The sequence below is a fragment of the Fusibacter paucivorans genome, from assembly GCF_018390735.1.
Lineage (GTDB): Bacteria > Bacillota > Clostridia > Peptostreptococcales > Acidaminobacteraceae > Fusibacter > Fusibacter paucivorans.
In genome coordinates this window covers 1-57,223 of sequence record NZ_JAHBCL010000030.1, presented here as the reverse complement: position 1 = coordinate 57,223, position 57,223 = coordinate 1, and the positions used below count along the sequence as shown (strand labels likewise).

Sequence of the window (57,223 nt, the reverse complement as noted above, 5' to 3'; positions counted from 1 at the left end):
CAAGGAAGCTACAGACATCACTCTATCTAATAAATTAATTATACATGTAAATGTATAATTGTTGATAGCTTTAAAGGTTATAGGTCGTCCTTTAAAACCTAAATACATTATATAAGGAAGAACATCATGTCGGATATTTTTAGTCACGAAAAGACACAGGAACGTCTGGACGCACTCAATGCTTTTATTGATGCACAAGCCGATAAAAACGATGCACTAATTGCCGTCCTCCATCGCGCACAGGAGATTTTCGGCTATCTGCCGAGCGAACTGCAACTCTACATTGCCCGAAAACTAGATATTCCCGCTTCAAAAGTCTACGGTGTCGTCAGCTTCTACACTTTCTTTACACAAAAGAAAAGAGGTCTGCACACCATCAGCGTCTGCATGGGGACCGCCTGTTTTGTCAAGGGTTCTGAAAAAGTGCTCCATGCCTTCACCGATGCTTTAGGCATAAAAAATGGCGAAACAACATCAGACGGCATGTTCACACTAAGAGATGTCAGATGTATCGGCGCCTGCGGCCTCGCCCCTGTCGTCATGGTGGATGACAAGGTCTTCGGTCATGTTGAGGCAGCCGATATCGATACCATTATTGCACAATATCGGGAGAAGGGAAGTGAACAGAATGCCCATTAAATCACTGGAAGAACTAAAAGCCATCCGTGCATCGCAAATGAAAAAAGTCAAACTGAGAGATCATGGCGAATCCGACGATCAACAAATCGAAATTCTCATTGGTATGGCAACTTGCGGGATTGCTGCCGGCAGCCGCGAAGTGCTGAACGCCTTTATTGATATTATTGATACCGAGAATCTGGACCATATCAAGGTTATTCCCGTCGGCTGTATGGGCTATTGTCACAGTGAACCGACGGTTCAAGTGAACATTCCCGGTCAAGAACCCATTTTATACGGCAACATCCACCCAGAGGATATTCAGAATATCATCCATAAGCATATTGAAAACGGCGAGCTTTTAGATGATCACATCCTCATTCAAACGTTTCAGACCATACGTTGAGGAGGTGACCTATGGCTAAGCAAAGAACGCATATCATGGTCTGCGGCGGAACTGGCTGTGTTTCATCGCAGAGTTTAGAAATGATCGAAACACTTAAAACACTCATTGCTGACCGCGGCTACGAAGATGAAGTCGGCATTGTCAAAACTGGGTGCTTTGGATTCTGCGGACAGGGACCAATCGTAAAAATCCATCCTGACAATGTTTTTTACGTTCAGGTAAAACCTGAAAATCTTGTTGAAATTGTAGACGAACATATTGTCAAAGGACGTATTGTCAATCATTTGCTCTATCATGAGCCTACGAGCTTGAAGCAGCTGAAACGTCATGATGAAATGCATTTTTATAAGAAGCAGTATCGGATTGCACTAAGACACTGTGGCCTGATCAACCCTGAGGACATCTTTGAATACATAGCATATGGCGGGTATGAGGCTTTGGGCACTGTCTTGACCGATTGCACACCGGAGCAGGTTGTCGCAAATATTAAGGCCAGCGGGCTCAGAGGGCGAGGCGGCGGCGGCTTCTCAACCGGCCTCAAATGGGAACTGACGGCCAAAAGCGCTTCTGATCAAAAATATGTTATTTGCAACGCTGACGAAGGTGATCCGGGTGCTTTTATGGATCGCTCCATTCTCGAAGGCGATCCGCATACCATCATTGAAGCTATGACCATTGCCGGCTATGCCATTGGCGCTTCAACGGGAATCATCTATATACGCGCTGAATATCCACTGGCGATTCATCGCCTGAAAGTCGCCATTGAACAAGCGGAAGCCAATGGCTTATTGGGCGATCATATCTTCGGTTCTGATTTCTGCTTCAAACTTCAAATCAAATACGGTGCCGGCGCATTTGTCTGCGGCGAAGAAACGGCGCTTATTCATTCCGTCGAAGGTGCTCGCGGCGAACCGACTAAAAAACCACCTTATCCAGCTGTCGAAGGCTACCACGGCAAACCAACCTGTGTCAACAACGTTGAAACGTTTGCCAATATTCCGCCGATCGTTTTAAAAGGTGCAGATTGGTTTAAAAGCATTGGTACGCCAACATCACCGGGTACAAAAGTCTTTGCGCTTGCCGGAAAAGTAAACAACGTCGGACTCGTTGAAGTCCCAATGGGAACAACCCTTCGTGAAATCATCTACGATATCGGAGGCGGGATCGTTGGCGGCAAAGCTTTCAAAGCCGTCCAAACCGGTGGACCGTCCGGCGGCGTCATTACAAAAACCGACCTCGATACACCCATTGATTATGAAAGCCTTAAGGCGATTGGATCCATGATGGGCTCAGGCGGTATGATCGTCATGGACGAAGATGACTGCATGGTCAACATTGCAAAGTTCTATCTCGAATTCACGCAGGACGAATCCTGCGGCAAATGTACGCCTTGCCGTATTGGCACAAAACGCATGTATGAAATCCTGACAAAAATTACTGAGGGCGAAGGCACACGTGAAGATATTCGAAAACTGAAAACACTTGGTCAAATGATAAAGGACAGCGCCTTATGCGGACTCGGTCAAACAGCACCCAATCCCGTTTTAAGTACGCTTCACTACTTTGCCGATGAATACGATGCCCACATTGATGCCAAGCATTGTCCGGCAGGTGCCTGCAAGGCACTTTCAAAATACGCCATAGATCCCGAAAAGTGTATCGGCTGCACCGCTTGTGCTCGCGTATGTCCCGTACAGTGCATTACTGGTCAACCTAAAATGCGTCATACCATTGACGCCGCTAAATGCATCACCTGTGGTGCATGTTACACGGCATGTAAGTTCGATGCCGTTATAAGGCCATAGGAGGTGGCATCAATGATTCAATTAACCATCAACGGCATTCCAGTAGAAGTTCAAGAGGGAACGACTATTCTGGAAGCCTCTAAAAAAGTAAATATTACAATTCCCACGTTATGCCACCTTGATCTAGACGATTTTGGCATTATCAATCAGACGGCATCTTGCCGCGTCTGTATGGTAGAAGTCAAAGGACGCCCTGCGTTGGTGCCATCTTGCTCTGAAAAGTGTGTAGACGGCATGGTCGTTCACACTGATACGCCTCGAAGCATCTCAGCAAGGCGCATGGCAGTCGAACTATTATTGTCCAATCATCCCTATGATTGCCTTGTCTGTCCCAAAAACCTCGAGTGCGATCTGCAAAAGCTAGCCGCAGATCTAGGGATACGTGAAGTACGATATACCGGTGAAAAAATGAACCACCCAAAGGATCAAACTTCTTTCGCACTGGTTAAAGATCCAAATAAATGTGTCATGTGCAGGCGCTGTGAAACCATGTGCAATGAAGTCCAAACCTGCGGTATTCTCTCTGCTGTCGACAGAGGCTTTAATGTCTTCGTCGGTCCGGCTTTCAATTTAGACATGGTCGATACATCTTGCACTTTCTGCGGTCAATGCGTTGCCGTCTGCCCGACTGCCGCACTCACCGAAGTCAACAACACCGATCGGCTCTGGGAACATCTCAATGATCCTTCAAAACACGTCGTCGTTCAGGTTGCACCTGCGGTTCGCGTTGCCATTGGCGAACTCTTCGGTCTCGAACCGGGTACGATCACCACGGGACAAATGGTCAGCGCATTGCGTTCACTCGGTTTTGATGCCGTTTTTGATACAGACTTCGGCGCTGACCTTACCATTATGGAAGAGGCCAGCGAACTTATTGAACGATTAAACGGCAAAGGACGTCTGCCTATGCTCACCAGCTGCTGTCCAGCATGGGTTAAGTTCTTTGAACACCAGTTCCCGGATCTGTTGGATATTCCATCTACCTGCAAATCGCCTCAAATCATGCTTGGCACAATCATCAAAACCTATTACGCTGAGCGTACCGGTCTTAATCCAGCAGATATTGTCGTCGCTTCTGTCATGCCTTGTCTCGCTAAAAAAGCAGAGGCAGCAAGACCCGAGCTCACCAAAGATCATAATAACAACGTCGACATCGTCATCACAACGCGCGAACTCGGCCTCATGCTCAAAGAAGCCAGTGTTGATTATGCCGCTCTGCCCATCAGTGATTTTGATCCATTGCTCGGCGAGAGCACCGGCGCCTCTGTTATCTTCGGCACCACGGGCGGCGTTATTGAAGCGGCTATCCGTACAGCTTATGAATGGGTGACCTCAGAAACCCTTGAAAAAGTTGATTTTGAACAACTTAGAGGATTTGACGGCATTCGTGAAGCAACTGTCGATATTGGCGATCAAACGCTAAAAATAGGCATTGCACATGGTCTGGGCAATGCGAGAAAACTGCTGGAAGCTATCCGAGATGGTTCATCAACCTTCCACGCCATCGAAATCATGGCATGCCCGGGCGGTTGTATTGGCGGCGGCGGTCAGCCGTACCATCACGGCAATACAGATATCATCAAGAAACGCCAAGCGGCTATTTATCAGGAAGACCGCAATAAAGTCCTTCGCAAGAGCCACGAAAATCCGTATATTCAGCAGCTTTATCGTGAATACCTCGGCAAACCAAACAGCCATAAGGCGCACGAACTCTTGCATACCTATTATATTGGCAAGGAAAAAATATAGTATAATGTAAGTTCTCATCTTCCTACTTGAGGTAATTGCCCCATTTAATAAAGGGATGTTCCAACGCGATTTGATCTGTCGCGTTAAGACATCCCTTTTTCATTTCATAATAATGCCTATATGAATTTTCCTATATGGATGATCCATTGCTTTTATCATCTCGTGTCCCCAGCCACCGCTTTGACATTAGCGGTTCAACGGCTAGGTATCATGGCTCAGTGCCATTTATCTATTTGGTACAATCATTACTCCGCGTTGGTTTCATAATAAAAATATAAGTGCTCAATATCTTCGAGCATCACTAGATAGTTCGGCATTTCACTGGTTTCATAGTAATCTGATGCCACGCGATTACGCATCACCCGAATATTGTATTGCGAATTAATCCCAAACAGCACCAGCATCTTATGGCCAAACTGATTGACTAGAAATGATTTATCCAACGGTGAGCCATCATATGGTGAAAGTTTGATCTGCTTAACCATTTGGAACGCCTGACTAATGGGACTTTTGCGATAAGCCATCACCCAGAGTGTGGATTCACTGCCAAGTCTCGTCTTGAAAAACAACACGTTGATAAAGGCAGTGCTATTCGATGCCAACAGTTCAATTTCCGTTTCATCCGTTAATTGAGCTGCTAGCTGACGCGTTGTATAGTCTGACAAATGCTCAGTTTTTATAGTATAATGAAGATGGTCGACGATTAACGTCATCGTCATGGCAAATGCGATAAAAATAACGGTTCTTTTCATTACAACTTTCATCTAGTTACCCTCTTAAGCCAGTGTACTCGCTTTGTTATGTCGATTGAGTTTTAAGCTGCACTTTAATGCTTCGTTTCAAATGAAAAAATAAGTGCAATAACGGCAAAGACATTCATTAGCACTAAGCCGAAACTAATATTGAACATGTCGCCTAAAAGCATTTTCATATCGGGAAAAATAAAAATGACAAACGATATAATAAATGTAAAAATCAAGGTCATCAATGACTGAATGCGAATACAGGCAATGCCGCCGCGTTTTCTCAGTCCTGTCAGCACAATCCCTGCAATGCCGAGTATTGGCAATAAGAGCAGTAGGTAGCCTATATAGAGCGTCTCAGCGGGAAGCGGAAAGCCGTATGCTTTGCCAAATGCCGAGACCATCGCAACACCTGAATTAATGCCGCCGCTCAAGATCGTCATTCCTGAGTATCCAGTCTTCGAAGCGGCAAAAGTATCAAAGTTAGGATCCGATTTTATCCACGGCAGAAAAAAGCTAATTGACACAATCAGTGCACTAATCATTCTGATAAACTGCTTTGATTTCATAATCACTCCTTATAATATGTGGTCATCTAAATTATTATATCATTATCCACTGCGTTTTGACACGAATGCACCACTATGAAACCTTAAACTTTTTGTGAACCCCCGGAGGCGCTTCCATGGAAAATACACTAAAAGCATTGAACGAAACCATTTGGATCAACCCATCCTTAAAAAAAAGCTGTTCGCTCTCACACGATGGTCGGTTACTAACCATGGCCGATGTTTTTGAAGCAAAAGCATTTATTGATAAAATGGCGCCTTACCTCTCAGAACACTTTTCACTGGCAGACGGTATGCTTGCCTCACCACTAACGCCTATTTCTTCCTTTCAACGCACACTGATTACCTTTATTGGCGGCAGAATTCCGGGACACTGGTATTTAAAAGGAGATCACGCTCTCCCAATTTCAGGGTCGATTAAAGCTCGCGGCGGTATCTATACATTACTTCGCTATGCTGAAAAACTGGCGAAATCTCATCAAATGACAAATTTTTTTGAAAGTGCGGCCGGACCAGCTTCACCTGAACTCACGACCATTTACAGCCAGCATACCGTCGTCGTCAGCTCCACTGGCAACCTCGGCCTCAGCATCGGTCTCATTGGCAAAAGTATTGGGTTTAATGTTGAAGTCCACATGTCTGTCGATGCCAAAGACTGGAAAGTTGAGCGTTTAAAGGCCCTTGGCGCACAGGTCATTCAGCATGCCGGCGATTACTCTGAATCTGTTAAGCTAGGGCGTTCAAGCGCATCCGGTAGACCCAACACTTATTTTATCGATGACGAAGATTCAGTCGACCTCTTTTTAGGTTACAGCATTGCAGGTCTCGAGCTTCAAGCTCAACTCGAAACACTGGAACGTCCTGTGGATTCTGACCACCCGCTCTTTGTCTATTTGCCTTGCGGCGTCGGTGGTGCACCAAGCGGCATCGCCTTTGCGCTCAAGGCTATTTTTGGCGAAAATGTCCATCTCTTTACCGCCGAGCCAACACATGCGCCGTGCATGCTCTTGGGACTCAGTACTGAACGCTGGCATAACATCTCAGTTTCCGAATTGGGAATCGACGGTCAGACTTTGGCAGACGGCCTTGCCGTTGGCAGATCCTCTGAGCTCGCATCAAAAACACTTTCACAAGTTCTGAGCGGCGCTTACACAGTCTCCGATGAAAAACTCTTGCGCATGCTCTATCTCATGCATGAAGCTGAAGGTATTGACTTAGAACCGTCAGCACTCGCAGGTCTCATTGGCCCTGCCAAACTCTACTATGAAACCGATGGATTTAATTACCTGAAAACGCATAAACTGCTGGAAGTTGCTGAACAGGCGACACACGTCTCATGGGCAACCGGCGGCATCATGGTGCCTGACAACGTCATGGCACAGGACATTAAACGCGGCCAAGACAGTTCGCTGAACACCTTTTAGTTTAGAGCCGTTACCATCTAGATTTGGTGGACACCATTATGATGAACACACTACTTAACTTATTGTATGGCTGGAAAGAGCTCACGGTTACAACAAACGAACAAGTATACTATAAAATCAAGGATCAATTGGCGGCTAACCATCTAAAATATCAAACCAATATTGTGGATCAACAATCTATAAATCGAAAAAGAGGTACCCTGCTTGGTAATCATCATCAAAAGATGTATTATATTTATGTCAAGAAGAACACTTATAATGCCGCCGTTCATTTCATTCGTCAATAATCATGTAAGTCACAACCATAAAGCGGCCTTCGTTTTCAAGGCTTTCTAAGGAGAAAAAGTATGCGGTTTGCACCTCTAAAAATTATTGCAATCACATTTATCGGCAACCTGCTCTTAAAGCTGTTCGCATTGGGCTTTGATATGTATACACAATTTACAAATGCTCCAGCGCCTTTTAAATACATAACTTCAGCGATTATCTTACTGGTCTATGCCCTGCAATATTCGATCGGCATTTTTCAAGATGAAATAACGCTCCATCGCTTTTTCCACAAAAGCAAGGCAATTTCCAGCAATCAAATTCAATCGATTACACTGTATGCCAAGAATAACGGCTTTGCCACCCGACAAAGGTTAAAAATCACTTGTGTCGATCAAGACATTGACTTTTCGATCCGATTTTTGAATAACCATAAAGACCTTATGTGGTCACTTGAAAATTTTTCAGCCAAACATCATATCGCATTTCATAAAGAAACATTTAAACCGGGATTTATCAATATTTTCTAATACACACTAACATTGCCGTTTCAGCCGTCTCAGGCGGTGGGAAAACAGCATCTATTAAAATGATAAAAACGCTTCATTCTATCAAGCGCATCACAAAACCATCAAACGGGAAAACGGAGGTATAGATGACCGCACTTGTAAAACAATCTGAACGCGCGGCATTACGTACACTACTTTTGCCATTAATCATGAAACAGATCTCGATAGGACCCTTTAGAAGGAGGAACGCATCTAATGAAAAAAGTTTTTAGGCATGCACCACTATACCAGTTTTTATACTATTGTGATCTTGAAAAGACCGTTGAAACACCAACAATACTCGACTGTGGTGCAGGTGGTGCAACACCGCCGCTAACACTGTTTCATTCACACGGTTATCAAACGTACGGCATTGAATTCAATCTCAAACAGATTGAAAAAGCAAATGCATTTGCAGGTGATCTTTCATTAAATATCATGCAAGGCGATATGAGAAAACTCCGTTTTAACGACAACAGTTTTGATTTCGTTTATTCTTATAATTCAATTTTTCATATGAAAAAGACCGATATCGCACAGTCATTATCAGAAATGAAACGCGTTTTAAAACCAGGAGGGCTGATATTTGTCAACTTCTTATCCACTGACGATTTTAGATGCGGTGAAGGAACAGATTTGGGCAGTCATCAGTACGAACAAATGGAAGACGCTCCCGTTATTCACGCTTATTTTGAATACGATGAGGCCGATCAATACCTTGGTGATATGACCTTTGTCTTAAAAGAGCGCCGAATCATTGAACGCATATTTGAAGGCGAGCGTATTCGTCAAGGCTTTATCGACTATATTGCAAGAAAAAACTGACTGTATCACTAACGAGAGGTGCTCCGGCTTTATGATCAAAAAATGTTTAAAGTGTTTTACGTTCTACTTTATGCTGCTTAGTATTTTGCTTATTTACGCCGAACTAATCGGCAGGGATTCCAAGCATATTGTTCTGATACAGTTCAATATCATTTTAAATTATTTATACCGACTTGAATGGTTTCGCTCATTGATGGCCACCGGCTATGCCGTTAAAAGCAATACCTTGCTTGGCGAGACATCCATCTATTTGTATATTGCTCATTTTTTGACGTTTATCCTTTATGGCCTCTGCTTGGATGGCCTAAAAAATCTTTTTTATAAACTTAGCCGCTAATACTTGCCGTCTTTAAATGATCTTGTTATATTTAAGAAACATGCAATCCCTTTCACCATATCCGACTCATCGGACATACATTGGCTTAAAGCGGTACATAAGCCAAAAGATACAAAAGCGAAAATGATTATTGACATATTCGGCAACAACTTGACGCGAATGGAGGACAACTTGAAAATGACAAAGAAAATCAAACAGGCGATTGTATTGGCTATCGGCATCATCATCAGTTATATTGGAATCAATTTAAATCTTTCGGCTAGAGATCTCGCATGGCCGCGCTCATATTCTTACAGCGGCGCACGTGCTGATACCATCTGGGCAATTACAGAAAATGTTTACCATCAAATTGGCTTGTCACTATTGATCTTTGGTTTGCTGATCATTCTCATTTTAATCATCAACTGGCTATGGACATCTGACAGCCATCAATAATCTGCATGCTTATATGCCGCTATCCAATAGCGTTCTTTGCTATTAATCGGACTCGTTAATATGAGATCACTTAATGGGCAATTCCAACTATTTTAAAGAAAAATGAGGCATCATCATTGACTGAAATAAGAGATATTATTTACCTTAACTACGATAAAAAGAGCAAAAGACTCATTTCATACGGTATTGAATTTTATGAATTCATTGAGTCACTTTCCGTACTACCTGAGCATTTACTCATCCTTGAAGGCGGTTTCGGCACGCATTTTAACATGACGACACTCAGCGAATACTGCGGCAAAGACGACATTGAAGACTTAAAAAAAGAAGATATTTATAGTTATGGCAATTTTTCATGGATAGATTTCGAAACTGTTCACGGTCTTGAAAGTCTATCCGCTCAGGAGGTTGCGGAGATATTTTATGTCTCAAAAATGTGGCAGCCGTTGAACAGCACCTATTTTGAGCCTTTAAACAATCGCTTTATCTACAATGCACACGACGACGGCTGGATTAACCATGTCTATTACAATGACATGGCTGATTTAAAAGCAGTGATTGAAACTGTCATTCGATCAAAACTCAAACGAATCTGTCACAGAACCTCAAAATCGCTTTCTCAAAATGTCATTGACGATCTCGTCAGTTTCGCTCAAGAGGGCTTTGCCATTGACTTTAAAAAAGTTCTTTTTGAGGACGATTCGATCAGGCTCCCCCTCGAGCTGATCGGTAAGCATTTGGACATGGATGAAGTTTACGCAATTGTCAATGAAACGGATCTGTCACAAAAGACGGTAACCATGATGACCATTCAGGAATAGCCTGCTCGTGTACAGCGCCACAGCCTATCACATAAATGCGTAAGCGCTCCGGCTGCTATACAAATGAGGAAATTGAATCTTACAAAATTTGAGAAAATGAATATGTAAAGGAGTATGCGTATGAACATGAAAAGCGTAACCGGCATTGGCGGCATTTTCTTTAAGGCGCAAGATCCCGACAAAATGAATGATTGGTATAAAGCGCATTTGGGCCTTGATACATCTGAATACGGCGTGCGTTTTGAATGGCTTGAAAAATCTGATCCGAGCAAGACGGGAACGACGCAATGGAGCACATTCTCAGAAACAACAGACTATTTCCAACCTTCTTCAAAAGATTTTATGATTAACCACCGCGTCGAAATACTGGATCAAATCGAAACCTACGATTTTGGAAAATTTGTACACATCCTCGACCTAGAGGGCAATAAAATTGAACTATGGGAGCCTACAGATGCGTCTTAAACCGATTAATATTACTTTGATCCTCGTCATTATCCTTGCCGTTGCCGTACCGCTTTACAGGCATATTGAAACACATCAATTGGGCTATGCCGCACCAGCGGTTGGCAATGATGTATTTGATTTAGAAGTATACATCGTTTCAGAAAACATGCCTAATACGAGTATTTATAGCTACCGTGTCGATCAGAAGTTTCACAGCATCGATGATATTATCGTCTATTTAAGGGCCTATGAAGATACAGATGGGCGTCATTTTAATAAACGCTTATATGATTTGGGCAGTTATAAAGACCAAGACGGTAATGTCGACTGGGAAAACGTTAAAGAGGCTGTTACCGTCACGCATCGCTATTGGAATCGCGTCTATACCATAACATACAGAGCTTCATTTCCGGAGAGCAACCGATGTCATATTGATATTACAGCAGACGGCTATGTTTTAGACTATCGTTCTGCGGGGTTTTGATCCCTTGCGCCAATGAACCTTGCATCCCAAAATGGCCGCGCCGTTCACGGAGGCATCAAGCATTATCAAGTGATATAAACAATGTGCACACACTTTGAGGCACTATGATGATAAAATAACAGCAGCAAATAAGCGTTGCAATCGCTTTGTATCCTATTGCGCTTAAACACGATAGCAATATGCTTATTTTCACCTCATCGAAAACCCTAAACTAATATTTAAAACACCCACCACAGAGCAGCGCCAAGACCTAGTCGTTTTGGCGCTGTTTCCCTTTTTGACAAAGAGCATGCTGTTAAAAAATGTATCCGTCAAATGCGTTTGCTTTAAAAAGTACTGTAAATTAAAAAGATCTTTGAAGCCAACGCGTAATAACCTTGATGAATAGCCGTAAATCTTGATAAAATAGTAACGTGGTAAAAATTCGCGTCTTTGCTTTTGATAAAAGATTCTGTTTAGATCATAAGAAAATCACATCAATACCTTTCGTTGAACCTTCAAGACAATCAATTGAAATTTATGATGCTGAAAAGGATACCTATAGTCATAAGAGCATCAAAAATTGAATGATGCTAATTTACTCAACCGGAAGAAAATAAGCCCATGAGCAAAGAAGCATAATCACCATCACGAAAACAGGAATCATGGTCGTAGGAAGCACAAAATTAAAATTAGAAATTGATAAATCTCATCAAAGAGAGAAAGGCGTATAAAATGTCCGATTATTCAGAAGCCGTTACCGCATACTTTCAGCAATTTGATTCAATAAAAAATGAACGTTTAGAAACGCTGCGCACTTATTTTCACACGTTTGACGAGACCCTTTCGGAAAAGCTATGGACAAGTGTCCCCTGCTTTTTTAACAATGAAAAAAAAATTGTTATCAGAGTCTTTAAAGACCATATAAACATCGCAGCCGACAGTATCATTGCCAATGCATCACACTTTGATGGCTATCAAATCACACCAAAGGGCATGCTTCAGATTTTTGACGATCAGCCGCTGCCTATTGAAGGATTAAAATGTGTTGTAAACACTTGCGGCAATGCGATGAAATAGTCTGTTCGTACACACTTTTTTAATTAGGGAAATGGCATCATTCTCTTTTAATGCTTCTTTTAACACTTCTTTTAATCTTAAATTCCCTAGATGCTTTGAAAGGATTGATCATGAAATTTGTTGTCAATGGCATTACATTTTCCAGAATCATACTTACATTGCTGCTTTTTCGATTTGAACCGCTGAGCACCTCATTTTTTATCCTTTACATGCTCTGCGGTCTCAGTGATATGGCCGACGGTTATCTTGCCCGAAAAACCGGAACGACCAGTGAATTCGGCGCTAAATTGGATTCTCTGGCAGATCTCGTCATGGTTTTTGCAGTCCTTATCATTTTGATACCCGTCTTGACAATCCCATTGCGCGATATTATTTGGATCGTGTGTATTGCGCTCATTCGATTAATTTCATTAATCACCGTCGCGATAAAATTTCGAAAATTCGGCATTGTCCATACCTACGCCAATAAGGCTACCGGCTTCGCGCTCTTTCTCTTCCCGTTGCTGCTCGCCGCCATTGGGCTGCCGTTAACCACGGTACTCCTCTGTACAATGGGAACCATATCCGCTTTGGAAGAACTGCTGATGCACCTTATCAACACGGATTTAGATATCAACCAAAAAAGCATTTTCAAATGACACCTCGCATCATCGCAAGAAATATCATCCGTAACCGCTTAAAAGCATCTTAGGAGGCAACATGATTACCAATCCAAAAAATCAAACTCTCTATAACAAGCTCGTTCGAGATTATATTCCGGAAATCATCGAATCCAGCGGCAAAACGTATACGCATCATATTGCAGACGAGGCTGAATACCAAAGCGCACTTTTAACGAAGCTTCGCGAAGAAGCAGATGAGTTTATCAGCACACCTAGCGTAGAAGAACTAGCTGATATTTTGGAAGTGATAGATGCGATTAAACAATATTATCACTATGAAGACGCTGTCATCAACGCCGTTAAAACTGACAAAGCCATTGAACGCGGGGGATTCGCAAAGCGAATCATACTGGAAACCGTTAAAAAAGCTGAATATTGAAACACGGGAGGTTTCTTTGGATAAGCAGACGCTAACAAACTATTTGGCACTTGGCACTAATTTGGTATCAGAGCCTCATTTTGAAAAAATTTTGACTGCCATCGAAAAAAATTTGGGTTCCGTTGACAGCGATATCCGAGAAGGCAGCTTAGATCTGTTATGGGACTTGATTGAAGCGGATGCTTTGGACGGCGAAACCTGTTGTGCCCTTGGCAGCCGCATGTCCGCACATCTTTCTCATGGTCTCACCGACAATGACGATCATAACGAACCCGTTTTTCTCCGAACATTTTCAGCATTGATTCTAGGTGTGATCATATCTCATGATGAACGCCAGCACCGATTATCCGGTAACTTTTTTTTACCGCGCAAACGCTATAATCAGTGGGCAGAAGCCGCCTTTCATTATGCTAACACTGAACGCGACTTTCGAAGCTATATACCTATCAAGGGGTGGGCACATGCAATTGCGCATTCTGCCGATTTGTTAAGAGATTGCTCTTTCCACCGCTATTCAAACGCGAAAATACAAACTGGCACACTTGAACATATTACCTTTCGACTCACACAGAGCGGCCATGATGTTTTTTTACATAATGAAGGGCATCGGCTCACGCGTATCGTCATCGTAACCCTTTACCGTCAAACACTGGCACTCGATGTTTATCAAGCATGGCTAGATACATTGGTCAAAGATGTATTGGCATGCCTCCAGTCAGAACCTGACATGATACAACGCGCTGTTTTAAAACATAATGCTATGGCTTTCTTAGAAGCACTCTTTTTCACACTGACTTTTGGTATGAAAAATATTAAAGACATTCCTGAGTACGATACACTGCCACCGCTGGCTGATGATGTTAAGTTATTCGTACAAGATGCCCTGAAACAAATTGATGCAGGGCTAAACTATCACCAATAAAGCATTCGTTTCTCTGCGAGCGCTCACGCTTAACTGTTCATCGGCGACTCACCCAAAATATACGGTCGCGGAAAGCGATGAGAGAAAGATGACAACGATCCAAATAATGATATTTTAGAAAGGGGTTCAACCTATGCGACGCTATCCAATGTCTACCCTTTACAATATGAGAGATCTCGGCGGATACCCAACTTTAGATGGCAGCGTTACACAGTTTGGGCGCTTTTTTCGTAGTGACTGTCCTGTAGCATTCTCCGCTAAAGACATTGATCGCATTGATGCAATGCATATATCCTGCGTAATCGACCTGAGAATACCACCGGAAATAAAAGAAAGTCCCAGCTTTTTTGCAAATCGCAAAGGCGTCGATTATCACAACATCTCTTTTATAACAGGGAATAAAAGTCCGGATTGCGAATCGGCAATCGCCGGAGGCTATCTGAAGATGTTTGAAGATCAAAAAGCTATCGTCAGCATTCTTCATACCATTTCAAATGCTGAAGCCAATGTTTTCTATCACTGTGCCGTCGGCAAAGATCGAACAGGCGTTGTCAGCGCACTGCTGCTTAAGATCTGCGGTGTATCAGATGAAGACGTCATTGCAGATTATCAGCTTTCTGCAACTTACCTGCATCCTATGATCATCGCCTATAAACGCGAGCATCCAGAGTGCTCAGACTGGGTTGGCAATTCCAAACCTGAATACATGCGTGACTGCCTCAAAATGCTATATGAAAAGTATGGCACTTTTGAGCACTATCTTCAGTCAATCGCCATTGACACAGCCATCATTCGTCAAGTCCGCAGAAAGCTGATGAAGCCTTAGCAAAGATAATCATTTTGTCGCTAATCTGTAAATGTGCGCCTTCACCGATTTCAACGTCTATACTGCGCCAAGGTGGGGCTTATATTGTATTGTCCATATGTTTTAAAGTAAAAAAACCGATTGAATAATTCAATCGGTTTGATTTATATGTCGTACTATTATTGGTATCGTATGCTTTATTGAACGGTTACTTTCACCTTTTGGTTCTCGAGCATAAACTTCAGAGTACAGCCCGTCACGAGTTTCTTACGAATGTACAGTTCTGCAATCTCATCTTCAATTAATTTTTGAATGGTGCGTCTCAACGGTCGTGCACCATACTTATCGTCAAAGCCTTCGTTGAGAATAAGCGCTTTCACTTCATCTGAAACTTCCATAAACATTTTCTTTTCACGCACTTCTTCATGGACTTCTTTAAGCTGCAATTCCACAATGCGGCTTAGTTCCTCGCGTTTTAAACTTCTAAAGACGACGATTTCATCGACGCGGTTCAGGAATTCAGGTCTAAATGCCTCTTTCAGCATTTCTCTAACTTTAATCTCCGCCTTATCCTGCGCTTCTGAGCCAAAACCAATACCACTGGATTTAAGGTTTGTTCCAATATTAGACGTCATAATAATAATCGTATTTTCAAAGAATACCGTCCTGCCTTGTCCATCAGTCAATCGCCCATCTTCTAAAATCTGCAACAGCAGATTAAAGACATCTGGATGCGCTTTTTCAATTTCATCTAAAAGAATAACGGAGTATGGTTTTCTTCGTACCTTTTCAGTAAGCTGTCCACCATTTTCAAAACCGACGTATCCCGGAGGTGCTCCGATTAATTTCGAAACGGTATGTTTCTCCATAAACTCTGACATATCAACGCGAATCATAGCGTCTTCGTCACCAAACAATTCTTCGGCAATGGTACGCGCCAGCTCGGTTTTACCGACACCAGTCGGTCCGACAAAAATAAACGATGCAGGCTTTTTGCGTTTTCTAAACCCTGAACGGCTTCTGCGGATTGCCTTGGCAATAGAACCAACTGCGTGTTCTTGGCCAATAATGCGTTTGTGCAGTCTATTTTCAAGTTCGATGAGCTTTTCAGCTTCTTCTTCAGTAATTTTCTGTACCGGAATTTTCGTCCATGCTTCAATGACATAGGCAATATCTTCAACCGTCAGATGAACGTGCCTAACGCTTTGTTCAAGCGAATCGATGTGATGGTTTAAACGAAGCTCTTCTGCCTTGAACTCGGCCGCTTTTTCGTAATCACCGTTTTCAACAGCTGCCATACGCTTGTCTTCTACCGCTTCCAGCTGAGCTTCTAATGCTTTCAATTCAACGAGTCCCTTGTTTTTCAAATTGGCACGCGAACCGGCTTCATCTATGACATCAATGGCTTTATCCGGCAAATAGCGATCTGTAATATAACGATCTGAGAGCTTTACAGCCGCTTCAACTGCCTCATCATCAATTTTGACTTTATGGAATTTTTCATAGTAATCGCGGATACCCTTTAATATTTCAATGCTGTCTTCAACAGATGGTTCATCAATCATAACCGGTTGAAATCTTCGCTCAAGCGCCGCATCTTTTTCAATGTGCTTACGATATTCTTCCAGTGTCGTAGCACCAATTACTTGAATTTCGCCTCTCGCTAAAGACGGTTTCAAAATATTAGCTGCATTCATGACACCGCCGTGGACTTCGCCGGCGCCCATTATATTGTGTACCTCGTCAATAACGAGTACGATATTACCGTGTGATGCGGCTTCGTTAATAATGGATTTCATACGACCTTCAAACTGGCCTCGAAATTGCGTTCCAGCGACAATCGCCGTCATATCCAATAAATATATCTTCGTATCCAGAAGCTTTTCAGGCACTTCCTTTTCAACGATTCGAACAGCCAATCCCTCTGCAATTGCCGTCTTGCCAACACCTGGCTCACCTAGCAAAATAGGATTGTTTTTTGTACGTCTGTTAAGGATTTGCACCACGCGATCAATTTCGCGGTGTCTGCCGATGATACGGTCAATTTCGTTATTTGACGCCTTCTCAATGAGATCGACACCATATTTTTTTAACGTCTTTAGTTTAGATTTTCGCGTACGACGTTGCGGCTGCTCTTCAAAGTCTTCTTCCTCTTCTTCATAGCCTTCATAATCTTCTTCATCTTCTTCGTATTCTTCTTCTATTTCCTCGCTGTAACCTTCACTCTCGAAACTCATGAGGTTCATCAACGGGTTATCTTCATCGTTTGACATATGATCAAAGAGTTTGTTCATTTGCTTTGAGAGATTATCCATTTCATCAGGACTGAGATTGATTTGATTCATGATCTCATCCATGACAGGATAGCCCATCTTTTCAGCACATTCCAAGCACAAATCAATATACTCGGTCTTGCCGTTTTCAATCTTTGCCGTACGCATCATCGCAATATTTTTTTTACAAACGGAACATTTTTTCATAATTCGGATTCCCCTCTTTATCCCACAAAGGTTCTGGGATATTTTTAATTATACACCAAGGTATTCGGGATATTATATGCTTTTGTTAAATTTTTTATGAATTTTTATACTTTTTTGCATTGTTTTATCACTTTTAATTACATAAAATAGTACGAGAACGTCAAAAGGAGGTATTAAATGGACGCAAATTTACAAAAGACCATGTCACAAAAAATCGAACGCACCCTTGAAAATTTGAAGAAAAATCAAATGAACGGGTATTATGTCGAAAACGTTGCAGATTTAAAGGCCCTCGTTAAAAGCATGCTGAATGAAAATGATATTGTATCAGTCGGCGGATCGAGAACACTTTTCGAGGCAGGCATTATTGACATTTTGAAATCTGGATCGTATCAGTACCTCGACCGTTATCAAGAAGGGCTGTCGGCGGCAGAACTTCAAAAACTTTTTAGAGCTGTATTCTTTGCAGATGTCTATGTTACGAGCAGTAATGCCGTCACAGAAGAAGGTGAACTTTATAATGTCGACGGGACCGGCAACCGTGTTGCAGCAATGTCCTTTGGCCCTAACAAAGTAATCGTCATCGCCGGAATCAACAAGCTCGTTCGAGATATGGATGCCGCATACCAGCGCAATCGTCAAATTTCAGCACCAGCAAACAACAACCGCTTAAACAAGAACACACCTTGTACCATTGCCGGCGAATGCAAGGACTGTAAATCACCTGGACGTATTTGCAATATGTTTGTCAGAACAGGATTCCAAAGTAACAAAGATCGGATGCACGTTATCATCGTCGGCGAATCTCTCGGGTACTAAGTCAGAAGGCGTTCTCACATTAAAGGTATTTTTAAAGCCCTTGTGCAGTTGTTGAAATGAATTCTTGAAGATTGGCTCTTCCAGAAAACACTTCACAACGCCGCAAGGGCTTTTTTCAGTTCATTTAAATTCTTAGAGCACCTGTGATAGGAACTCAATCGCACGCGGATTTTGCGTATGGTTAAAAACAGCATCCGGCGTTCCCTTTTCTGCAATAACACCATCATACATAAACCAAACACGATCACTAACCTCTCGTGCAAAACCCATTTCGTGGGTAACGATTACAGTTGTCATCCCCGTTATCGCCAGTGACTTAATAACTTCCAGCACACCTTTGACCATTTCCGGATCGAGGGCACTTGTCGGTTCATCGAAAAGCAGTACTTTCGGATCCATCGCCATGGCTCTGACAATAGCCAATCGCTGCTTCTGCCCGCCTGAAAGCTTGCGCGGATACTCATAGACTTTATCGCCGAGCCCAACGCGGTCAAGTAGTCCTTTTGCCTTTTCTTCAGCCTCTGCCTTTGTCATGATCTTATTCAAAATCGGCGCCAATGTAATATTTTCCATCACATTGAGATGGGGAAACACATTGAAGTGCTGAAATACCATGCCCATTTTACGTCTGTGCAGCGTTGGGTCAACTTTTTTATCGAGGATATTCACACCCTCAAAGAGCACCTGCCCTTGTGTTGGCGTTTCCAGCAAGTTCATACAACGAAGCAGCGTACTCTTGCCGCAGCCGCTGGGGCCGATGATCGAAATGACTTCTTTTTCTTTAATCGTTTCATTAATGCCCTTTAAAACTTCCAGATCACCAAAATATTTATGAAGATCCACTAGTTGGATAAGTGCTTGATCAGTCATTTGCTTTCATCCTCCTTTCGAATACTTTCATAATATTTGAAAGTGTCAATGTGATAAAGAGGTATATCAGCCCAACGATAATGAGCGGTTCCAATGCCAAAAAGGTATTTGACTGCACTGTTTTAAAAGCCGTCATTAATTCACCAACAAAGAATACTGATGCAAGCGCCGTCTCTTTAATCATGACGACAAATTCATTGCCGAGTGCTGGTAAAATATTTTTAACCGCTTGCGGCAGAATAACTTTTTTCATAATATTACTTTCCGTAAGACCTAAGCTCAACGCCGCTTCGCGCTGACCGGGATCAACAGCTTGTATCCCAGCACGGATTGTCTCCGCCACATAAGCACTCGAGTTGACGCATAACGCCACCAGTGCGCATGCCAGATTGGAAATCGTCGGAAAGAGATAAGGCAATCCCAGCCAAAACAAATAGAATTGCAGAAGCATTGGCGTCCCTCTAATAATTTCAATATAGATAGCGGCAATACTGCTGATCCCCTTGCGCTTCGACATTCTTACCAACGCGATCAAAGTCCCAAAAATCGTACCAACGGCAATTGCCACCAGTGCAATCCAAAACGTATTCCAAAGGCCTTCCAGAAAAATCATCCAGTACTTGCCCCATATACGAACAATATTCGCGATCATGTTACGTTCCTCCTAAACTCATTTTCTGAAACGGCACCCATGATTATTCGTCAAGCGCTTTCGCTTGTTCTGTAGCTTCGTCCCACCATTTGACATAGAGGCCTTGCGATCTCACATCTGCAATAATCCGGTTAATTTCTGTAATAAGTTCTGTTTCACCTTTTGGTACCGCGACAACCGTTTTATCTTTTGTATCTTCAAAGAGCGGCTCTGCCATTGCGAGGTCTTCGTTAGCATCGACAAAGAGTTCGCCGTTGTCATAAGACACTGCAACCGCATCGACTTTCCCGGATTGAAGTGCTAAAATAGCATTTTGAACACTGTCAAACGGCTGACCTTGTACATCTTGAATTTGAGCATTTGTATACATTTCTTGAAGAGATCCCTTTTGGAAGGCAATGCGTTTGCCGTAAAGCGATTCTAACGTCGGAAACGTCTCTAAATTTTCTTTTTTTATAACAAACCCATGGAACGATTCGATATCATTGTAAGAATCGCTAAGCGTCATCGCTTCTGCACGTTCTTCTGTATATCCCATGCCCGAAATCGCCATTTGGTATTTGCCAGTTGAAATCCCTGTCAATACAGCGGTCCATTCTAACGGGATAATTTCCAGTTCGACCCCTAAATCATTGGCAATATAACGTGCGAGTTCCATATCGGCCCCCTTGTACTGCTCCTGACCTGACAGACTGCTGTCAATAAACTCGTATGGCGCAAAATAAGGCTCGCAAATCACTTGCAGTTTACCATCTGCCTGAATCTTTTCAAGCAAATTGGCAGGTTCAGCCGTCGCTGTACTGCTGGCCGCTGCGTTGTTCGAATCAGCCGCCGGCGCCTCTGCCGCTTTGCTGCCGCATCCGGTAAACGCCGCTAAAATCATGGCCATTGCCAGTGTGACGCCTAGAAGGCGTTTTAAAGATTTGTTTTTCATGTGAATACTCCCTTTCTCCCTGTTCTCTGTTCCTTTTTTCATTAAAATAATGTTCAATAACGCTTTATTTAAATGTTATTGCTCTTATAAATATTGCTTTAATACGGTTGTCCTTTCATTAAAATTGCCTTTTGTCATGCCTGCTTTTTCGCATAAAAATTGTTTATTTTTGCTCGAAATGCATCGTCGCAAAAAACGTCAATCGCCGTCGCCGCCATTGCTTTTGCGCCTTTATGCAGCAGTTCATAAGCAAAGGGTGAATTGACAATATCGAGATAAGCCACATCATGCGGTTGCGCATCTGTTACGGCTGATGTTCCCAAATAACCATAGGATGTTGGACAGGCATAGGAAACGTTGCCGATATCTGTACTGCCTGAATGGTAGATATCTTCTGTGACAAATCCTTCGACCCCTTGCGCGATCATATTATTTTTTAGCTTTTCCTGTAGTTCTGGAATGACTTTATAATCATAAAATGTATTTTGTGCCCTGCGCCATGTGAGTTTTGCCCCGGTCATCAATTCGGCCCCCTTAGCACAGTTCACCACGCGTTCAACGACATTTTCCAAATAATCCTTATCTGCCGCACGAACAAAGAGCTGCATACTGCACTGGTCCGGCACTGTATTACAGGCAGCACCACCCTCTTTGATAATCCCGTGAATTCTCACATCTGATGAAACATGCTGCCGCAATGCATTCACGCCTGCAAACGTCAAGTTGCACGCATCCAGTGCATTAATACCGTCTTCTGGCCGAGATGATGCATGAACTGCCTTGCCTTTAAATTCAAATGTGACATCTGTACAGGCAAGTGCCACACAGTCAACTGCATTATAGCTGCTAAGATGCAATTGGAATGCCGCATCTAAATCATCAAACCCACCGGCATTCATAATATCAATTTTTCGACCATCGGTCTCTTCAGCCGGCGTGCCAATAAAGACAATTTTGCCTTTAAAATGCTCTTTAACTTTCTGAAGTGCTGCGCATGCTGCAAAAGTACTGCCTGCAATCCAGTTATGCCCACAGGCATGCCCATTTTCATTTTTTAACGCACCATAACCTGGCAAAGCGTCATATTCTGCAAGAAAGCCAATCCTCGGCCCTTCATCATCTCCAAATTCACATCTAAATGCCGTTTCAACGCCGCAGTAGGGCATTGTGACACTAAAACCGAGTTTTGCCATTTCATCGGTTAAAAATTTTGCAGAAAAAAACTCTTGATCCCCCAATTCAGGATGCTTAAAAATCGTGTCACAAACGTTTTCACCAAGTGCTGCAACCGAATCCTCCGCCTGATACAATAATGATTTCAATGCTTCAATTGTCATAATCTACAACCACCTTCCTACTATTAAATGCTCTCTTTATTTGCAAAAATACTTAACGTTTAAATTTATCGATTCTATTCATTATGAACGAAATGGCATCATAACCTTTCGTTGATCTTTCACCACAATTGGATAATTTTACGTTTTGCAAAAGCGATACATCTTGTGATGAAAGGTGTAAAATTTGTATGATGCAATTTCTTCAATTAAAAAAAGACTGTACCTATGGGATTACAATCTTATGAGTGCTTCTTATAATGATCTACAACAAGTTGAATGTTCCTATAAGACTGATTAAAATCGCTCGGTTTATTACAGGCACGTCATTGTGTCATTTTTTTTGAACAACGCATTTACTTGCGTATTATAACATATTTTTCACATTCCGCCATCCCACTTTTATGAATCTTTCGCGTAAATATTTGATTGTACTCATTTAAATACACTTTTAACGATTTCTTCACATTTTCTACCACGCCTATTTAAATACGTCTAGCAAGATTTTATCTAAATAGCCACTGGGATATCATTGACAGCTGCATATCTATACAAGCAAAAGGACACTGCTTTCACAGTGTCCACGACGATTTTCTTATAGAATGTTTGTATCCATTAATTCAAGATGTTACCCTAGCACAGGTCATTCAGTAATCACCAGCTACACACATCTCGCTGTCAATGTCATTATGAGCGTTTTAGCTCGGAAGCTCTCAGTACTTTTTCAACAATGATCTGTTGATCTTCCCAAAACAAAATAATGGCCATTGTTTCGGTCACAAGCAAACAAGCTTCATCAGATTCTGTATCAATCTGATCAATGTTGTCGGCAATCGTTCGAAAAATCTCTTCCGGCGTAAAAGGCAACGCTTCATCTTGATTTAATTTTATCTTAATTTCATCAGCCATATGTCATTTTCCCTCCCCGTTTATTCTACCTTAAATCCGCTAAAGATAAAAGGGGGTTAAGAGGATGCTGCAAAATGCAAACGGAAGTTAGTTCTTGAAGCTGTGTACAGGAGCCGGTATACGCCCCCCTCTTGCAACAAATGCCGTGTTATCCGTTTGGTTCACACGCATAATTGGCGCGTAGCCCAATAGTCCACCAAAACTAACCATCTCACCAACATCTTTCCCGTAAACTGGAATAATACGCACCGCTGTCGTCTTATGATTGATGACGCCAATTGCCGCTTCATCGGCAATCATGCCGGAAATCACAGCCGCCGAAACATTTCCCGGAATGGCGATCATATCAAGTCCAACGGAGCAAACACAAGTCATCGCCTCTAATTTTTCAAGGTTTAGCGCCCCTGCTGAAACCGCTGCAATCATGCCCTCATCTTCACTCACCGGAATAAAGGCACCGCTGAGTCCGCCAACGTGAGAGGATGCCATAATACCGCCTTTTTTAACAGCATCGTTAAGCAGTGCCAATGCCGCCGTCGTACCATAACCGCCACAGATGTCAATCCCCATGGATTCGATAATACGCGCAACGCTGTCGCCGATTTCAGGCGTTGGCGCCAGCGATAAATCAACGATGCCGAAAGGCACGTTTAATCGTTTTGCCGCCTCGTTTGCGACGAGCTGTCCGGCACGTGTAATTTTAAAGGCAGATTTTTTAATCGCTTCACTAATCTCATCAAAAGTTGCATTTTCAAGCCCTTTCAGTGCTGAATTCACAACGCCGGGCCCACTGACCCCCACATTGATGACTATATCCTCCTCGCCTGCTCCGTGGAATGCACCCGCCATAAAAGGATTGTCTTCAACGGCATTGGCAAAGACCACGAGCTTCGCGCAACCGATACTGCTGTTGTCGCGTGTCAAATAAGCCGTTTCCTTAATGATTTCACCCATTCGCTTAACGGCATTCATATTAATCCCTGACCGCGTTGATCCCACATTGACTGATGAACAAACGCGTTCCGTCACCGTTAATGCCTCGGGAATGGAATCAATTAATATGCGATCCCCTTTGGTAAAGCCCTTCTGAACCAGCGCTGAAAACCCGCCGATAAAATTGACGCCTACTGCTTTAGCTGCGGCGTCAAGCGTCTTGGCATACGCAACATAATCCTTGTCGTCACTCGCGCCTGCGATCATAGCAATCGGCGTTACAGAAATCCGCTTGTTAATAATTGGAATACCGTATTCACCTGCAATTTCATCCCCGATTTTAACCAGATCTTTTGCATAATGGGTAATTTTTTGATAAATTTTCTCACGTGCTTTTTCACCGTCGGAATCAATGCAGTCGAGCAGTGAAATCCCCATGGTAATGGTTCGAATGTCCAGTTTTTCTTCATTGATCATCTTAATCGTCTCAATGATATTCCATTTATAATCTTCCATCTTGCCGCCCCTCTCTAAATTCTATGCATCGCATCGAAAATCGCTTCGTGCTGAACGCGAATCTCGAGTCCCATTTCGCCGCCCAATGCATTGAGCTTATTTTGTAAAATAGAAATGTCATAGCCTTCATTTGGCAATTGCGTCACCATAATCATGGTGAAATAGTCCTGCAATATCGTCTGACTGATGTCAGAGATATTAATGCTCTCTTCTGCTAAAATGGCAGACACATTGGCAATAATGCCCACTTTGTCCTGACCGATTACGGTAATAATTGTCTTCATCTTGATACCCCTTTCAAAAATACAACGCCATGCGTTTCATCAAAACCATCCAAGACACTTTCTGCTTCATTTGAAATCTTCCGGTTTCATTTAAAGCCATTTCTATTTTAAAACAAAAATAGAGACCCCCACAGGTCTCTAAACGCGCAAATCAACTGACGTGGCAATCACAACCACATCGTTAATCACTGTCCTTTGTACCTGAGAGTTTCACAAGCGTCTGCCTGCTTTCCCCTTCGGTGTTCATGAAATCATGAATCTCTCCAGAGTCTTGTCCATGTCCGGTCACACTACGGCTTCCGAGCACTTCGTCCAACTGTATTAAATTATAACAATTTTACACGGTTTTTCAGCATATGACAAGGTTTTTATTTATATACATAATCTAAGAGCTGTTCTTATTTAACGATCCGTCTACACCACTGTTATAAAATGATCTTCTCATTTATCATTTATTAAGCGTCTATGTAAAAAGCAAGCACCTTTTTAAAGGTGCCCGCCTACTGCTGCTATTTTTTAAAGATCCCCAGCGGTTTGCCCACCGGCAGGAAAACACGACCAAACGTATTGTTCATCACGTTTGCCGCAGAACCGTAGAAACCTACAAGTGCAATTAAAAATTCCGACCACGCAGCGAGTTCATGACCAGCTTCAATGCCCCAAATCGTACTTAAACTAAGACCTAAAAATAGGAAATCGATTAAAATAAAAATCACCATGAGCACTTTGTTGGTCTCAAGCGACGCAATCGTCATATAGACCGAGAAGATTAAATACCCCAAGAAAGCAATGCCCAATTGCTTAACATCTGCACTAGCCTTCATCGCCTCGCCAAATACACCGTTTGAAATCATCCACGTCATCGCTACAGAAAACCAGAAAAGCGCATAGCCGCCAAAAGCAGTTGCACCGAATACATTTCCCTTTTTCGCATCATTAACGCATGCATAGACCTGCGCCAGTGCACCGAGAAAAATCGCCCACGGAATGATAAATGACGTGCCTGACGTCCAGCCTAATTTTTGTGACGAAGCCACAAAAGTGACCATTGCCAATCCGAATAGTCCTAGTGCCGAAGGATCAGCAGTGTAAATTTTAGTTTCATCTTGGTTCAAAAAATTGCCCTCCCTAACATATATTTTCATTAGCCCAGCCTAGATTATCATACCGATGTTAAAAAATCAACAAACTTTTTGGCGATTAGCAAACCAAAGTTTACACTTTATTAGATACTTTACTTTTTGATATAAAACGCGTATAGTGTGTATAACCCAAAAATATACGAATGAAGAAAGAGGTGATATGATGCAGACAGCAGCATTTTTAGACATCGACGGCACCCTTTACCGCAATTCGCTGATGATAGAACATTTTAAAAAATTGGTTAAATATGAAGTCGTTGATCCCGGCGTTTGGCATACTAGCGTCAAAGCCGCCTATGTCGAATGGCGCAGGCGCGTCGGTGAATATGAGGATTACATGCTGGAACTCGTCGATATTTATTATGAGGCGCTTAAAGGCAGACGCGCAGCGGATCTTGAATTCATTTCCAACCAAGTTATCAATCTTAACGGCGATATTGTCTACAAATATACGCGCAATCAAATTCTCTGGCATAAACAGCAGGGCCATAAAGTCTTCTTTATTTCCGGCAGTCCGGATTTCCTCGTTGGCAAAATGGCACAGAAATATGAAATTGACGGTTTTCGAGGGACTGGATACGTCACAGACGAGAACGGTCGCTATACAGGCGAAGTCATCCCTATGTGGGATTCTGACAGTAAAAATAAAGCCATTGATGAAATCACACGCGTCTACAATATCGACTTAACCCAAAGTTATGCCTATGGCGATACTAACGGCGATTACGCCATGCTTTTAAAAGTAGGAAATCCCGTCGCTATCAACCCAACAAACGAACTGCTGCAAAGCATTAAAGCGCATCCCAATTTGTCTAAAAAAACAACAATCATCATAGAACGCAAAGATGTTATCTACCAATTAGGCCCTCATGTAACCACCATTCCGGGAGAAATAAAACTGTCGTAATATACAAGGTCGCAATTGTTTTTGAGCATTAAAAAATCCCTCGCGATGAGGGATTTTTTTATAAGCACTTAATCATATTCAGATGAGGCAATTATACAATTGCCTTACATGCAACTATATGACTCAATTTAAGCTTCGAGATCATAATTCAATTTTGCAATTTCTTGACGCGTTTTGTTGTAAAACGCCTCGAAGAGTTGCGCTTCTTCTAAAAAGATATTCGGCTGTATCCTGATTTCACTGCTTTCCAGCAGTTCTTCCAAGTCGACTTCCGCTTCAAATTCATGGGTAGCATTGCCAACGAAGCGCGCATTGTAATGATTCCCATTTGGCTCAATATAGCACTTGATTTTGCCGCCGTCATTGTATACTTCAATCCATTTAAACATGCGGTCATGTTTTAACGCATAGGTTGTCACTGTCGATGTCATACCAGTCCCGCAGGACTTCGTAATACCGACCCCGCGTTCATAAGTTCGGACATAAAGCTTGTCTTCAGCGAGAATCGTCCCAAAGTTAACATTGACGCCATTTTCAAAATATTGTTTTGCCTCATTGGCAAAGACACCGTATGCTTTTAGCGTTTCATCTGATGGCGGCTCAATGCCATTGAGCGTTACCGCATGAAAATTGGTAATCGTTACAAAATCAAATTCATAAGGTCCGTTAAACTCAGATTCATAACCTTTAATAAAGTCCGTCTTACCATGGAATACCACATTATTCAGCATGATCTCATAGCCGTTAACATACTGATCAAATGTAGGAACGCATCTGACCTTGTAGATCACTTCCATGGTTTCTACTTGAATAACATCTACGCCTAGTTCGTCCATCACATAACGTGAAAAACATCTAAGGCCATTGCCGCACATTGGCGCCTCTGACCCGTCCGCATTAAAAATACGCATTTTGGCATCTGCTTTGTCGCTATGGCTTACATAGAGAATGCCATCTGCGCCAATCCCCTTATCGCGATCACAGAGTCGTTCTGCAATAAATGATCGGGTGTATTTTGCGGGAATCAAATCTTTTGTTTCATCAATAATGATGAAATCGTTACCTGTTCCCTGCGATTTAATTAGTTTCATAATGACTCCTTCAAAAGTTTTAGTTCATATAAGTCTTTTCGGAGTTGTGTGATGACCGGTAGCTGCGTTCTAACGTGTGCAACCTCTTCAAAGTCAATTTCGCCCAACAAATACCCCTCTTCATCGTTGAGTCTACCCATAATATCGCCCCAAGGGCTTACGATCATCGAATTGCCATATGAAATATAGCTCGAATCATACTGTCTTGCGGGGGCACAGCCCACGGTAAAGACCTGCTGGTCCACCGCGCGACTCCTCAGCAGGAGCTCCCAGTGCATTGGACCGGTGGTCATATTGAATGCCGCAGGATAAATGAGTAGTTTTGCACCTTGTTCCGTCATTAATCGCGCCAATTCAGGAAATCTGACATCATAGCATAAGGCAACGCCGATTTTTCCAAATTCGGTGTCCACCACGGTGACATCATTGCCTGGCGTCAGCGTTTCTGACTCCATAAAATACTGTCCGTTTTGAATATCAATATCAAATAAGTGCATTTTTCGATGGCGTCCTAGGCAATTACCGTCGGGACCGAAAATAAACGACGTATTATAAATTTTCGTCCCTTCTCGTTCTGGCATAGAACCTGCAATAATATAAATCCCATTGCGCTTCGCCGCCTCCGCCATCGTCTGATAAGAAGTGCCGCCTGCCGTTTCAGCATAGTCTGGAAACCGAAGCGTTTCATAAGGGCAATTGAACATTTCAGGCAAAACCACGACATTTGCGCCTTTTGTCGACAAATAATCGATATTGGATACCGCCTTCTTCAGCGCGTTTGCCTTCTGCTCATCAACTGCCATTTGTATAACGCCTAAACAAAGTTTTCGTGACATTTACGCCTCCAACGCCGAAATCATTTCGGCCAATGCTTCTCGAATATCTACTTCCCTGTCCAGCACTGCACAATTGTCCGTGCCAGATAACTTCATGTGATACGCTAATGGCATATCCAGATTCTTAAAGACAAGACCTAGTGAATTCTCTGATCCTAAAAATTGATCTGGATAGGCTTCGGCACCTGCAATTGAAATAATCGCCCCCTTGCCGGGCAATGTTCTAAATGACTTGCTATGTGAAAAGTGACACATAAAGATCATTTGGCACCGATCGACAAGCGTTTTAAGCTTGCTCGTCACCCCATTAAAATAAACCGGCGACGCAAATATAATATAGTTTGCTTGCTTGAAAGCATTATAAACCTTTTTCATGTCATCTGCAATAACACAGCTTGCATAATGTTTTGTACAATGTCCACAGTCCAAGCAATGCTGTATCGCCAATTGATTGATGTCTAAAACATCAGACTGAATGTCTCTTTCAAAAAGTGCTTCTACCAAATAAGACACCAAATCGTGCGTATTGCCATGTCGCTTATGACTTCCCATGATAATGAGTGCTCTTTTCAATGTTACGCCTTTGCCCTTTCATCTCTATGATATCATTTCAATCGTCAACAACATGCACTTTAATATCAGCCCACATCATTGCGCATATTCAGCGATAGTGACAGTTGCTCGCAAAGCGCCTTCGAACCTGCAATGACATTGTATTTATCCGCTTCGCAAGCTGCAATGAAGGTACCGCCCGCTTCCTCTATCATCAGTCGGCCAGCCGCTAAATCCCATTTTGCAAGTCTGAGCTCCCAAAAGGCATCGTAAACGCCTGAGGCAACTAGACACAGATCATAGGCTGCCGCACCAAGTCTTCGCAACCCCTTTACTTTCGGCACCATTTTTCGAATATTTTCGCCGTTATTGTTTACCGCCGTGGCACGATCATACGGAAATCCCGTCCCGAGAACACTCTTTACAAGCGCTGTCTGTTTGGAGGCCGTCAGCCTGCGATCATCTTGATAAGCACCTTTACCGCGCTCTGCCGTGTAAAGTATATCCAACATTGGCAAGTAGACGGCGCCAAAAATAGGTCTATCCTCTTGCCAGCGCGCAACCGATATAGCGAAAATCGGATGCCCTATCGAAAAATTCGTCGTCCCATCCAGTGGATCAACAATCCATTCGTAGGTATTCTTCCCTTCAAATCCGCCTTGTTCTTCAGTGAGCAGCCGATCGTTGGGAAAAAGCGAACGAATACCTGCTGCAAGCTTTTGATCACTCCATAGGTCAATCTCCGTCACGAGATCAACCGCTGATGATTTCGTATGAATATCAAAAGCTCTGCTAATAAAAGCTGCCTTTTGATAGGCGCCCACTTCTCGAATCAACTCGATAATCGGTACGTAAACAGCGCTCACTTGCATTTTACGCCTCTTTTCTATCGTTGATCTTGCCTTCTCGATGTTCAATAGACAGTTTAATCAAAGTCGTCTTCGCAGCGGCTCTTTCAACATAAGCCATGCCTTCAGCTTTAAAATCCTGCGAATATTTCTCAATAAATAATGCTAACGGACCTGCATTTTCATGGCTCGCTTCAATGATTTCGGCAGTACCAAAGACCATGACGCTTTCAAATGCCGTCGTAAATTTGCTCTTGATGACGTTTTCAGAGTGAACGATAGAGAACATCGCCTTTTCAGAATGACGAATCGCATCGAGTTTCTGTCCTTCGCCTGCACAATGAATATAAATCGCATTATCTTTGTACACATAGTTCACCGGAACCGCATAGGGGTAGCCGCTTGGCAGCGTCAGCCCCAAAACACCGTAACCGGCCTCTGCCAATACCGTTTCTACCTGTGCATCAGTCATTTTTTTATCTGCGCGTCGCATCGCTTTAAACATTGATAGCCTCCTTATGAAAAAAATATTAAGTATTTATGCCCAAGTATTTGTGGATTATCCCCAGATATTTGAGTTTATACACAATTTGTGTGGATAACATGTTGCTTAATTCAACCATATAGAACAGTTTATTATGTTATGAACCATTAATCAACCGTTTTCAAGCGAATCCTGCGGCCTATTATGAATAATTTGTGAATATTGCCGTTTTGCTGTTTATTCGCAACGGAAATGGCAACATATAGAACGTACATAAACAATGGAGGTCAAAAATATGAGATCAAATATTACCATGGGTGGCAAGCCCATCACATTACTCGGAAACGAAATCAAAGTTGGCGATCAAGCGCCCCATTTTACAGCAGTAAATAAAGACATGACTCCTTTTTCATTCGATTCTCTTGACGGCAAATTAAAAATTATCAGCGTCGTCCCATCCGTCGATACAAAAATTTGTGAACTTCAAACTATTCAGTTCAATGAAGAAGCAACAAAAGATCCAAATATCGTCGTCTTAACCATCAGTGTCGACTTGCCGTTTGCACAACAGCGTTTCTGTGTTGCAAACAGTATTGAAAATGCTATCGTCGTGTCCGATTATCAAACATTGGATTTTGGCATGAAATACGGTTTTGCCATTGATAAACTCAGACTGCTCAGTCGAGGTATTGTCGTCGTCGACACTAACAACGTCGTCCGTTATGTTGAATATGTAAAAGAAGTCGGCACGCATCCTGATTATGATAAAGTGCTCGACTTTATTAAAACACTTGAATAATCAAACAATCATCACTCTTTATCCTCTTAAAGCAAAAGCCTTGACATGTGATCCATTTTCGATCCGCGTCAAGGCTTCTTTTCGTCTATACAATCCAGTATGATGTGAAATCGTCGTATCAAATTATAACTTCAGTATAAACGGCACTAAAACAGGTACCATCAGCGATAATATCAGCCCGGTTGCAAAAGCGAGCACAGCGGTTTCGCCGGAAGTGTGCTTTGAAATAATCGGTAGCGTCGTGTCCATTGCCGTTGCGCCAGATGGTGCAATCGCCGCTATATGACCCAGCCGTTTTGCAAGTATGGGAATGGTTAAAATTGCAATAATCTCTCGCATAATATTGGTGAGAAAAGCCAATACTGAAAGTTCTGCCTGATAAGGTGCAATAATAATAGCCGAAAGCGTATACCATCCAAATCCGGCACCTACCGCTCCCGCCTCATTCACAGGATAACCGAGGAATAATCCCGCAATCATTGCACCGCCAATAGAACCGACAGCGGTTCCAAGCGGCACCATAATGAAGAAAATGCCAGAACGCTTAATTGTCTGAAGTATTGTCTTATTGCGACCGATGTCAATACCGACAAAAAAGAGCAGCACACAGAGACCAATATTTAGAAGCATTGTTGAAGCACTACTGATCTCACTCGGCAGCAATAATCCCAATCCAACACCGATGGCAACCGCCAGCATAATTTTACCGGTCATCCCGCCCTCCTACCATGCGCAGCATACCGTAAACGACGAGTACACTGCCCGCAACTGAGAAAACCGCAAAAACACTTGCGTGAAGCCCAATCTGAAAAAAAGCACTTAAGATTTCACGATCTGAACCAATACGCATACCCATGACAACGAGCAAGAAGTAAAGACACCACATTTGGATCGGCTCCAGCCGTTTATACCACACTTCATTTATTCTATTGCGATAACTAAGCCATGCCCCCACTAAGAGCAGCGCCATATATAAGACAATCATCATATCGCTTCACACGCCATTATTTCTATCATGCCGCCATAAACCAAGCCATTAACCTGTCGATCAAAAGTTACTTTAACTGGATAAACTTCTACACCTTGTGCAATCGCTTCGTAAAAGGTCTTGTAGAAATCAGGATCTGTATCGCGCTTAGGGACAAAACGCTCCGCTTCGCTTAATATCAAAAGCAGCACCGCGGCACGATCGCCGCTTGCTTTCAACTTCATTAGCGTTTCCAAATGCCGTCGGCCTCTAACGGTTGGGGCATCCGGAAATTTCGCCGTACCATCTTCCGATAGTGAACAGCCTTTCACCTCTACCCAAATCCGTTCATTCTCAGAAGGCATTAGGCAAAAGTCCAAACGAGAATCAAACGTCTTCACTTCAGCACGATAAGTGTAGACCGCATCGAACGGTGTCCACTTGGAAGACGACAAGATTGCTTCTGCAATATAACGATGATAGCCTGAATGAATCAGGACATAACCGTCATTCTTTTTCGCCGCAATCATATCCCAGTCCGTTTTGCGCTTTTCACTTGCCGCATATTTAATCAAGCACGTATTGCCTTCGTACAAAAGTTCCTGCAAACGTCCTGGATCATGTACGTGAACTGTCACAATGGCATTGTTAATTGCCACCTTTGCAATGTATCGATTGGGACGCTCTATAAATATACCCTCAATGAGTTCTTCGAACTGATAAACCATAATGCCTCCTTTCCGTTTAGTCAAAAAATAAACATCGCCGCGAAAGCAGCCTGTAAAACCATTAAGCGGCGGTTAATGGCTCTTTGCCACTTCTCTAACCATAATCTCATCAACAAATCCTATTTTACATCTCTGAAAGGTATTATATAATCTTTTGCTGACACACACAATGCCCCTTTCCTATCAATCTCTTGTGGAATCACCGTGATTTTTGGGTATTTGTATAGCAAAATCTTTTTTATGCAATAACTTTGATCATCACGTTAATGGGGAATTATTCATCCATAATATGCGACAGGACTGATTATGCCGGTCTAAAGCAAATGATTGGGAGGCCATATGGTTATAAGAAAATATTTTGGCATAGGCTTTTTATTTGGAGCAATCTTTCCAATTGGTGCCATTACACTTGAATTGCTTCTAAAACATCAAGGTTTGAGTTTACAAACACTCATACAGATACATGATGCAAACAAACTGCTCTATATGATTGACACTGCACCTATTTTTCTAGGTGTTTTTGCAGCAATTGGCGGTGTCAGCCAATCTCGTGCACTAGCGCTTAACAAAGAAAATCACACGCTCATTGCAGAAATAAAAAAATCCGAAACCTTTCTCTCTGATCAAAACGCACTGCAAAACAAACTGTTAACCCAGCTTAGAGATGGGGCTGATCAACTTTATCAGAACAATCGGCTCATAGAAGCTAAAGCAGAGACCATTTCAGCACTCGACGAAGCACTTCGACATAATAATCTCGGTGTTTCCTCTGACATTACTGCACTCACAGCATTTGCGCAACGTGCCAAAACACACTCAAGCGAAGCAGAAGCAGAAGCTTCCGATGCAACTGACTTTTTTAACAAGACTGCCTCATTGCTTCACAATATTGATCAATCAAACGAACAGCTTTTAAAAGTCGTTCATGAAGCAGAGACAACTGCCGCTGATTTGCTCGAATCTGCAAAGCAATTTGAAGATCGCTTGGCTGCGATCGGCGCCATTGCATCACAGGTCAACTTGCTGGCGTTAAACGCCTCTATTGAAGCTTCCCGCGCCGGTGAAGCGGGCAGAGGTTTTGAAGTCGTCGCCCAGGAAATCCGAAAACTTTCGATTCATACAACGGATGCACTTGCCAATGTTGAAACCCTTCAAGCGAAGCATTATCAGCACGTTAATCAGCTTCAAGATACGTTTTCACAATTTGAAGGCGCAATGTATCAAACGCGCGCCAGCTTGCAGGAGGGTGAAGCCTTTCGTCAAAAGTTGACAGAAAAAATGACAGGTGTTACTTCCCGCCTTGAAACAGTCCTTAGTGCAAGTGATTCCGAGCATGATCAGATTCATATTATTTCTCAAAAAAACAAAGAAACCAATGCACAGCGCATTATGATTTCAAATGAGCTCAAAGCAATCTTTGATCTTTTAACACAAAATGCAATGCTCATTCAGTCACTTCATGATATCGCGCCACATAATCCGCCATCTTGAATTTTCGTTTAAGTCCCTTATCATTCATATAACGTATCTTTCCAAAAATCTGGCGCTCTTGCCATGGTCGATCGTGTTTACCAAAGCACCATGCAATTCCCGCATAACCATTTGGATCTCTGCCGTCAAGTGCGTATTTATCGTTTAAATAGAGCATGGTCTGAAAAGCCTCATCAGGTGTTTTAGACCACTCTATTATTTTTTTCCCCCAATACATGCGCATGTAATTATGAACAGTTCCTTCCATGATAAGTTGTCGCTGCGCTGCATTCCAATAAGAATCATGTGTTTTTGCATCTTCAAAGTCTGAAAGTGAATAACAATAGGGACGTGTATCTCCAATGTGCACGATTAGCGTTTCCATGGCCCATTTAGGTAAAATCAATTCAAGCGCTTCATCATAGCCAGGTTCATAATAAACATAGTTAAACGCCAGCTCGCGTCTAACGACTAGCTGTTCGACAAACGTCTCGTCGTATGAACCCGTCTGGCGAAGCTGTTCAATAATTGTCACTGGCGAAATTTGACCAAAATGCAGATATGGGCTAAGGCCTGATGTCCGCATAAGATCCGGATTATTGCCATCATCTGCATAATCTGCGATTCCCGTTTCAATAAACTGCATCAAGATCGCCATTGCCTTTGAAAAACCGCCGATATAGCGCGATGATGCCGGCAGCGATTCACACTTTAACAAGTCCATCAATGATTCATCAATCGGTTTTGCCGTCTCACGCGTTTTATACAGGAGCTCCGGCAACGTAAAGGGCTTATCATAATAGGGCATAAGCTTGTGAATAGAAGCCCTAAGCACGTAAGCACCATAAGCCGACTTTGGATACGCTGCCATTACGGGTACCACCACATTGGTGGAGACTTGGACAACTTCACATAAAACGCTTGCAGCAACAGTCTGCTTTAACTGGCGCTCATATTTTAAATAAGCATCATCCATCACTAATAACGCCGCCGATCGGCAAACCGATTCTATAAAGGGTGCAGGCTCGCCAATGCGCCATTGCAACTCGCAGCCCATTGCACTCAGAGCCGCCGATGTCTCTGAGAGTCCTTCAAGCATAAATTGAAAATGCCGTGTATTCGCATTTGGGAAATTCGGCATGATGCAGAAGGCTACTGTCAATGGCAATTGCATTGCATTTGCACGTTCGATCGCATATGCCAAAGCGTGATTGTGTATCGTCCGCTGTGCAGACTGCATCCAGTAAACAACTTTGTTTGATTCAGATACCGGTTCTAATGCTGCTATTGATACGGAAGACTGCGCTAGCGGCGCACGATCACCGTTTTTTATTCCTTCCGTCTTCCAAATCTTTATTCTGCCTTCTTCAATCATCATCTACCTCAATTATGTGTACAAATTTTTCATCATCTCAACGATCAAACGCCAGCTTATGTTAATGAGCCGTTTGCTCTTTTAGATATTGTAAAAAATGTTCATCGCGCGTCTGTTCATTTTGAGCCATCCATGCTCTGGCACCCGCTTTGGCCTCGTGAATCGTTTCGTAAAAGTAGGTTTCACCAATGCGCTGTACAAACCCGTTTTTAGACATCATTTTATACGGCTGTGCCTGAACACCTGAAATCATAAGTTTCACATGATGCGTTCGACATCGTTTTTCAAGTCTTAAAAGTGCGTTAAACGCTGTCACATCCATGATTGGCACATGCCGCATCCTTAGGATTAATACCCGATAATCCTCTCTAAAATCACGCAGCGCCTCAACGAATTTATCTGCTGCGCCAAAGAAAAACGGCCCGTTAAGCTCATAAACGACGACATCTTTTTCCATCTTTTGAAGCGGCTCAGTCTCCTCGTCTTCAAAACGATCGGTCAGTAATATGCTGACATCTGCAGCATCTGCCATGCGCTTCACAAATAGAAATGCCGCCAAAATAATACCAACCTCTATCGCCGCCACCAAGTCGATCAGCACGGTAAGTGAAAAAGTCATAAGCAAAACGGCAACATCACTCTTTGGCGCCTGTAAAAGTGCTGCAAATTCACGCCATTCACTCATATTGTAAGCAACGATCATCAAAACAGCTGCCAGCGAGGATAATGGTATCAACTGTGCATAGGGCATAAAGATCATGACAATTAGAAACAGTACCGCTGCATGAACAATACCTGCAACAGGTGTGCGTCCACCATTTTTGACATTAGCCGCCGTCCTGGCGATCGCTCCAGTTGCGGGAATGCCCCCCATAATGCCGGATGCGATATTGGCGATGCCCTGAGCCACGAGTTCCATATTGGAACGATGTCTGCCGCCAATCATGCCATCCGAAACAACACATGCCAATAGCGATTCAATCGCACCGAGAACGGCAATCGTAAATGCAGGTTTCATGAGTTCCTTTAACCTTTCAATTGAAACCACTGGCAAATGCGGCATCGGCATTGCTCGCGACAGTTCGCCGAACTTTGCGCCGACTGTCATTACCTCTAAATGAAATACTTGCACCAAAAGCGTCGTCACAACGAGTGCGATTAAAGATCCCGGTATTTTTTTATTAAATTTCGGCCACAAGATGGCAACGATAAGCGCCAATATGCCCACAAACGTTGTCGAGAGACTCAGTTGACTGAAATGACGAATATACGCCCCCCATTTCTCGATAAATTCCGATGGAATCTCAGACAGATTGAGGCCAAAAAAATCATTGATCTGCGTACTAAAAATAACGAGGGCAATACCACTGGTAAACCCAGTCGTAATCGGGTAGGGAATAAATTTTATCAGACTCCCAAGTCCCAGTACACCCATCACAATAAGTATGATCCCCGCCATGATCGTCGCGATAATAAGGCCGTCTAGACCATATTGCACGACAATCCCATAGACGATCACCATAAAAGCGCCCGTTGGTCCGCCGATCAAAACACGACTGCCGCCAAAAGCAGAAATAAAAAATCCGGCGATAATAGCCGTCCATAACCTCATTTCAGGTGTAACGCCAGATGCAATTCCCAACGCAATTGATAGTGGCAATGCGATGATGGCAACGATAATTCCCGCTGTCACATCTGCGAGAAACTGCTCTCTATTGTAATCGCGCAAAGTCGTCCATAACTTAGGTATAAACTTTGACATAAAACCTCCTTTAAAGTTTCCAAAACAATTTTAGCACTGCCGCATCGCTTTGTATACAGTATATTTCAAAACAATATGTCATTTGTGTTTCAATGTTTTTTCAGATATAATATCCATGATATCCATACGGAGGTAATTATGATTATAAAGCTTCACCAAAAGCACTTAGATAAATATAAAAAGCGTTACCCGCTGCTTTTTAAAGAAGCATTAATGGGCGCACATCAATTGGAACAGCTTGATGAAGGAGCATTGCTCAAACTCGTTGACACCAACAACAAGTTCATTGCAACGGCCTACTATGGCAACCAAAATAAAGGCCTCGGCTGGGTACTTTCAAACCGAGAAAGTGAACGCATTGACGAACGGTTCTTTACCCGTAAAATCTATCAGTCTATTGAGAAGCGCTTGGGACTCTACAACAATCCAAAGACTAACTGCTTTCGCGTTTTCAACGGTGAAGGCGACGGTATTGGCGGTCTCACCATTGACTATTTCAACGGTTACTATTTGATTAATTATTACAGCAAGGGAATCTATCACTTTAAGCCGCTGATTGAAAAAGCACTTTCCAAAAGTGTTGAATACGATGCCATCTATGAAAAAACACGTTATGATGACGATGGCGATGACCTGTCAAGTGACGGTTTCGTCATGGGGAACCCTGCTGAATTCCCCATTATTGTCCGCGAAAACGATGTTCAGTTTGCCATTTATTTTAACGATGGTGCCATGGTCGGCCTCTTCTTAGACCAGCGCGACGTTCGACGCGCCATTCGTCATCAGTATACGAAAGGCAAAACCGTCTTAAACACATTTGCCTATACGGGGGCTTTTTCAGTATTTGCCGCTCTTGGGGGCGCCAAACAAGTTTATAGTGTCGATCTCGCCAATCGTACCAGTGATCGCGTTGTAGAAAACTATCAGCTCAATGGTATTGACCCCGAAACACATCCTGTTATTATTGAGGATATCTTCAATTATTTTAAATTTGCACAAAAGAAAAAATTGAAATACGATGTCGTCATTCTTGATCCGCCGAGTTTTGCAAAATCTAAGCAATTCACTTTCTCAGCAGAAAAAGATTATCCTGAACTGCTCGCAGATGCCATACGCATTACAGAACCTGGCGGCATTATTATCGCGTCAACGAACGCTGCCAGTTTCGATATGGCAAAATTCAAGCAATTGATTGGCAAAGGCTTCAACTTGGCTCGTGCGCGCTTTGAAATTGTTGAAACTTTCCAGCAGCCGCGCGATTTTAAATACAATCATGCCTATCCCGAAGGGAACTATTTAAAAGTACTCGCGATACGCATCGAAAAACCAAAATTGAAGATGCCATCACATTAGCAAGATTGCTCGCAGGGCCTTTAACAAGAATCGTACCTGTAAATTTAATACATTTTCACGTTTTTTCTAAACCGCTTTTCACCATCTAAAAAAACCGCTTTCTCTCGAAAGCGGTTTTCTAATTACTCTTAAAGTGCATTTTGTTGTCACAGCGGCATTAAGCGTTTTTGTTGCCCTTGTACTTAACGCGTTTTTTCTCTCTTCTATCGTAGTCTTTATTGAAGTCTTTTTTATAATCCTTTTTATAATTATTGCCATATACTTTTTTCTTACCCGCTTTTGCAGGCGCGATATTTACTTCACGGCCTTTGATCGTGCTGTTTGCCATGCGTTCAATGACGCGTTCCACATAAGAATTCGGAATTTCAACAAAAGAGAACGTATCAAAAATATCAACGCTACCGATTTTGCTGCCCTCAATGCCCGCTTCATTGGCAATCGCGCCCACCAAATCACGAACGCGGACATTGCTGCTATTGCCGACATTAATGTGAAGGCGCGTCATATTGCCGTTACGCTTACTGTTGCCGCGTCGACCGCCATCACGCCCGCCGTCTCTATCTCTTCGCATGTAGCTGGATCGATTGTTGTCAATAGAATCGATCTCAACTTTTTCTTCCATTTCGAGTTCCATTTGAACTAGCGCTGCCGCAACTTCAACAGCAGAATACGAGGACTCCGTAAAGGATTCGATGATTTCAATAAACTTCTGATCAATGCCTGAATCAATTTTATCTTTAACCTTGTTCAAGAATATATCACGCTTGATGGCTTCCAAATCGCTAATTTTAGGAATTGGATGGAATTTCATTTCAGATTTCGTATAACGCTGAATACTCCTGAGCAAATGATAATCGCGGTTTGTAATAAACGTAAAACTCTTGCCTTCACGACCGGCACGACCCGTTCTGCCGATACGGTGGACATAATATTCTTCATGTGTTGGCATGTCGTAGTTAAACACCGCTTCGACGTTGTCAATATCAAGTCCTCTTGCTGCTACATCGGTTGCGACGAGTAATTCGATATCACCGCGCTTGAATTTATTAATGACATTAATTCGAAGCGTTTGCTTCATATCACCATGAATTTTATCACAGAGGTAGCCCCTTGCCTGAAGCATATCGGCTACTTCATCCACACGTTTCTTGGTATTACAGAAGACAATGGATAATTTATAGTTATACATATCGACAAGGCGAGAGAGAATCTCGAGTTTGTCTCTGTCTTTAACTTCTAAATAAACTTGGCTGATATTTGGCGTCGTAAGTTCTTTATGCGCTACTTTTAATATCTCGGGTTCTGTCAAATACTTGTCGATGATTTTCAAAATTTCTGGCGGCATTGTCGCCGAAAAGAGCATTTTTTGTATATCGTGATCGACGGCATCCAAAACCATTTCAATATCTTCTCGGAAACCCATGTTGAGCATTTCATCTGCCTCATCGAGAATGAGCATTTTTAAATGATCTAATTTAAGTGTTTTTCTTCGAAGGTGATCCAATACACGCCCCGGTGTCCCGATGACGATTTGAACACCTTTCTTAAGCCCTCTGATTTGACGCTCGATATCCTGACCGCCAAATACCGGCAGAATATAAACACCTCTTTTAAATTTAGCAATTTTGTTAACTTCTTCCGATATCTGAACGGCGAGTTCTCGAGTCGGACAGAGCACTAACGCCTGTACGTTCTTTTGCTTAGGGTCCAACGTTTCGAGCATTGGTATGGCAAAAGCCGCTGTTTTACCTGTTCCAGTCTGAGCTTGACCAACGAGATCAATACCCGTCAATGCCGCCGGAATCGCCATTGACTGTATCGGTGTCGTCTCCTCAAATCCCATTTGCTCAACTGCTTTAACGATTTCTTTCGAAATCTCTAGTGCACTAAATTGTACTTTATCCATTCATAAATCCTTTCTTATTCCTTACTGATCTTCATTCGTGCCCCGCACGTGATCTTCATATTTGAAGCAAGTTTCCCTGCATATGTTTCGCTACTAAACAACACATTATATCATAGGTTATCATATTTCCCTACCTATTTTTTTAGTATTCTCACAATTATAACAAAAAAATAACGTTAAGTGAAGTTTTACCTAACGTTAAGGAAAGATTTTTCATTTTCGTGCGGTTATTTATCATGCTCACGATTAGAGAATTCAAGTTTTCATAAGCCCTAAAGCCTTATTTTCGTTTAACTGTACCCGATATCGCCAAACCAGTCCACTAGTCATTGACGTTATCTAATGTTCGTTGAATTCTGAACAGTCATATGACCTGTTCTCAGCATTCATTAAGGTTGTTTTACCTTAGCCATAAATGGGTTGAGGTCAAAGAACTGTTCCAGCAGTTGGGCTGATCTAATGGTGACATCTTCTTCAGCCAATATTTTTTGTGCCATGGCTTTATCGATAAAGACGATTTCAGCCTCTTCCTTATCTTCTTGATGCTGCTTTGAGGGGATACCGCTGTAATAGCCAAATGCGACATTGACGCATTCGTTAACAATCCCCACGGAAACATAGCGTGCCGGTGACAAGTGAACGAGTTCAAGTGATAGCCCCGTCTCTTCGAAAAACTCTCGTTTGGCTGTTGCCGCTAATTCCTCTCCCTGATTAATCAATCCTGCAGGGAACATGTAAACATAACCGCCTGCCGATACGCGAAATTCCTTGATCATTGCCACTTTCGTGTGCGTTTCATCAACGGCGAACACCATGACGCCGTCCGAAAAGCGTGATTTTTGAAAAATCTCGCTTTGAAGCCGATCCAATCCGGCTCTTGAAACCAATTCCCACTTTGCATCTTTACCTGACTTCGTTTTATAGCTGATTTCATAGGCCTTTAAATAATTGAGTTTTTCGATGCTTCGGACATCGGTGACTTTAAGTTTTGACATGCTATATTCCTCTCTCTCTAAAATGTCTCACGCTTTTTCATTGTCTTTTTTTCTAGTTTTATTATATAATATCTAAGGCTATTATATGAACGTTTTTAGGAAGGATTTCTGCATGAGCATACTCAATGTGAAAAACCTAAGTCACGGGTTTGGCGCACGCGCTATTTTTAACAATGTCTCTTTTAGACTTTTGAAGGGCGAGCACATTGGCCTCATCGGCGCCAATGGCGAAGGCAAATCAACCTTTATGAACATTATCACCCATAAGCTCGAACCGGATGACGGAATTGTCGAGTGGTCAAAACGCGTACGCTCAGGTTATCTCGATCAGCATACGGCACTTGAACCCGGCATGACTATTAAAGATGTCCTTGAAAGTGCTTTTCAATACCTCTTCGATATGGAAGCTGAAATGAACGACTATTATATGAAAATGGGCGATGTTGAATCTGAGGAACTCGAATTGCTGCTCGAAGAAGTCGGCACGATTCAGGATATTCTCGATCACAACGATTTTTATATTATTGATGCAAAAGTCAACGATGTCGCCAAAGGGCTGGGGCTCTTGGAAATCGGACTGGACAAGACTGTCGAGAGCTTAAGCGGCGGCCAACGCACGAAGATACTCTTGGCAAAACTACTGCTTGAAAAGCCGGATATTCTCTTACTTGATGAACCAACAAACTATTTAGATGAAGAACATATTGAATGGCTCAGACGCTATCTTCAGGGATACGAAAATGCCTTTATCCTCATCTCACATGACATTCCATTCTTAAACAGTGTCGTCAATCTTATTTACCACATGGAAAATCAGGAACTCAATCGCTATGTCGGCGACTACGATAATTTTCTTCGCATTCACGAAGCAAAGAAAAAGCAGCTTGAAGCAGCTTATCGACAGCAACAACAGGAAATATCAGAATTAGAAAATTTTGTCGCTCGAAATAAGGCACGTGTCGCAACGCGAAACATGGCTATGTCAAGACAAAAGAAACTGGATAAAATGGATCGTATAGAGCTCGCGCGTGAAAAGCCAAAGCCGGAATTCAATTTTAAAACCGCCCGAACTTCCGGTAAGCTCATCTTTAAAGTAACGGATCTCGTCATCGGTTACGATTCGCCGCTTTGCCGTCCGCTCAACCTCCTGATGGAACGCGGTCAAAAAATTGCAATCACAGGGGCAAACGGGCTTGGCAAGACAACACTGCTGCGTAGCATCCTCGGTGAAATCCAAGCGCTCTCAGGCGATGTCGCACTCGGCGAACATCAATTCATCGGCTACTTTGAACAAGAGATTAAAGAAGCAAACTACAAGACATGTATTGAAGAAGTTTGGGAATCTTTCCCCGCCATGACACAGTATGAAGTCCGTGCTGCCCTTGCAAAATGCGGCTTGACAACACAGCATATCGAAAGCAAAGTTGTCGTCCTCAGCGGTGGTGAACAAGCCAAGGTCAGACTCTGCAAGTTAATCAATCAAGAAACCAACTTCCTCGTACTCGATGAACCGACCAATCACTTAGATGTCGATGCAAAAGCTGAGTTAAAAAGAGCACTAAAAGCTTATCCTGGTTCTGTGCTGCTCATTAGCCATGAACCAGAGTTCTATCAGGATATTGTGACAGATATCTGGAATTTAGAACAATGGACGACGAAAATCGTTTAGCATTATAACAAAAGGCTGTCAAATAGCGCATCATCCCGATTTAGCCCAATACCATCATTGGTTGTTTGCTAAATTGGAAAGCGCTAATTGACAGCCTTATTTTTAGCTGCGCTTCGCTTTACCCATTACCCTTTTATTGACTTTGCTGCTTCTTCTTATAAGTCTCTTTCTCTCTTTTATATCTTTTATTACTCTTTATCTATGCTTGTAGCAACGCTATTTTCATCACCTTGGCAAAGCACTATATACCACGGCTATTCAGCGATCTCTATGTTTTGATAAATCGCCGGCACATTGATGTTGCTAAAACCAACTGCTCCGATGCCATAAGCGCCATCTCTTGCCGAAAGCGCTTTCTGGTCGTCGACATAGATGGTTATTTTATTGCCATCTGCAACAACCTTAATGTCATATACGGTTCTAGGGGATATACTCATCGTCTTTTGCGCGATAACATCATTCATATTTGGTGCGGCACTAATCAGCGAAACACTGCCTTTAGTCCCAGATCGATCAGGAGTGAGCATCACAGCATAGCCGTAATAAGAACCATCACCCATACCCGAATCAACCGCTCTAAAGACAACCCCCGCTTGGTTTACAGCATTTGCCTTAGAATCGTATAAAGTAATTTTAGATTCAATGGTACCATTTGAAAACAATACATCATTAAACAACATCAGTGATGCTTTATTATCATCGGAAACTGCATAGATTGAATCCGTATAAGCACGGTTTAACGAGAAGGCACCACTGATCTTTTTGGCAGACGGCATTGTCGCGAATTCACTGGAAAGTGACATTACCTTCTCCCCCGTGCCTTCATCTGCTGATTCTACATCATCGTAAGATGGTTTTTCGACGCCTGATTTCTCAGCCAGAGTCTCTGTATTGACACTAGCTTCTTCAACGGCGCCCGTGAGTTCTGCTCGCATTGCCGCTTCTGATGTATAGGCTTTAATATAGACAGCCCCATTCCGATAAGCTGCATATGATTTTACTTCTGTCTGATTAATAACTTTTCGAATGAGCGATGCGAGCGCATCATCGCCGCCTGATACTTTCATAATCGGCTTAATAACAGAGCCAACCACAGGAATAGCATAAATAGCTTCTGTCAGGATAACACCCATATCGCCATCACCTAAGACGTCATTCAGCGAAACTTCTTTTGTATCCTTTTTCTCTTTGCCGTTTTTATCAGTATGTTTACTCTCTAAAATAATGGCAGCATTATTGATAACATCTTTGATATCATCACGCGCCCCATTGCTGATCGGATCGCCTAACGGTACGAGGTCGTTGATACCATCCTGAATACCGTCAGCAACTTCAAAGGCAATATCACCTGGACGTTCAAAATCGTTATTGTACATAACTTCTAGGTTCTTTGGATTATTGACCACGGCAACAAAGGCCACTTCCTCTTTGTTAAGTGCTTTTTTCGTCGTAGGTATAATTTGTTCGCCACTCTTCAACGTAACCGTAAAGTTATCTCTTAAACCATATTTCAGTCCGGTCACCATTACCAAATAATGACCGTCTGGCTGCATCGTTTCCGAGTTCAACTGATAGGTAAACGAGAGTCCGTCAACATCACTGTCCGGCACAATCCCATCTGCAAATGGATCAATATCAATCAAACCATAAGATAAGGCCACATCGTCAATGGCATCGGCAACGCGATCACCATAGAACATTGAATACGGTAGCATATCAGCGATATAGCCCCCCGGTGATACTTGTCCTGAAGCTTCCGACAATTCTGAAATACAATAATTCGCCCAGTAGTTGGTCAAACCGATATCTTTGAGTGTTGCTTTTAACGCCGCTTCTGCATCTGCCGGCAATTTCTTTTCTCTAACGTTTAAGCCATAGGTATAATGTCCTGAAACGGTATTATTGACATTGGTTACGGTTGTCATATCCATTTTTAATACCGGCAGAAGATCCAGTTCTGACAGGTTTTCATTGCTTCTCAATAAATCATCGACAAAATTGTCGACATCTTTATAAGCGCGCTTTAACCAGACTTTTGAATCGCCATAGGCATTGTCCAGCCAATCCGAAGAATCATCTAACGCATTGCCCGTCCAATCTGTTGCATCATCGACGGCATTTTCCGTCCAGTTTGATGCATCATCGACAGCGTTTTCCGTCCAGTTCGTCGCGTCATCATACGCATTCTCTGTCCAGTTTGTCGCATCGTCATACGCATTTTCCGTCCAATTTGTCGCATCATCGACAGCATTTTCCGTCCAGTTTGATGCATCATCAACAGCGTTTTCCGTCCAGTTTGACGCATCATCGACAGCATTTTCCGTCCAATTTGACGCATCATCAACGGCATTCTCCGTCCAGTCCGATGCATCATCGACGGCATTCTCCGTCCAGTTCTTAGCTTTTTTGAATGCACCGCCAATGCTCCATGCATAAGTTGGAACAGACTGGCCAAAGATGAGTGCTACGATTAGTGTCATCATTATGCCTTTTCTAAACATGTGGTCCTCCAGCTATTTAAAATATTTTCAATAATTATACCGCAAGATAGGACTAAAGGCTGAGAATCTATCTAAATTGTAAGACTCTTTGTAACATTTGATAATTTTTATCATGTTTGCTGTGGTTTTGCTTCTTTTTTGATAAAATGGATTTAAAAGCACTTTTTAAAGCGCGACAAGTTTTCATCGCATTGTCACAGCGCTTCCAACATTCTAAGTACATTGAGGAGGCAATTTGAAATCGTATACACTCTTTGATATCATCGGCCCCATTATGATTGGCCCTTCCAGCTCTCATACTGCCGGCGCCTGCCGTATTGGCTACACACTCCATCACATTATTAAAGCACCGTTAAAATCCGTCGACTTTACGCTCTATGGCTCGTTCGCCAAGACTTATGTCGGTCACGGCACTGATTTGGCACTGCTCGGCGGAATATTGGGGTTTAAACCCGATGACAAACGAATTGTCAATGCAAAGGAAATCGCACGCGATTCCGGTTTGTCATTCTCCTTTAAGCCGTCTAGTGATGAAACGCGCCACCCGAATACTGTCAAAATAAATGTCATTACCGAAGATGGGAAGCCATGGGAAGCAATCGGCGAATCGATTGGCGGCGGTAAAATGCAGCTTATACAAATCAATGGCATTGACATTCAGTTCACTGGTGCATACAACACGCTGATCACCCATCATCAAGATACTCCGGGCATGCTCGCACAGATCACCGCTGTTATTTCGAAGCACGCCATCAACATCGCCAATATGAAATTATACCGCGAATCACGCGGCCTTAAAGCGATTGGAATTATTGAAATGGATGAAGATATCCCCAAAAGTGCCATTGAACAGCTCAGCGTTATTGACGGCGTCAGTTATGTTACACTGATTGAAAGAATTTACGAATAAAGAGGAGACTGCGACATGATCTATCACAGTGCTAAAGAGATTCTACAACAATGTCAGGAAACCAATTTGCCGCTTCACCAGCTCTCGCTTAATGCAGAATGTCAACTGACGGGAAAATCACCTGAAGATATCCGCATCTACCTTGGCGATGTATTGGCGACAATGTTTGAAGCCATCGAGCTCGGTCTTGACGCCGCACATCCTGAATATAGAGGCAAAATCATTGGCGATGACGGCATTAAACTGGCAAAGCGAGAAATGCCTCTATGCGGCGAGACAATTTCAAAGGCAGCGCAGTATGCGCTCAGCACCATGAAAGTCAATGCCGGCATGGGGCGAATCGTCGCTTCGCCTACAGCAGGATCCTGCGGCGTGATGCCAGCCGTTCTCAAAACGTTGAGCGAGCAGCTTACACTTTCAGAAACCGATTTAATCAACGGTTTGCTCGTCGCGAATATCATCGGTTCCATCGTCGCCCGAAATGCAACCATTTCCGGTGCAGAAGGCGGCTGTCAGGCTGAAGTCGGCACAGCGTCTGCTATGGCGGCTGGTGCAGCCGTCTATCTAGCGGGCGGCACCGCTGAGCAAGTGTTTCACGCGGGCGCCATGGCCTTCAAGAACTTGCTTGGGCTCGTCTGCGACCCCATTGCAGGACTCGTCGAGAGCCCCTGTGCCAAGCGCAATGCAATGGGGGCAACCAATGCACTGCTATGTGCCGAAATGTCCCTTGCCGGTATCGAGAGTATTGTTCCTTTCGACGAAGTTGTCGAAGCCATGCGCCGGGTTGGTCAAGTAATGCCTGTTGCATTACGCGAAACGGCACTCGGCGGATTAGCCGCGACACCAACAGCCGTACAGATTACGACGGATCTATTTAAAACATCATCAACTTTATAAAATGAATATCACAATTAAGACCGGGATCAAAACGCATGACAATGCTTGCCTTTATTGGGATTACATCGACAACACCCAATATCTTTTGCTGTCATTTGGATAACCTGCCATTAAAAAAGGATGCCTCTATGGGCATCCTTTACGCGTTTTTCTGTTTGAAGTCATTCTATCAACGATAAATCGCTGATATCAATATGACAGTAACCGCCGGGATTCTTATCGAGATAGTGCTGATGATACGTTTCTGCTGGAAAGTATTTGCCAAGCGGTACGACTTCAGTCACAATTGGTTTGTCATAATGCTTCTGCTCTGCTGCCATCGACTGCTGAATAACCGGCACATCATCAGCGTCCATATAGTATATGCCCGTGCGATACTGCGAACCAACATCTCCCCCCTGTCTGTTAACGAGTGTTGGATCAATCACTTTCCAAAAATGCTTCAACAGCGTTTCAAGTGTTGTCGCTTCCGGATCATACTTGAGCTTCAATACTTCCGCATGTCCTGTCGTATGTCGACACACTTCTTCATATGTTGGATTGTCAGCCGTGCCGTTGGCATAGCCGACTTCTGTCTGAACAACACCGGAAAGCTGCTGAAAATAAGCTTCCATCCCCCAGAAACATCCCCCGGCTAAAACGATTTGCTTCATGGCATACCTCTTTCTCATGCGCCCGCTTTTGGGGCTGTTTGTCATTGGTCGCGGTCAGGCTTTAGAAAAGCGCGTGCCGGCAGACCTTCAACACCTTCGATTTTCAACGGCATACACATCAATGTATAACGCCCTGCTTCGATATCTGCAAGTGCCAGACCTTCGATAATATAAATCTCTTTGCCAAGCAAGATGCGATGCGTCGGGTGATCTGGATGACTGCGTTCAATGCCCAACGCGTCAATCCCAACGGCCTTTACGCCTGCTTCTGCAAGCCACTGCGCGCCTGATGGATCCAGATAATCAAAGTTTACATCAAAAGCTTTTGCAAAGCTGTTATGTGTTTTTAGAATAACAATATCACCCGGCATCACCTGATACGGCGCCAAATCATCCGCAGTAATGTTCGAATGATCTAAGCGGCTAAAATCAAATACGACGCAGGCACCGTTAACCGCAGCGACATTAAAAACAGACGAATCATGACCATCTGCCAGTATATGCTTGGGCATGTCCACATGTGTTCCAAGATGAAGATCTATCTCAATACTTCCCTCTTGATAACCGTTGATAACATGGGTCGCTCTGCTAATAAACTTTGGCTTCTTTTCTGTTTTATTCTTATAGACGATCATATCCGGATAGATCGCCATGGATATGTCCAGCCATTGTTTCATATTTTCACCTCTTTCCAAAGTGTTTCAAGTTTTGCGAGAATCGCCGTTTGATTTTCGTAAATCACCAGTGGTTCAAAATGTTTTATCATTTCGAGTGCATCAATGATTTCCCATGAAGCTTCAATTTCGTCCCATCTGGTAAACAGCGATGCATCATCGTGAATAACATCGAGTATAAGCTTTTCATAGGCTTCCGGCGTATTGCCAATTGTATTGCAAAGGTGACAATAATCCAGCTTCATTGGCATTGCATAAGCTTGAAGTCCGGGCGCTTTGCCATTAAACAATATTTCAATGCCCTCTCTAGGATAAACTTCAATCACCAATTGATTTTTTTCAGGCTGTCCCTTTTCAAAAAAGAAAGACGAATCTTTGAAGGTAATGACAATTCGAAACAATTTTTCATCCATTTTTTTGCCTGTAATCAAATAAAAAGGTGTGTGCTGCCAACGACTGGTGTTAATATAGAGTTTCAGTGCAGCAAAAGTCTCCGTCTTAGACCCGCTTGGGATACCCTTTTCATCTAAATACCCCGCATACTGGCCAAACATGATGTCATCAGACATGACAATTCGCTGGAGTACTTTTACTTTTTCATCTTTAATCAATCGATCGTTTAGACCCGTCGGCGAATCCATCGCCACTAGCGCCAATGTCTGAAATAGATGATTCTGAACCATATCTTTCAGCGCACCAGACTGATCATAATAGCCGCCGCGCTGTTTGACCGTCTCAGATTCATAAGCGATGATCTTAATATGATCAATGTGTTTAAAATTCCAAATATTTTCGAAAATTTTATTCGCAAATCGCACGATCAGAATATTTTGCAGCATTTCTTTGCCAAGGTAATGATCAATGCGGTAAACTTGACTTTCATCAATAGACTGCAACAGCATTCGATTGTATGATTTCGCACTGGCAAGATCTTCACCAAATGGCTTTTCAAAGACGATTTTACTCCGCAAATCCCCTCTGACGACGATATGATTTTGAATCAGCCCTTCCGCGATAATCGGAAAAAACCTTGGTGCCGTCGCCAAATAAAAGATTTTATCACGAAGTTGACCCGCATAATGCGTTTTAAGCATGGCTGAGAAGGCTGAAAAAGCATCGATGTTGGAAAAATCCATGCGATAGTATTGAATATGCACTTTAAAAACGTCCCATTCTGCATAATCACCTTGCATGCCCGCTTCAATTTCTGCAATAAAGCCAGCATCGTCATAATCACGACGTCCAATGCCTAACACCGTAAACTCCTCAGGCAGCTGAGATTCTATATAGAGATTGTAGAGCGCTGGAATCAGTTTCTTTGTCGTCAAATCACCTGTTGCCCCAAAAATGGTAAATATCATGTTTTGCCTCCAAAAGGATTTCTATTGCACTCATTTAGGCTTTATAGATTTTATGACCGCCAAACTGATTGCGCATTGCCGCCAGGGCTTTTTCACTAAAATGCGCTTCATCTTTTGATTTGTAACGCGCAAAGAGCGATTGGGTGATAACTGGTGCTGAAACTTTAAGCCGCAACGCTTCAGCCAATGTCCAGTCGGCTTCGCCAGAGGCATCTACTTTACCCAAAATTCCCTCTAAAGACTGGCTTTCTGAAAATGCCTGATGCATCATTCGCATGAGCAGGCCTTCTATAATTGAACCGTTGCTCCACACTTTTGAAACCAATTCAAAATCAAGGTCGTATTCACTTGCCTTTAAAATATCGAACCCCTCGCCAATTGCCTGCATCATACCATATTCAATACCATTGTGTATCATTTTCACATAGTGACCACTGCCGGAAGGACCAAAATAGCCATAACCGTCTTCTACGGCAATCGCCTTTAAAATAGGTTTAATATACTTGACGGCTGCTGAACTGCCGCCTGCCATGAGGCACGCACCAAATCGAGCACCTTTGACACCGCCAGAGGTTCCGACATCGACAAAGTCAATGCCCATTGCCTTCAGGTTTTCACTGCGCCTAACGGTATCCTTGTAGTTGGAATTGCCGCCGTCAATAATGATATCACCTGCTTTGAGCAGTGGCACTAATGTATCAATCATCTGATCGACGGGGTCGCCCGCAGGCACCATCAGCCAAACGACCTTTTTATCATCCAGAGCATTGATAAGTGCTGGAACAGAATTCACACCGTTTACACCATATTGTTTAATCTCGTCCACCTTGGACAAAGAACGATTGGTAACCACCACGTCTATGTTGTGATCTTTCATATTTTGCGCCAGTGCATAACCCATTTTACCAAGTCCAATTAGTCCTATTTTCATAAAGCTACCTCACTTTAGTTTTTTTCACATTTACCCATTTATAATGAATAAAAACGCCCTTGCATCAGGCGTTTTCGTTAAGTATCGGTTACATTCAGTTATGCTTTTAGCAACTCGACATATTCCCGATCTGTCTTAATAATATGCATGACGAGCCAATCGGATACAAATGTCAATAGTTCCACGAGAACGCCCTTTTGATCTGAATCAATTTTCTCGAGATTTGAAAAATACTTTTCAAGCTTCTTGACGAATAGCTTATGTTCAAATTTATGTGCGCTGGAACCAATGAAGCCCTTTGCATCAAAGGCCGCTTCTTCATAGGCAAAATGCGTTACAGTATAATTCTCAAGCTGTTTTAACATCGCCATTATTTCATCATAATAATCAGTCTGCGTCTGGTCAGTAATCATTTCTGAAAGTGCTCCGCCAATCTCTACGAGCTGCTTATGCTGACGGTCAATTTCAGGAATGCCAAATTCAAACTCCGGTTTCCATGCTAACATGTTTCCCTCCCATAATAATCTGCTTTTACGATAATACATAATAATTATCATACACCTTTTTGGAAAAAAACACACTAGCATTTCGTAAACATTTTGTAAAGGTTATAATATTGCAACGCTTACAATCACCAATTTTCTCTTACATTAATTGATAATTTTCGATTAAAAATATCAATGTGGAGTGGAAAATGCGGTCCCGGTTCACCATCCAAATCTGAGCTAATCAAGTTTTCTGCACTGACTTCTATATGACTTGCCTGAAAATATTCAATATAGGGACTCTTTGGATGCTCGCCATTCCACACCTTAACGAGAAGTGGCATAATTTCAATCAGTGGACACTGTTTAAAAATTAGAATATCAAAACGGCCATCCTGAACATCTGAATAAGGTGCCAGTTTTCTAAAGCCGCCTGCCGATTTGCCATTCATAATCAGCGCAAAAAAAATCTCACCTTCAAAGGTATGGTGTTCTGTAACGAATTTGATTGGAACCGGTTTGAGTTTCGGCAATTCTTCAATGCCCTTAATGTAATAGGCGAGCACTCCCAACGTATTTTTCACTTGTGGATTAACTTTTTGTCCCACTTCTACAAGGTTGCCAAAACTCGCAACATTGACGAAGTAACGGCCGTTGACGCAGCCAACATCACACGGCGTATAATGATCGCCAAGCGCAATCTCAATCATTTCTTCGAAGTGAAATGGGATTTGAAACATCTGTGAAAAATCATTCGCCGTTCCAACGGGAAAAATGGCAATTGGTTTTTCGACGCCTGCTGTCATCAGCATATTAATCATCTTGTGGATGGTGCCATCCCCGCCAGCGATGATTACTTTCGCCACCAATTGCCATGATACTGACTGCATAAACGCATGTGTTACGCCGTCATCTCCTAGTCTATGGGGAATCAGCACTTTGCCATTACGCTGAAAGGCAGCTATGACCTCGTCTAAACGCGCTGAAAAAGTGCCGTTCCCTGAATTTGGATTGTAAAATAAAATAGTCATGTACAGCCTCTTCTACATTTTAACTGTATTGACGAGATATTGCGTTTGACATTTACTGCAAGTAACACGCAATTTTCCTTTCCCTTTCGGTACGCGTGATCGGTGCTGACAAGTCGGACAAGTTTCGACCGTATAATCCAAAATGTGTTCAATACGCTTTAAATCCAATCCAACGATACTTTCGCTGCCGACAATAAAAGCTGGTACACCCATGATTTTTAAATTCATAAGCTCCTGTCTTGCCATCGGATCTCTTGAAACATTTTTCTCAGTGTATTTAAAACCACTGTTTTTCAAATAGTCTTTTGCCGTCTTGCAGTGTGGGCAAGTCTCGCTCGTATACATAATAATTTCTTTCATCCACATACACCTCGCTTTCACCGGGATGAAATGACATTGCTCTTCCGGCAATTGATTGATACCCAAAATGGCGTTCAATAATCATCATACCTCCCAACAACAACGAAAAATGGGACTATAGCAACAAATTTATACCTTTTGCAAGTACTTTTTTAATAACTGTCGACAGTGCCAAAGCCTCTAATTCATCAGTGCTGCACCATCGCACTTCTGGAAAATCAATTAAGTTGGCATCCTTTGCTTCAAAGCAAAAAATGTGCACATCCCATATGAGATGTGTAAAAACATGTCGTACACGTCCTGTCGATCTTCCCTCTGACAAAACGAGTTGAAAATCTTCGGCAAGCTGTGTTCGCAGCGCATTTTCTTCCACCAAATCGGGCACAAACGGCAGTGACCATAGTCCATGCAGCAGTCGACCTTCCACTTGTTTAAAACACAAGAGCTTATCCTCATGCCAAATAATGCCCATGCCAATGGTTAAATGCTTTTGTTTGATTTTCTTTGTCTTGACGGGAAAAGCCGTTTCCATACCATCGGTGTACGCCTTGCAACACCCACTTACTGGACATTGATTACACTTCGGATTTTGCGGGGTACACACCATTGCACCAAGCTCCATAAGCGCTTGATTAAACACACCTGATTCTTCTGGAACCAATGGCGTCAATTTTTCTCGAAAACGTTTTGCTGTCTTTGGATCTGCAATATCGTCCGATAATGCATAAAGTCGTGCATAAACCCGCAGTACATTACCATCCACCGCTGGAACCCGCCTATCAAAAGCAATACTGGCAATGGCGCCAGCTGTGTAGGGACCAATGCCGGGAAGCTTTAACAAGTCATGGTACTGATCTGGGAATACACCGCCGTGCTGCTGCCATACAACATCAGCACACCGCTTTAAATTACGCGCTCGCGTATAATAGCCAAGCCCCTGCCAAAGCCTCAGCACATCATCTTCCGTTGCCTCTGCCAATGACTGAATTGTTGGAAAAGCTTCAATAAACTTTTGATAGTAATCGATTGTCGTTGCAACCTGCGTCTGTTGAAGCATAATCTCCGAGAGCCAAATATGATAAGGCGCGCGATCATGTCGCCAAGGTAAGTCCCGTTGATTTTCCCTGTACCATTGGCATAGTGTTTCTACCCACATTTCATTATCCCTCTTTTCATTGCACTCATCCAATGCTGCGATCGCCTCTTCTGATACAACCACAGCGATTAAAACAGCTCAGATGGTGTATATATATAACATAAGCAGTTGTCGAAAGGAGGCGATCTCATGCAAACACCGAAGATTAAGCTGCGTGCAAAGTACAGTGCATTAAAAATTGCCGCTACTTATGCTGCAATCGGCGTCCTATGGATTTTGACTTCCGATAAAATACTCTCTTATTGGGTCAGTGATGCAGATGCCTTTTTTAAAATCAGTATCTATAAAGGCTGGTTTTTCATTTTCATCACTGCCATACTGCTCTATGTGCTCATTCAAAACAGTGTTAAAGACTATATCGACCTATCTGACAAGCTCATGGACAACTTAAGTGAATTAAAACGTGCCGAGATGATGCTGAACCGCAAAATCAATGAACTCGTCGAAACTGAAGAAAAGTTGAGTGCCAGTGAGGAACGCTACCGTCTCGTACTTGAAAGCGTTAAATCAGGTGTCTGGGATTATGATATTAATAGTGACACCGTCTTTTTTTCTTCGCGCTTTTACACCTTGACAGGTCGAGAAAAATTAGAAGAAACACATCCATTCTCATTCTTCATGCAGCTCATTCACCCTTCAGATCAAGCGGGCTTTTTAAAATCGCTTCAAGACTATCTTGATCGCAAAACATCAAAGTTCCAAGTTGAATTTCGCCTAAAGGACGTTGACGATCATTATCTTTGGCTTGCGAGCTCTGGCAAAGCTGTCTGGGATGGCGACACGCCGCTAAAAATGGTCGGTTCACTGATGGATATTACCGCCTCAAAAGCAGATCAGGATAAAATATTGGAACTAGCCTATTATGACAGTGTAACACATTTGCCGAATAAGGCAAAACTCGAAGATTTTACCAACACGTGGTTAAGTCAGCACCATCAAAAATTGGCATTAATCTATCTCGATATCGACAATTTCAAAATGATCAATGACGCCATTGGTCATAAGCTCGGTGATGCATTTCTCATTCAAATCGCCGAGCGGCTAAAAACACTTAAGCCACACTTGCAAATGATATCCAGAATTGGTGGAGATGAATTCTGCTTTGTTGTAACGCAATTTGAAAACCGTTATCAGCTGCATGCGCTTTCAGAAAAAATACTCGAACTGATTCGAACGCCTTGGCATTCAAATGACCGAGAATTCTTCATCACCGGCAGTATTGGAATAGCCATTGCACCAGATCACGGCAACAATCTCGACACTTTGCTGAAAAAAGCCGATACGGCCATGTACGCTTCAAAAAATGCCGGTCGCAATCAATGCACACTTTTTCACGAACAGCTGCACGATGTCGTTCTTGAATATGTTTATCTCCAGAGCAACATGAAACGCGCGCTTGAAAATGAAGCATTTACCATCTACTATCAGCCTCAGTTCAATATCGACAACAACTCCTTAAAAGGAGCCGAAGCATTGGTGCGATGGCAGGATAAAGATCTTGGTCTCATCTCACCGGATCGCTTTATCGGCATTTCTGAGAAAACCGGTTTTATCAAACCGCTCGGACTTTGGATTATTGAGGCAGTCTTCAAAGATCTATCTGCTTGGCGTCATCGTCATTACCCCATTATCGATGTTTCCGTTAATTTATCTGCCGTTCAACTACATGCATCAGATTTTATCGAATCTGTTACCGCAATTGGTGACCGCTATCAAATTGATCCCACTATGATTATCTTTGAAATCACAGAAAACGTTGCAATAGACGGGAATCCTGCTGTCTTACACACACTCGAAACACTTCGCGAAAAGGGGTATCGTATCGCACTTGACGATTTTGGCATCAACTATTCATCGCTTAGCTATTTAAAGCGGCTGCCAATCGATATCATCAAACTTGATAAAACATTTATTTCACAAATTGACAAAGATCCACTCGACTTGGCAATCAGCCGTTCTGTGATCAGCCTTGCCCATGAAATTGGCTTATCCGTTGTCGCAGAAGGCGTTGAACGAATTTCTCATTATAACATTCTAAAAGAACTCTACTGCGACGCGGGCCAAGGCTATCTGTTCAGCCGTCCCATCGATGCAGTGTCCTTTGAAAGGGATTACCTAGATCGTACGATTATCCCATTTGATATACCTGAAAATTAAAACTGTTTTTATCACCCGAATCCATCACATTGTACGGTATTCGCATACCGGAGAAAGTCCATTGCTGGATAGAGTAGGCGGGTGACATTTCACCCGCCCCTCATCAAACCGTGCATGCGGTTTTCCCGCACACGGCTTTCCGACAACCTTCTTTCGTCTGCATGCGCTAACCAGCGAGCTTTACAAG

At 42.8% G+C, this 57,223-nt stretch carries 58 protein-coding genes and 1 riboswitch; of the genes, 26 read left to right on the top strand and 32 right to left on the bottom strand.

What is annotated here, in order from left to right; translation table 11 throughout:
- The first annotated feature begins 126 nt into the window (after window positions 1–126).
- The 4 genes from KHM83_RS15470 to KHM83_RS15455 are packed head-to-tail and all read left to right on the top strand — an operon-like array spanning window position 127 to window position 4,578.
- Window positions 127–639, top strand: a complete 513-nt coding sequence (locus KHM83_RS15470) for an NADH-quinone oxidoreductase subunit NuoE family protein (RefSeq protein ID WP_213237947.1) — start codon at window positions 127–129, stop codon at window positions 637–639.
- Window positions 620–1,024 (top strand): (2Fe-2S) ferredoxin domain-containing protein, encoded by a 405-nt coding sequence (locus KHM83_RS15465; RefSeq protein ID WP_213237946.1) that lies wholly within the window; start codon window positions 620–622, stop codon window positions 1,022–1,024. Before KHM83_RS15470 ends, KHM83_RS15465 begins: the two co-directional genes overlap by 20 nt.
- 11 nt (window positions 1,025–1,035) lie before the next feature.
- The gene (locus KHM83_RS15460; RefSeq protein ID WP_213237945.1) at window positions 1,036–2,829 is read left to right on the top strand and encodes an NADH-quinone oxidoreductase subunit NuoF; all 1,794 of its coding nucleotides are present in this window, start codon (window positions 1,036–1,038) and stop codon (window positions 2,827–2,829) included.
- A 12-nt stretch (window positions 2,830–2,841) separates the two neighbouring features.
- Entirely contained in the window at window positions 2,842–4,578 is a 1,737-nt protein-coding gene (locus KHM83_RS15455; RefSeq protein WP_213237944.1) for an NADH-dependent [FeFe] hydrogenase, group A6, read from the top strand.
- Between the two features lie 245 nt (window positions 4,579–4,823).
- On the opposite strand, the gene KHM83_RS15450 is transcribed toward KHM83_RS15455, so the two are convergent.
- Both KHM83_RS15450 and KHM83_RS15445 read right to left on the bottom strand, forming a co-directional pair.
- Window positions 4,824–5,342: a hypothetical protein gene (locus KHM83_RS15450; protein ID WP_213237943.1), complete on the bottom strand. Its 519-nt coding sequence runs from the start codon at window positions 5,340–5,342 to the stop codon at window positions 4,824–4,826.
- 62 nt (window positions 5,343–5,404) lie between these two features.
- Window positions 5,405–5,890 (bottom strand): hypothetical protein, encoded by a 486-nt coding sequence (locus KHM83_RS15445; RefSeq protein ID WP_213237942.1) that lies wholly within the window; start codon window positions 5,888–5,890, stop codon window positions 5,405–5,407.
- A gap of 116 nt (window positions 5,891–6,006) precedes the next feature.
- Between KHM83_RS15445 and KHM83_RS15440 the strand changes: the two genes are divergently transcribed.
- From KHM83_RS15440 to KHM83_RS15380, 13 genes are all read left to right on the top strand, one after another.
- Window positions 6,007–7,314 carry a D-serine ammonia-lyase gene (locus KHM83_RS15440; RefSeq protein WP_213237941.1) on the top strand — a complete coding sequence of 436 codons (1,308 nt, stop codon included), beginning with the start codon at window positions 6,007–6,009 and terminating at the stop codon, window positions 7,312–7,314.
- A gap of 38 nt (window positions 7,315–7,352) precedes the next feature.
- Window positions 7,353–7,601, top strand: a complete 249-nt coding sequence (locus KHM83_RS15435; protein WP_213237940.1) for a hypothetical protein — start codon at window positions 7,353–7,355, stop codon at window positions 7,599–7,601.
- Window positions 7,602–7,661: 60 nt separating this feature from the next.
- Complete coding sequence (locus tag KHM83_RS15430; RefSeq protein WP_213237939.1) at window positions 7,662–8,111, top strand: hypothetical protein; 450 nt, start codon at window positions 7,662–7,664, stop codon at window positions 8,109–8,111.
- Window positions 8,112–8,345: 234 nt separating this feature from the next.
- Window positions 8,346–8,954 carry a class I SAM-dependent methyltransferase gene (locus KHM83_RS15425; RefSeq protein ID WP_213237938.1) on the top strand — a complete coding sequence of 203 codons (609 nt, stop codon included), beginning with the start codon at window positions 8,346–8,348 and terminating at the stop codon, window positions 8,952–8,954.
- 508 nt (window positions 8,955–9,462) lie between these two features.
- Window positions 9,463–9,726, top strand: a complete 264-nt coding sequence (locus KHM83_RS15420; protein WP_213237937.1) for a hypothetical protein — start codon at window positions 9,463–9,465, stop codon at window positions 9,724–9,726.
- A gap of 116 nt (window positions 9,727–9,842) precedes the next feature.
- Window positions 9,843–10,547 carry a hypothetical protein gene (locus tag KHM83_RS15415; protein WP_213237936.1) on the top strand — a complete coding sequence of 235 codons (705 nt, stop codon included), beginning with the start codon at window positions 9,843–9,845 and terminating at the stop codon, window positions 10,545–10,547.
- A gap of 120 nt (window positions 10,548–10,667) precedes the next feature.
- Window positions 10,668–11,012, top strand: a complete 345-nt coding sequence (locus KHM83_RS15410; protein WP_213237935.1) for a VOC family protein — start codon at window positions 10,668–10,670, stop codon at window positions 11,010–11,012.
- Complete coding sequence (locus tag KHM83_RS15405) at window positions 11,002–11,478, top strand: hypothetical protein (RefSeq protein ID WP_213237934.1); 477 nt, start codon at window positions 11,002–11,004, stop codon at window positions 11,476–11,478. The genes KHM83_RS15410 and KHM83_RS15405 overlap by 11 nt, the downstream gene beginning before the upstream one ends.
- A 714-nt stretch (window positions 11,479–12,192) precedes the next feature.
- Window positions 12,193–12,537, top strand: coding sequence for a hypothetical protein (locus KHM83_RS15400; protein ID WP_213237933.1), 345 nt, complete (start codon window positions 12,193–12,195; stop codon window positions 12,535–12,537).
- 110 nt (window positions 12,538–12,647) lie between these two features.
- Window positions 12,648–13,175: a CDP-alcohol phosphatidyltransferase family protein gene (locus tag KHM83_RS15395; protein ID WP_246543145.1), complete on the top strand. Its 528-nt coding sequence runs from the start codon at window positions 12,648–12,650 to the stop codon at window positions 13,173–13,175.
- Window positions 13,176–13,236: 61 nt separating this feature from the next.
- Window positions 13,237–13,578 (top strand): nucleoside triphosphate pyrophosphohydrolase, encoded by a 342-nt coding sequence (locus tag KHM83_RS15390; protein WP_213237931.1) that lies wholly within the window; start codon window positions 13,237–13,239, stop codon window positions 13,576–13,578.
- A gap of 16 nt (window positions 13,579–13,594) precedes the next feature.
- On the top strand, window positions 13,595–14,500 hold the full coding sequence (locus KHM83_RS15385; protein ID WP_213237930.1) for a DUF2785 domain-containing protein: 906 nt from the start codon (window positions 13,595–13,597) through the stop codon (window positions 14,498–14,500).
- A 133-nt stretch (window positions 14,501–14,633) separates the two neighbouring features.
- The gene (locus tag KHM83_RS15380; RefSeq protein ID WP_213237929.1) at window positions 14,634–15,326 is read left to right on the top strand and encodes a tyrosine-protein phosphatase; all 693 of its coding nucleotides are present in this window, start codon (window positions 14,634–14,636) and stop codon (window positions 15,324–15,326) included.
- 176 nt (window positions 15,327–15,502) lie between these two features.
- On the opposite strand, the gene KHM83_RS15375 is transcribed toward KHM83_RS15380, so the two are convergent.
- Window positions 15,503–17,785, bottom strand: a complete 2,283-nt coding sequence (locus tag KHM83_RS15375) for an ATP-dependent Clp protease ATP-binding subunit (protein ID WP_213237928.1) — start codon at window positions 17,783–17,785, stop codon at window positions 15,503–15,505.
- Window positions 17,786–17,962: 177 nt separating this feature from the next.
- Between KHM83_RS15375 and KHM83_RS15370 the strand changes: the two genes are divergently transcribed.
- On the top strand, window positions 17,963–18,604 hold the full coding sequence (locus tag KHM83_RS15370) for a lactate utilization protein (protein ID WP_213237927.1): 642 nt from the start codon (window positions 17,963–17,965) through the stop codon (window positions 18,602–18,604).
- Between the two features lie 132 nt (window positions 18,605–18,736).
- On the opposite strand, the gene KHM83_RS15365 is transcribed toward KHM83_RS15370, so the two are convergent.
- From KHM83_RS15365 to KHM83_RS15330, 8 genes are all read right to left on the bottom strand, one after another.
- Window positions 18,737–19,474 (bottom strand): amino acid ABC transporter ATP-binding protein, encoded by a 738-nt coding sequence (locus KHM83_RS15365; protein WP_213237926.1) that lies wholly within the window; start codon window positions 19,472–19,474, stop codon window positions 18,737–18,739.
- Complete coding sequence (locus tag KHM83_RS15360) at window positions 19,467–20,126, bottom strand: amino acid ABC transporter permease (RefSeq protein ID WP_213237925.1); 660 nt, start codon at window positions 20,124–20,126, stop codon at window positions 19,467–19,469. Before KHM83_RS15360 ends, KHM83_RS15365 begins: the two co-directional genes overlap by 8 nt.
- A gap of 43 nt (window positions 20,127–20,169) precedes the next feature.
- The gene (locus tag KHM83_RS15355; RefSeq protein ID WP_213237924.1) at window positions 20,170–21,060 is read right to left on the bottom strand and encodes a transporter substrate-binding domain-containing protein; all 891 of its coding nucleotides are present in this window, start codon (window positions 21,058–21,060) and stop codon (window positions 20,170–20,172) included.
- Window positions 21,061–21,194: 134 nt separating this feature from the next.
- Window positions 21,195–22,397 (bottom strand): M20 family metallopeptidase, encoded by a 1,203-nt coding sequence (locus tag KHM83_RS15350; RefSeq protein WP_213237923.1) that lies wholly within the window; start codon window positions 22,395–22,397, stop codon window positions 21,195–21,197.
- 684 nt (window positions 22,398–23,081) lie between these two features.
- Window positions 23,082–23,303 (bottom strand): hypothetical protein, encoded by a 222-nt coding sequence (locus KHM83_RS15345; RefSeq protein WP_213237922.1) that lies wholly within the window; start codon window positions 23,301–23,303, stop codon window positions 23,082–23,084.
- An 87-nt stretch (window positions 23,304–23,390) separates the two neighbouring features.
- Window positions 23,391–24,752, bottom strand: coding sequence for a PFL family protein (locus KHM83_RS15340; protein ID WP_213237921.1), 1,362 nt, complete (start codon window positions 24,750–24,752; stop codon window positions 23,391–23,393).
- A gap of 14 nt (window positions 24,753–24,766) precedes the next feature.
- Window positions 24,767–25,036 (bottom strand): ACT domain-containing protein, encoded by a 270-nt coding sequence (locus tag KHM83_RS15335; protein WP_213237920.1) that lies wholly within the window; start codon window positions 25,034–25,036, stop codon window positions 24,767–24,769.
- A 178-nt stretch (window positions 25,037–25,214) separates the two neighbouring features.
- Window positions 25,215–25,313: riboswitch (glycine riboswitch) on the bottom strand.
- Between the two features lie 232 nt (window positions 25,314–25,545).
- On the bottom strand, window positions 25,546–26,151 hold the full coding sequence (locus KHM83_RS15330) for an acetate uptake transporter (protein ID WP_246543144.1): 606 nt from the start codon (window positions 26,149–26,151) through the stop codon (window positions 25,546–25,548).
- Between the two features lie 190 nt (window positions 26,152–26,341).
- On the opposite strand from KHM83_RS15330, the gene KHM83_RS15325 reads away from it, so the two are divergent.
- A complete protein-coding gene (locus KHM83_RS15325) occupies window positions 26,342–27,085 on the top strand; it encodes an HAD-IB family hydrolase (protein ID WP_343213165.1) in 744 nt (247 codons plus the stop codon).
- 128 nt (window positions 27,086–27,213) lie between these two features.
- Here KHM83_RS15325 and dapF read toward each other — a convergent pair whose 3' ends face one another.
- From dapF to KHM83_RS15300, 5 genes are all read right to left on the bottom strand, one after another.
- Window positions 27,214–28,176 (bottom strand): diaminopimelate epimerase, encoded by a 963-nt coding sequence (dapF, locus tag KHM83_RS15320; protein ID WP_213237917.1) that lies wholly within the window; start codon window positions 28,174–28,176, stop codon window positions 27,214–27,216.
- Complete coding sequence (locus KHM83_RS15315; RefSeq protein WP_213237916.1) at window positions 28,173–29,012, bottom strand: carbon-nitrogen hydrolase family protein; 840 nt, start codon at window positions 29,010–29,012, stop codon at window positions 28,173–28,175. Before KHM83_RS15315 ends, dapF begins: the two co-directional genes overlap by 4 nt.
- Complete coding sequence (locus tag KHM83_RS15310; protein WP_213237915.1) at window positions 29,013–29,585, bottom strand: flavodoxin family protein; 573 nt, start codon at window positions 29,583–29,585, stop codon at window positions 29,013–29,015.
- Between the two features lie 65 nt (window positions 29,586–29,650).
- Window positions 29,651–30,436, bottom strand: a complete 786-nt coding sequence (locus KHM83_RS15305; protein ID WP_213237914.1) for an inositol monophosphatase family protein — start codon at window positions 30,434–30,436, stop codon at window positions 29,651–29,653.
- A gap of 1 nt (window position 30,437) precedes the next feature.
- Complete coding sequence (locus KHM83_RS15300) at window positions 30,438–30,917, bottom strand: pyridoxamine 5'-phosphate oxidase family protein (RefSeq protein ID WP_213237913.1); 480 nt, start codon at window positions 30,915–30,917, stop codon at window positions 30,438–30,440.
- Window positions 30,918–31,191: 274 nt separating this feature from the next.
- On the opposite strand from KHM83_RS15300, the gene tpx reads away from it, so the two are divergent.
- Window positions 31,192–31,695, top strand: coding sequence for a thiol peroxidase (tpx, locus tag KHM83_RS15295; RefSeq protein ID WP_213237912.1), 504 nt, complete (start codon window positions 31,192–31,194; stop codon window positions 31,693–31,695).
- Between the two features lie 123 nt (window positions 31,696–31,818).
- Here the strand turns inward: tpx and KHM83_RS15290 are convergent, their stop codons facing one another.
- From KHM83_RS15290 to sfsA, 3 genes are read right to left on the bottom strand one after another with little or no spacing between them, the layout of a single operon-like run.
- Window positions 31,819–32,409 (bottom strand): LysO family transporter, encoded by a 591-nt coding sequence (locus KHM83_RS15290; RefSeq protein ID WP_213237911.1) that lies wholly within the window; start codon window positions 32,407–32,409, stop codon window positions 31,819–31,821.
- Complete coding sequence (locus tag KHM83_RS15285) at window positions 32,399–32,683, bottom strand: LysO family transporter (protein ID WP_213237910.1); 285 nt, start codon at window positions 32,681–32,683, stop codon at window positions 32,399–32,401. Before KHM83_RS15285 ends, KHM83_RS15290 begins: the two co-directional genes overlap by 11 nt.
- Window positions 32,680–33,390 carry a DNA/RNA nuclease SfsA gene (gene sfsA / locus KHM83_RS15280; protein WP_213237909.1) on the bottom strand — a complete coding sequence of 237 codons (711 nt, stop codon included), beginning with the start codon at window positions 33,388–33,390 and terminating at the stop codon, window positions 32,680–32,682. Before sfsA ends, KHM83_RS15285 begins: the two co-directional genes overlap by 4 nt.
- A gap of 339 nt (window positions 33,391–33,729) precedes the next feature.
- Here sfsA and KHM83_RS15275 point away from each other — a divergent pair, with 339 nt between their 5' ends.
- The gene (locus KHM83_RS15275) at window positions 33,730–34,881 is read left to right on the top strand and encodes a methyl-accepting chemotaxis protein (protein ID WP_213237908.1); all 1,152 of its coding nucleotides are present in this window, start codon (window positions 33,730–33,732) and stop codon (window positions 34,879–34,881) included.
- On the opposite strand, the gene KHM83_RS15270 is transcribed toward KHM83_RS15275, so the two are convergent.
- Window positions 34,835–36,238: a deoxyribodipyrimidine photo-lyase gene (locus tag KHM83_RS15270; RefSeq protein WP_213237907.1), complete on the bottom strand. Its 1,404-nt coding sequence runs from the start codon at window positions 36,236–36,238 to the stop codon at window positions 34,835–34,837. The two genes, KHM83_RS15275 and KHM83_RS15270, sit on opposite strands and share 47 nt — an antisense overlap.
- 58 nt (window positions 36,239–36,296) lie before the next feature.
- Window positions 36,297–37,997, bottom strand: coding sequence for a SulP family inorganic anion transporter (locus KHM83_RS15265; RefSeq protein ID WP_213237906.1), 1,701 nt, complete (start codon window positions 37,995–37,997; stop codon window positions 36,297–36,299).
- A gap of 138 nt (window positions 37,998–38,135) precedes the next feature.
- Between KHM83_RS15265 and KHM83_RS15260 the strand changes: the two genes are divergently transcribed.
- A complete protein-coding gene (locus KHM83_RS15260; RefSeq protein ID WP_246543143.1) occupies window positions 38,136–39,350 on the top strand; it encodes a class I SAM-dependent rRNA methyltransferase in 1,215 nt (404 codons plus the stop codon).
- Between the two features lie 157 nt (window positions 39,351–39,507).
- Here KHM83_RS15260 and KHM83_RS15255 read toward each other — a convergent pair whose 3' ends face one another.
- Complete coding sequence (locus KHM83_RS15255) at window positions 39,508–41,256, bottom strand: DEAD/DEAH box helicase (protein ID WP_213237904.1); 1,749 nt, start codon at window positions 41,254–41,256, stop codon at window positions 39,508–39,510.
- Window positions 41,257–41,645: 389 nt separating this feature from the next.
- Window positions 41,646–42,251, bottom strand: coding sequence for an NUDIX hydrolase (locus KHM83_RS15250; protein WP_213237903.1), 606 nt, complete (start codon window positions 42,249–42,251; stop codon window positions 41,646–41,648).
- 112 nt (window positions 42,252–42,363) lie between these two features.
- On the opposite strand from KHM83_RS15250, the gene KHM83_RS15245 reads away from it, so the two are divergent.
- Window positions 42,364–43,920: an ABC-F family ATP-binding cassette domain-containing protein gene (locus tag KHM83_RS15245; RefSeq protein ID WP_213237902.1), complete on the top strand. Its 1,557-nt coding sequence runs from the start codon at window positions 42,364–42,366 to the stop codon at window positions 43,918–43,920.
- Between the two features lie 254 nt (window positions 43,921–44,174).
- Here the strand turns inward: KHM83_RS15245 and KHM83_RS15240 are convergent, their stop codons facing one another.
- The gene (locus KHM83_RS15240; RefSeq protein ID WP_213237901.1) at window positions 44,175–46,421 is read right to left on the bottom strand and encodes a hypothetical protein; all 2,247 of its coding nucleotides are present in this window, start codon (window positions 46,419–46,421) and stop codon (window positions 44,175–44,177) included.
- Between the two features lie 235 nt (window positions 46,422–46,656).
- On the opposite strand from KHM83_RS15240, the gene sdaAB reads away from it, so the two are divergent.
- Both sdaAB and sdaAA read left to right on the top strand, forming a co-directional pair.
- Complete coding sequence (sdaAB, locus tag KHM83_RS15235) at window positions 46,657–47,331, top strand: L-serine ammonia-lyase, iron-sulfur-dependent subunit beta (protein ID WP_213237900.1); 675 nt, start codon at window positions 46,657–46,659, stop codon at window positions 47,329–47,331.
- 15 nt (window positions 47,332–47,346) lie between these two features.
- Window positions 47,347–48,228: an L-serine ammonia-lyase, iron-sulfur-dependent, subunit alpha gene (gene sdaAA / locus KHM83_RS15230; RefSeq protein WP_213237899.1), complete on the top strand. Its 882-nt coding sequence runs from the start codon at window positions 47,347–47,349 to the stop codon at window positions 48,226–48,228.
- 161 nt (window positions 48,229–48,389) lie between these two features.
- Here the strand turns inward: sdaAA and msrA are convergent, their stop codons facing one another.
- The 8 genes from msrA to mutY all read right to left on the bottom strand — a co-directional run bounded on the left by msrA (window position 48,390) and on the right by mutY (window position 54,879).
- Window positions 48,390–48,881, bottom strand: a complete 492-nt coding sequence (msrA, locus tag KHM83_RS15225) for a peptide-methionine (S)-S-oxide reductase MsrA (RefSeq protein WP_213237898.1) — start codon at window positions 48,879–48,881, stop codon at window positions 48,390–48,392.
- A gap of 41 nt (window positions 48,882–48,922) precedes the next feature.
- Window positions 48,923–49,558, bottom strand: a complete 636-nt coding sequence (locus KHM83_RS15220; protein WP_213237897.1) for a cyclase family protein — start codon at window positions 49,556–49,558, stop codon at window positions 48,923–48,925.
- The gene (gene zwf / locus KHM83_RS15215) at window positions 49,555–50,916 is read right to left on the bottom strand and encodes a glucose-6-phosphate dehydrogenase (protein ID WP_213237896.1); all 1,362 of its coding nucleotides are present in this window, start codon (window positions 50,914–50,916) and stop codon (window positions 49,555–49,557) included. Before zwf ends, KHM83_RS15220 begins: the two co-directional genes overlap by 4 nt.
- 34 nt (window positions 50,917–50,950) lie before the next feature.
- Entirely contained in the window at window positions 50,951–51,847 is an 897-nt protein-coding gene (gene gnd, locus KHM83_RS15210; protein ID WP_213237895.1) for a phosphogluconate dehydrogenase (NAD(+)-dependent, decarboxylating), read from the bottom strand.
- Between the two features lie 98 nt (window positions 51,848–51,945).
- Window positions 51,946–52,353, bottom strand: a complete 408-nt coding sequence (locus KHM83_RS15205) for a bacteriohemerythrin (RefSeq protein WP_213237894.1) — start codon at window positions 52,351–52,353, stop codon at window positions 51,946–51,948.
- A 125-nt stretch (window positions 52,354–52,478) separates the two neighbouring features.
- Window positions 52,479–53,363: a YegS/Rv2252/BmrU family lipid kinase gene (locus KHM83_RS15200; protein ID WP_213237893.1), complete on the bottom strand. Its 885-nt coding sequence runs from the start codon at window positions 53,361–53,363 to the stop codon at window positions 52,479–52,481.
- A 12-nt stretch (window positions 53,364–53,375) separates the two neighbouring features.
- Window positions 53,376–53,723: a glutaredoxin family protein gene (locus KHM83_RS15195; RefSeq protein ID WP_213237892.1), complete on the bottom strand. Its 348-nt coding sequence runs from the start codon at window positions 53,721–53,723 to the stop codon at window positions 53,376–53,378.
- Window positions 53,724–53,838: 115 nt separating this feature from the next.
- Entirely contained in the window at window positions 53,839–54,879 is a 1,041-nt protein-coding gene (gene mutY, locus KHM83_RS15190; RefSeq protein WP_213237891.1) for an A/G-specific adenine glycosylase, read from the bottom strand.
- Window positions 54,880–55,008: 129 nt separating this feature from the next.
- Here mutY and KHM83_RS15185 point away from each other — a divergent pair, with 129 nt between their 5' ends.
- Window positions 55,009–57,036: a putative bifunctional diguanylate cyclase/phosphodiesterase gene (locus tag KHM83_RS15185; RefSeq protein ID WP_213237890.1), complete on the top strand. Its 2,028-nt coding sequence runs from the start codon at window positions 55,009–55,011 to the stop codon at window positions 57,034–57,036.
- The last annotated feature ends 187 nt before the right edge of the window (window positions 57,037–57,223 follow it).

Excerpts from the sequence above, each read along its gene's own strand:
- KHM83_RS15470 (WP_213237947.1), top strand. The coding sequence starts at position 127 with ATGTCGGATATTTTTAGTCACGAAAAGACACAGGAACGTCTGGACGCA.
- KHM83_RS15460 (WP_213237945.1), top strand. The coding sequence starts at position 1,036 with ATGGCTAAGCAAAGAACGCATATCATGGTCTGCGGCGGAACTGGCTGT.
- KHM83_RS15455 (WP_213237944.1), top strand. The coding sequence starts at position 2,842 with ATGATTCAATTAACCATCAACGGCATTCCAGTAGAAGTTCAAGAGGGA.
- KHM83_RS15450 (WP_213237943.1), bottom strand. The coding sequence starts at position 5,342 with ATGAAAGTTGTAATGAAAAGAACCGTTATTTTTATCGCATTTGCCATG.
- KHM83_RS15445 (WP_213237942.1), bottom strand. The coding sequence starts at position 5,890 with ATGAAATCAAAGCAGTTTATCAGAATGATTAGTGCACTGATTGTGTCA.
- KHM83_RS15440 (WP_213237941.1), top strand. The coding sequence starts at position 6,007 with ATGGAAAATACACTAAAAGCATTGAACGAAACCATTTGGATCAACCCA.
- KHM83_RS15435 (WP_213237940.1), top strand. The coding sequence starts at position 7,353 with ATGATGAACACACTACTTAACTTATTGTATGGCTGGAAAGAGCTCACG.
- KHM83_RS15430 (WP_213237939.1), top strand. The coding sequence starts at position 7,662 with ATGCGGTTTGCACCTCTAAAAATTATTGCAATCACATTTATCGGCAAC.
- KHM83_RS15425 (WP_213237938.1), top strand. The coding sequence starts at position 8,346 with ATGAAAAAAGTTTTTAGGCATGCACCACTATACCAGTTTTTATACTAT.
- KHM83_RS15410 (WP_213237935.1), top strand. The coding sequence starts at position 10,668 with ATGAACATGAAAAGCGTAACCGGCATTGGCGGCATTTTCTTTAAGGCG.
- KHM83_RS15405 (WP_213237934.1), top strand. The coding sequence starts at position 11,002 with ATGCGTCTTAAACCGATTAATATTACTTTGATCCTCGTCATTATCCTT.
- KHM83_RS15400 (WP_213237933.1), top strand. The coding sequence starts at position 12,193 with ATGTCCGATTATTCAGAAGCCGTTACCGCATACTTTCAGCAATTTGAT.
- KHM83_RS15395 (WP_246543145.1), top strand. The coding sequence starts at position 12,648 with ATGAAATTTGTTGTCAATGGCATTACATTTTCCAGAATCATACTTACA.
- KHM83_RS15390 (WP_213237931.1), top strand. The coding sequence starts at position 13,237 with ATGATTACCAATCCAAAAAATCAAACTCTCTATAACAAGCTCGTTCGA.
- KHM83_RS15380 (WP_213237929.1), top strand. The coding sequence starts at position 14,634 with ATGCGACGCTATCCAATGTCTACCCTTTACAATATGAGAGATCTCGGC.
- KHM83_RS15375 (WP_213237928.1), bottom strand. The coding sequence starts at position 17,785 with ATGAAAAAATGTTCCGTTTGTAAAAAAAATATTGCGATGATGCGTACG.
- KHM83_RS15370 (WP_213237927.1), top strand. The coding sequence starts at position 17,963 with ATGGACGCAAATTTACAAAAGACCATGTCACAAAAAATCGAACGCACC.
- KHM83_RS15365 (WP_213237926.1), bottom strand. The coding sequence starts at position 19,474 with ATGACTGATCAAGCACTTATCCAACTAGTGGATCTTCATAAATATTTT.
- KHM83_RS15360 (WP_213237925.1), bottom strand. The coding sequence starts at position 20,126 with ATGATCGCGAATATTGTTCGTATATGGGGCAAGTACTGGATGATTTTT.
- KHM83_RS15355 (WP_213237924.1), bottom strand. The coding sequence starts at position 21,060 with ATGAAAAACAAATCTTTAAAACGCCTTCTAGGCGTCACACTGGCAATG.
- KHM83_RS15350 (WP_213237923.1), bottom strand. The coding sequence starts at position 22,397 with ATGACAATTGAAGCATTGAAATCATTATTGTATCAGGCGGAGGATTCG.
- KHM83_RS15345 (WP_213237922.1), bottom strand. The coding sequence starts at position 23,303 with ATGGCTGATGAAATTAAGATAAAATTAAATCAAGATGAAGCGTTGCCT.
- KHM83_RS15340 (WP_213237921.1), bottom strand. The coding sequence starts at position 24,752 with ATGGAAGATTATAAATGGAATATCATTGAGACGATTAAGATGATCAAT.
- KHM83_RS15335 (WP_213237920.1), bottom strand. The coding sequence starts at position 25,036 with ATGAAGACAATTATTACCGTAATCGGTCAGGACAAAGTGGGCATTATT.
- KHM83_RS15325 (WP_343213165.1), top strand. The coding sequence starts at position 26,342 with ATGCAGACAGCAGCATTTTTAGACATCGACGGCACCCTTTACCGCAAT.
- dapF (WP_213237917.1), bottom strand. The coding sequence starts at position 28,176 with ATGAAACTAATTAAATCGCAGGGAACAGGTAACGATTTCATCATTATT.
- KHM83_RS15315 (WP_213237916.1), bottom strand. The coding sequence starts at position 29,012 with ATGTCACGAAAACTTTGTTTAGGCGTTATACAAATGGCAGTTGATGAG.
- KHM83_RS15305 (WP_213237914.1), bottom strand. The coding sequence starts at position 30,436 with ATGCAAGTGAGCGCTGTTTACGTACCGATTATCGAGTTGATTCGAGAA.
- KHM83_RS15300 (WP_213237913.1), bottom strand. The coding sequence starts at position 30,917 with ATGTTTAAAGCGATGCGACGCGCAGATAAAAAAATGACTGATGCACAG.
- tpx (WP_213237912.1), top strand. The coding sequence starts at position 31,192 with ATGAGATCAAATATTACCATGGGTGGCAAGCCCATCACATTACTCGGA.
- KHM83_RS15290 (WP_213237911.1), bottom strand. The coding sequence starts at position 32,409 with ATGACCGGTAAAATTATGCTGGCGGTTGCCATCGGTGTTGGATTGGGA.
- KHM83_RS15285 (WP_213237910.1), bottom strand. The coding sequence starts at position 32,683 with ATGATGATTGTCTTATATATGGCGCTGCTCTTAGTGGGGGCATGGCTT.
- sfsA (WP_213237909.1), bottom strand. The coding sequence starts at position 33,390 with ATGGTTTATCAGTTCGAAGAACTCATTGAGGGTATATTTATAGAGCGT.
- KHM83_RS15275 (WP_213237908.1), top strand. The coding sequence starts at position 33,730 with ATGGTTATAAGAAAATATTTTGGCATAGGCTTTTTATTTGGAGCAATC.
- KHM83_RS15270 (WP_213237907.1), bottom strand. The coding sequence starts at position 36,238 with ATGATGATTGAAGAAGGCAGAATAAAGATTTGGAAGACGGAAGGAATA.
- KHM83_RS15265 (WP_213237906.1), bottom strand. The coding sequence starts at position 37,997 with ATGTCAAAGTTTATACCTAAGTTATGGACGACTTTGCGCGATTACAAT.
- KHM83_RS15260 (WP_246543143.1), top strand. The coding sequence starts at position 38,136 with ATGATTATAAAGCTTCACCAAAAGCACTTAGATAAATATAAAAAGCGT.
- KHM83_RS15255 (WP_213237904.1), bottom strand. The coding sequence starts at position 41,256 with ATGGATAAAGTACAATTTAGTGCACTAGAGATTTCGAAAGAAATCGTT.
- KHM83_RS15250 (WP_213237903.1), bottom strand. The coding sequence starts at position 42,251 with ATGTCAAAACTTAAAGTCACCGATGTCCGAAGCATCGAAAAACTCAAT.
- KHM83_RS15245 (WP_213237902.1), top strand. The coding sequence starts at position 42,364 with ATGAGCATACTCAATGTGAAAAACCTAAGTCACGGGTTTGGCGCACGC.
- KHM83_RS15240 (WP_213237901.1), bottom strand. The coding sequence starts at position 46,421 with ATGTTTAGAAAAGGCATAATGATGACACTAATCGTAGCACTCATCTTT.
- sdaAA (WP_213237899.1), top strand. The coding sequence starts at position 47,347 with ATGATCTATCACAGTGCTAAAGAGATTCTACAACAATGTCAGGAAACC.
- msrA (WP_213237898.1), bottom strand. The coding sequence starts at position 48,881 with ATGAAGCAAATCGTTTTAGCCGGGGGATGTTTCTGGGGGATGGAAGCT.
- KHM83_RS15220 (WP_213237897.1), bottom strand. The coding sequence starts at position 49,558 with ATGAAACAATGGCTGGACATATCCATGGCGATCTATCCGGATATGATC.
- zwf (WP_213237896.1), bottom strand. The coding sequence starts at position 50,916 with ATGATATTTACCATTTTTGGGGCAACAGGTGATTTGACGACAAAGAAA.
- gnd (WP_213237895.1), bottom strand. The coding sequence starts at position 51,847 with ATGAAAATAGGACTAATTGGACTTGGTAAAATGGGTTATGCACTGGCG.
- KHM83_RS15205 (WP_213237894.1), bottom strand. The coding sequence starts at position 52,353 with ATGTTAGCATGGAAACCGGAGTTTGAATTTGGCATTCCTGAAATTGAC.
- KHM83_RS15200 (WP_213237893.1), bottom strand. The coding sequence starts at position 53,363 with ATGACTATTTTATTTTACAATCCAAATTCAGGGAACGGCACTTTTTCA.
- KHM83_RS15195 (WP_213237892.1), bottom strand. The coding sequence starts at position 53,723 with ATGAAAGAAATTATTATGTATACGAGCGAGACTTGCCCACACTGCAAG.
- mutY (WP_213237891.1), bottom strand. The coding sequence starts at position 54,879 with ATGTGGGTAGAAACACTATGCCAATGGTACAGGGAAAATCAACGGGAC.
- KHM83_RS15185 (WP_213237890.1), top strand. The coding sequence starts at position 55,009 with ATGCAAACACCGAAGATTAAGCTGCGTGCAAAGTACAGTGCATTAAAA.